The sequence below is a fragment of the Burkholderia sp. BCC0322 genome (assembly GCF_902833045.1).
Classification (GTDB): domain Bacteria; phylum Pseudomonadota; class Gammaproteobacteria; order Burkholderiales; family Burkholderiaceae; genus Burkholderia.
Genome location: NZ_CADFDU010000006.1, coordinates 229610 through 286608, shown reverse-complemented (window position 1 = coordinate 286608; position 56999 = coordinate 229610). Strand labels below are relative to the sequence as shown.

The following is a 56999-nucleotide window of genomic DNA, read 5'->3' as shown; positions in this document are numbered from 1 at the left end:
GCCGCTCGCCGAGCCGCTGTCCGAGGCCGCGCTCGCACTGCTCGGGCAGGCCGTCCACGATTGGGTGCCCGGCGCCGCGCGGATCTCGGCCGCGCTGTCGTGGCAAGGCACGCAGTTGCTGTCGCCGGACGGCCTGCCTGTCGTCGGTCCGACCCCGCATCCGCGCGTGTTCGTCAATTTCGGGCACGGCCCGGCCGGCTGGGGGCTCGCGTGCGGGTCTGCTAAAGTGGTGACCGACTATCTGGGCGGCGACGTGCAGCACTGGCCCGCCGACACGCTCGCCGCGCTGCGCGCCGCGCGCTTCACGACCTGACCGCCGCGGGCCCGTCCCCGGCGGCCTCCTTGCCAGCCGCCACGACCCCGCGATGACCGTTACCCGCCCGCTCCCCGATTCCGATCCGATCGCGCTGCTGCGCGTCGCCGACCTGCGCATGGCCGAAGCCGATGCCGCGGCGGCACTGCCGCCGCATACGCTGATGGGCCGCGCCGGCGCCGCCGCCGCACACTGGCTGTCGGCGCGCGTGGCCGGCGATGACCGTCCCGTGTGGTTCGCGGTCGGCCCGGGCAACAACGGCGGCGACGCGCTCGTTGCCGCCGCCCACCTCCAGCAGCTTGGCGTCGCGACGCAAGCGTGGATGCCGATGCCGGTGAAGCCGGACGACGCACAATGGGCGCTCGGCCTCGCGCGCGCGGCCGGCGTGCCGCTGTCGGCCACGCCACCCGCGTCGCTGGACGGCTATGCGTGGGTCGTCGACGGGCTGTTCGGCATCGGTCTCGGCCGCGCGCTCGACGGCGCGTTCGCCGAGCAGGCCGCGCGCATCGCCGCGCATGCGCGCAGCGGCGGCCACGTGCTTGCGCTCGATGTGCCGAGCGGGCTCGACAGCGATACGGGCCAGATCGTCGGCGCGGGCGTCGCTGTCGCCGCCACCCATACGCTCACCTTCATCGCCGCGAAGCCTGGCCTCTACACCGGCGAAGGCCGCGATCTCGCCGGCGAGATCGACGTCGCATCGCTCGACATCGTGCCGCCCACCGCGCCGGCCATCGTGCTGAACGCGCCCGCCCGATTCGCCGCCGCCATGCCCGCGCGCGCATTCGCGTCTCACAAGGGCACGTTCGGCAGTCTCGCGGTGCTCGGCGGCGACACGGGCATGTGCGGTGCGCCGATCCTGGCCGCCCGCGCCGCGCTGTTCGCCGGCGCCGGCAAGGTGCACGTCGGCTTGCTCGGCGCCGGCGCGCCGCCGTACGACCCGCCGTTCCCCGAACTGATGCTGCATCCGGCCGACGGCCTCGATCTCGGCGCGATGACCGCAATCGCGGCCGGCTGCGGGCTCGGCACGCGCGAGGCTGCGGCGACGCTCGTGCGCGACGTGCTCGCACACGATGTCGCGACGCTGCTCGATGCCGATGCGCTGAACCTCGTGGCGACACATGCCGATCTCGCGACAGCCGTCGCCACGCGCGGTACGCGCGGCAATCCGTGCGTGCTGACGCCGCATCCGCTCGAAGCCGCCCGGCTGCTCGGCAGCGACACGGCGACGATCCAGCGCGACCGCGTGGCCACCGCGCAGGCGCTCGCGGCTCGTTATGCGGCGAACGTCGTGCTGAAAGGCTCGGGCACGGTGATTGCGGCGCCCGACGGCCGCGTGACGATCAATCCGACCGGCAACGCCGCGCTCGCCACGGGCGGCACCGGCGATGTGCTCGGCGGCCTGATCGGCGCGTTGCTCGCGCAGCGCGTCGCCCCGTACGAAGCAGCGCTCGCGGGCGTCTACCTGCACGGCCTCGCGGCCGACACGCTGACCGAACGTGGCACGGGCCCGGCCGGACTCACGGCCGGCGAACTCGCGCCGATGGTGCGCACGCTGATCAATCGCCTTTTTTACGCGCCGCCGCGCGCCGACACGTAAGGCCGCTATACTGACTGCCCCGCCGCACGGCGGGCCCTCTCGTCCGCCGGCCTTACGATCCCGATGAGCCGGCGCGGCATTCCTCCCGATTCACGCTTCACTCGAACCGCCATGACGCTGAATTCGCTCCCCGCCTGGACTGCCCTTCAATCCCACTTCGAGCAAATCCGCCATGCTCGCCTGCGCGACTGGTTCGCGCTGGAGAACGACCGCACGCCGACTCGTGCCGAACGCTTCACGCTCGCGGGCGGCGGCCTCGCTGCTGATTTCTCGAAGAACCGCATCAACGACGATACGCTGCGCCTGCTCGTACAGCTCGCGCGCGACGCGGGCGTCGAAGCCCGCCGCGACGCGATGTTCGCGGGCGAGATCGTCAACCCGACCGAAGGCCGTGCCGCGCTGCACACCGCGCTGCGCGCGACCGATCCGCAGGCGCCGTTCCACGCACAGATCAGCGCCGAGCGCGCGAAGATGGCGACCTTCGCGCGCGCCGTGCGCAGCGGCACGTGGACGGGCTACACCGGCAAGCGCATCCGCCACGTGATCAACATCGGCATCGGCGGCTCCGATCTCGGGCCGAAGATGGTCGTGCATGCGCTGCACCACGTCGCGACGCCTGAAATCTCCACGCACTTCGTGTCGAACGTCGACGGTGCCGATCTGGCGCGCGTGCTCGAACAGGTCGATCCCGAGGAAACGCTCGCGATCATCGTGTCGAAGACCTTCACGACGCTCGAAACGATGACGAACGCACGCTCGCTGCGCGACTGGTTCGTCGCGCGCGGCTGCCCCGAGGACGCGCTCGCGAAGCACTTCGTCGGCGTGTCGGCCAATCCGGCCGAAGTCGTGAAGTTCGGCATCGCCGCGGACAACGTGTTCGAAATGTGGGACTGGGTCGGCGGCCGCTATTCGCTGTGGTCGGCAGTCGGCCTGTCGATCATGATCGCGATCGGCCCCGAGCAGTTCGACGAGTTGCTGGCCGGCGCGAACGACATGGACCGTCATTTCCGCGAAGCGCCGCTCGATCGCAACCTGCCCGTGCTGCTCGGCCTGATCGGCATCTGGTACCGGAATTTCTTCGGTTCGCAGAGCTATCTCGTCGCACCGTATTCGGAAGCGCTGCACTACCTGCCGTCATACCTGCAACAGCTCGAAATGGAGAGCAACGGCAAATCCGCGCGCCTGGACGGCACCTTCGTCGACTACCCGACGTCGGCGGTCACATGGGGCGAGCCAGGCACCAACGGCCAGCATGCGTTCTTCCAGATGCTGCATCAGGGGCCGACGATCGTGCCGATCGACTTCATCGCGGTGCTGACGCCCGAGCATCCGCTCGCGAGCCATCATCCGAAGCTGCTGGCGAACTGCTTTGCACAGAGCGAGGCACTGATGCTCGGCCGCACGCTCGACGAAGCCCGCGAGGTCGCAGGACCGGGCAAGGAGGCGCTCGCGCCGCACCTGACGTTCCCGGGCAACCGCCCGACGACGACGCTGCTGGTCGACGCGCTGACGCCGCGCACGCTCGGCGCGCTGATCGCGCTGTACGAACACAAGGTGCTCGTGCAGGCAACGGTGTGGGACATCAATCCGTTCGACCAGTGGGGCGTCGAGCTCGGCAAGATCCTCGGCAAGGTGGTGGAAGCCGACTTGTCGGCCGAGTCGCTCGATCCGGCGAAGCACGACTCGTCGACCACCGCGCTGATCGAGCGCGCCCGTGCGGCGCTGAAGCGCTGAACCATCGGCATCATGCCGATGCCGGCCACGCAGCCCTGGCTGCAAGGCCGGCCGAAAAATTCAGGCGCCGCGCTGCGCGGCTTGCGGTGCGACGATGCGTCCGGCGTCGAGCATCACGGTCGTCGCGCAGCGGCGTGCGAGTTCGACATCGTGCGTGACGAGCACGAGCGTGGCGCCATGCGTGCGGTTCAGTTCGAACATCAGGTCGATGACCGCGTGGCCCGTGGCCGCATCAAGGCTGCCGGTCGGCTCATCGGCGAACAGGATCGCCGGGCGCGTGACGAATGCGCGCGCAAGCGCGACACGCTGCTGCTCGCCCCCGGACAACAGCTTCGGATAATGCGCGGTGCGTTCGCCGAGACCGACCTGCACGAGCAGCGCCCGGGCACGATCGGCTGCTTCACGCGCGCTGATGCCCCCCTGCAGCTCGAGCGGCAGCATCACGTTCTCGAGCGCGGTCAGGTGCGGCATCAACTGGAACGACTGGAACACGAACCCGACAGCACCGTTGCGCAGCGCCGCGCGCGCATCCTCGTCGAGCTGGTCGAGCGGGCGACCGAGCAGGCGAACCGTGCCGCTCGTCGCGCTGTCCAATCCTGCAAGCAGGCCGAGCAGCGTCGATTTACCCGACCCCGACGCGCCGACGATCGCGAGGCTGCTGCCCGGTGCCACGGCGAGCGTGATGCCGTCGAGGATCGTCAGCTCGCCCGTTGCATCGGCGACCCGTTTGCACACGTCATGGACTTCGATGATCGGATCGGTAATTTTGAACATGGACACGACATTTCGCTGGAAAGGATGCGCGGCGATCGCCGCGCTGCTGGGCACCCTGCTGGCCGCCACCGTGCCGGCACGTGCCGCGACGACACCGGCCGCGACATCGGGACAGCCCGTGATCGTCGTGCTCGGCGACAGCCTGTCGGCCGAATACGGGCTGCCGCGCGACACCGGCTGGGTGGCGTTGCTGCGGCAACGCCTCACGACCGAGCGAATCGATTATAGCGTCGCGAACGCCAGCGTCAGCGGCGACACCACGAGCGGCGGCCGCGCGCGGCTGCCCGCGGTGCTGCAGCGACTCAAGCCGTCGGTCGTCGTCGTCGAACTCGGTTCGAACGATGCGCTGCGCGGCGTGCCGCTCGCAACGACCGAGCAGAACCTGCGCGACATCATCGCCGGCGCGCGGCAGGCACAGGCCAAGGTCGTACTGGTCGGCATGTATGTGCCACCCAACTACGGCCCCGACTACACGCAGAAGTTCCACGCGGTCTACACGCGGCTGTCGAAGGATCTCGGCGTGCCGCTCGTACCGTTCCTGCTGGCCGGCATCGAGAACAAGCCCGAGATGTTCCAGGCCGACCAGATGCATCCCGCGCAGCAGGCGCAGGGCATTCTGCTCGACAACGTCTGGCCGGCGCTGAAACCGCTGCTCGGCAAGCCGCGCGGCTGACGCCGCCGCCCCGCCGGAAAACAAAAAGCCCCGCATGAAGCGGGGCTCTTTTTTGTTGCGTGCGAAACGACGCTCAGTTGTCGCCGTCCTGCGACTGGCTGGCCGTCGAGCCGTACAGCTTCACCTTCGAACGATCGCGCAGCGCGGCGAGATACGCTTCGCCTTCGCTCTGCGCGTCGACCTGCGCCATCTGCTGCTGCGCGGCGGCCAGTTGCTGCGGATCGACCGCCGAACCCGGGATCACCGCATTCACGCGGTAGATCGCGTAGCCATCCGCACCGAGATCGACACCGACGTAAGCCGGCAGCGTCTTCGCGTCGACCTTGTACACGGCGCTCAGTGCGGCCGGCGTCAGGCCCTGCGACTGCGTGCGCGACACCTTCTGCGCGGCCGAGAACCCGTCGGTCGACTTCGACTTCTGCAGTTCGGCGAGCTTCGCCGCACCGTCCTTCTTCGCGAGTTCCGCAGCCTGCTCGGCGACGACCTTCTGGCGCACGACGTCCTTGATCGCGTCGAGCGCAGGCACGGCGGCCGGCTTGTAGTCGGTCACGCGCGCCGAGATCAGCGTGTTGTTGCCGACGTCGATCGCCTGCGTGTTGTTCTGGCTCTTCACCGAGTCGTTGGCGAACACGGCAGCCAGGAACTTCGGATTGTTCAGCGGGCTCGTCGGCGGCAGTTGCGGATTCGGCGTCGGCGTGACGGTGGCCGTCTGGATCGTCAGCTTGTACTTGTTCGCGGCCGGCTGCAGCGTCTTCGCCTTTTCGTAGACGGTGGACGTGAAGCCTTCTGCATTGTCCGTGAACGCCTTCGATGCGTACTGCTGCTTCAGGTCGGCCGCGATCTGGTCCTTCACTTCCGCGAACGGCTTGACGGCCGCCGGCTTCACTTCCGTTGCCTTCAGGATGTGGAAGCCCAGATCCGACTGCACGATGCCGCTCACGTCGCCCTGCTTCAGCGCGAACGCGGCGTCGTCGAACGCCTTGCCGCCCGCCGTCGAGCCGCGCGTGATGAAGCCGAGGTCGCCGCCCTTCGCTGCCGACGGTGCGTCCTGCGAGCTCTTCTGCGCGATCTGCGCGAACTGGTCCGGATGCGCCTTCACGTCGGCCAGCAGTTGCTCTGCCTTCGCCTTTGCGGCTGCCTTGTCGGCTGCGCTTGCGCTGCCCGGCGCGGCGATGAAGATGTGACTCACGCGCACCTGCGCTTCGGTGCGGAAGTGCGTCGGGTTGTCGTCGTAGAACTTCTTGATGTCCGCGTCGGTCGGCTGTGCGCTCGCGGCCGCTGCGGCCGGCGAATAGACGAGGTACTGGATCGTCGCGGTTTCCGGCGTCGCGAAGCTCTGCTTGTGCGCGTCATAGTACGCGGCGAGCTGCGCATCGGTCGGCTGGACCTTCGCTGCGAAGTCGCTCGTCTTCAGCACGAGCGCCTGCACTTCGCGCTGCTGCGCGGCGAGTTCGGACAAGCGTTGCGCGAGGCTCTTCGGCGTGAATGCGCTCGACACGATGCTGGCCGGGATCTGCTGCAGCGAGAGGCTGTAGCGCACGCGCTCCTGATACTGCTCGGGCGTCATTCCCTGGAACGACAGCAGTTGCGCATAGCGCTCGACGTCGATCGAACCGTCGGGCTTCTTCAGCGACGCGATCATCGGGTCGCTCATCAGCGCGTCGCGCACGGCGTTGTCGGATGCGGTCAGGTGCAGACGTTGGGTCTCGTCGGCCAGCACGCGTTGCTGGATCAGGCCGTCGAGCACCTGCTTGCGGTGCTCGGGCGTATCGAACATCTTGATGTCGAACTGCCCGCCGAGCGCCTGACGCGCCTGGTCGATCTGCTGGCGGAACGCGCCGTCGAATTCGACCCGCGTGATCTTGTGCCCGTTGACTGCCGCGACGTTCGCGCTATCGTCGAAGAAGCCGCGGAAGCCTTGGATCCCGACGAAACCCAGCCCCGGCAACACGATCAGGAGCAGGAGCGCCATCATCAGGCGCTGGTGATTACGGAAGAAATCGAGCATGCGTGACGGGAAAATTGGACAAAACGACCGATATTACAACATACGGGGTGGGACGGGAGAAAAGCAGACGTGTTGGCGGCGAGTGCAACGCGACAACCGGGTGCGCAAAACGAAAATTCCCGCACAAGGCGGGCATCGTCGTTTGTTTGACGGAGCGGACGAGTCGCCTGCATCCCGCAGGCCGAGGCTGCACTTGCAAGCGCGGCCCTTCGAGTCCCACCGGACGCCGCGCCCTCCGCCCCGCAGTCACGCGCCCGCGAGCGGGCGCAACCGGAAACGCAAATGAAAAAGCCCGCACAAGGCGGGCTTTTTCATTTTTTGGCGGAGCGGACGGGACTCGAACCCGCGACCCCCGGCGTGACAGGCCGGTATTCTAACCGACTGAACTACCGCTCCTTGGTCTGGCTGAATCAGGAAACTGGTGGGTGCTGAGGGGTTCGAACCCCCGACCTACGCCTTGTAAGGGCGCCGCTCTACCAGCTGAGCTAAGCACCCGTTTCCGATTCGTTCTGGCTGCGATCTGCGTTTCGGCATCAACAACCAGCGAGCCCGCAAGTTTAATTCATCCCCGATCATTTTGCAAAGCCCTGACGCGAATTTTTTAGCGTTCGCGCGCACGATTCGGCTACGCATAAAAAAACCCGCGGCCACGCCGCGGGTTTCGTGAACAACCGTCAGAAAGAACGGCGTCCCAATGCTTAGTGCTTGACGAATTCCGTCGAGCCGGCATCCTTCGCTGCATCAGCGACCGGTGCCGCCGCCTTCGCCTCTTCTTCAGGCGGCAGCGGGGTCGGCGAACGCTCGAGCGCGAGTTCCAGCACCTTGTCGATCCAGCGGACCGGCACGATCTCGATCGCGTTCTTCACGTTGTCCGGAATCTCGGCGAGATCCTTCACGTTCTCTTCCGGGATCAGCACGAGCTTGATGCCGCCGCGATGCGCGGCGAGCAGTTTCTCCTTCAGGCCGCCGATCGGCAGGACTTCACCACGCAGCGTGATTTCGCCCGTCATCGCGACATCGGCACGCACGGGGATACCCGTCAGCACCGATACCAGCGCGGTCGTCATCGCACCGCCGGCGGACGGACCGTCCTTCGGCGTCGCGCCTTCCGGCACGTGGATGTGGATGTCCTGCTTTTCGAACGCTTCGTCCTTGATGCCCAGACGACGCGAACGCGAGCGCACGACCGAACGCGCCGCTTCGACCGACTCCTTCATCACGTCGCCGAGCGAACCCGTACGGATCACGTTGCCCTTGCCCGGCATCACCGCGGCTTCGATCGTCAGCAGATCGCCACCGACTTCCGTCCACGCGAGGCCCGTCACCTGACCGACCTGGTTTTCCTTCGCGGCAAGGCCGAAGTCGTACTTGCGTACGCCGAGGAACGTATCGAGGTTTTCGCCGTCGACCTTGATCGCGCCCGATGCCTTCTTCAGCAGCAGCATCTTCACGACCTTGCGGCAGATCTTCGACACTTCCCGCTCGAGCGAGCGCACACCGGCTTCGCGCGTGTAGTAGCGGATGATGTCGCGGATCGCCTGCTCGGTGACTTCGATCTCGCCTTCCTTCAGGCCGTTGTTCTTCTTCTGCTTCGGCAGCAGGTAACGCTGCGCGATGCTGACCTTCTCGTCTTCCGTGTAACCCGACAGACGGATCACTTCCATCCGGTCGAGCAGCGGCGGCGGGATGTTCAGCGAGTTCGACGTCGCGACGAACATCACGTCCGACAGGTCGAAGTCGACTTCGATGTAGTGGTCGGCGAACGTGTGGTTCTGTTCCGGATCGAGCACTTCGAGCAGCGCCGACGACGGATCGCCGCGGAAATCCATACCCATCTTGTCGACTTCGTCGAGCAGGAAGAGCGGATTGCGCACGCCGACCTTCGTGAGGCTCTGCAGGATCTTGCCCGGCATCGAACCGATGTACGTACGGCGGTGGCCACGGATCTCGGCTTCGTCACGCACGCCGCCGAGCGCCATCCGGACGAACTTGCGGTTCGTCGCACGGGCGATCGACTGGCCGAGCGAGGTCTTGCCGACGCCCGGGGGCCCGACGAGACACAGGATCGGCGCCTTGACCTTGTCGACGCGCTGTTGCACCGCGAGATACTCGAGGATCCGTTCCTTCACCTTCTCGAGGCCGAAGTGATCCTCGTCGAGCACCTGCTCGGCGTTCGACAGGTCGTTGTTGACCTTGCTCTTCTTGCGCCACGGCAGGCCGATCAGCGTGTCGATGTAGTTGCGCACGACGGTCGCTTCCGCCGACATCGGCGACATCAGCTTCAGCTTCTTCAGCTCGGCATCGGCCTTCTTCTTGGCTTCCTTCGGCATGCGCGCGGCGTTGATGCGCTTCTCGAGTTCCTCGAGATCGGCACCCTCTTCGCCTTCGCCCAACTCCTTCTGGATCGCCTTGACCTGTTCGTTCAGGTAGTACTCGCGCTGGCTCTTTTCCATCTGGCGCTTCACGCGCCCGCGGATGCGCTTCTCGACCTGCAGGATGTCGATCTCGGCTTCGAGCTGCGCGAGCAGGTGCTCGAGGCGCTCGATAACCGGGAACATCTCGAGGATGTGCTGCTTCTGGTCGAGCTTCAGCGGCAGTCGCTCGGCGATCATGTCGGCGAGACGGCCTGCTTCATCGATGCCCGACAGCGACGTGAGGATCTCCGGCGGGATCTTCTTGTTCAGCTTCACGTACTGGTCGAACTGCGACACGATCGCACGGCGCAGCGCTTCCGTTTCAGCGCTGTCGGCGTGATCGGGCTCGAGCGGCATCACTTCGCAGGAGAATTGCGTCTCCTGTTCTTCGATCGACAACGCCTTCGCGCGCTGCAGGCCCTCGACGAGCACCTTCACGGTGCCGTCCGGCAGCTTCAGCATCTGCAGGATGTTGGCGATACAACCGACCTCGTACATGTCCTTTTCGGTCGGTTCGTCCTTGGCCGCGGTTTTCTGGGCGACGAGCATGATGTGCTTGCCGCCTTCCATCGCTGCTTCGAGGGCCTTGATCGATTTCGGCCGGCCCACGAAGAGCGGAATCACCATGTGCGGGAAAACGACGACATCCCGCAGCGGCAGCAGCGGGAGCGTGATGCGTTCCGGCGGGAGAAGTTGGGTGCCTGACATTTCATTTCCCCATGAGTGGAATCAATTGTTCGGTAATTGAGGCCGCCACAACGAATTGCAAGCCTTCAAGTGCGGGAAATATTCGGTAAAAAAGTAACCACCGCGTGTCGAGTCAGAGTTACCCACAAGATAAACGAAAAAAAGCCGCCCACGGTCTCATGAACGGCCCTTTTTCGCAGAACATCGTCGGCAAGCCGGTCAGTTCGAACCCGCCACCTTCGGCGTGTCCTCGTAGATCAGCAAAGGCTTGCCGTCGCCATCGATGACGTTTTCGTCAATGATGACTTTGCTGACCCCTTTCATTGTCGGCAGTTCGTACATCACGTCGAGCAATGCCTGTTCGATGATCGAACGCAAACCGCGCGCGCCGGTCTTGCGGCGGATCGCCTTGCGGGCGACTGCCTGCAGTGCGCCCGGCCGGATCTCCAGCTCGACGCGCTCCATCGCGAACAGCTTGTGATACTGCTTGACGAGCGCGTTCTTCGGCTCGACCAGGATCTTCATCAGCGCGGCTTCATCGAGCTTGCCGAGCGTCGCGACCACCGGCAGGCGGCCGATCAATTCGGGGATCAGACCGAATTTGATCAGGTCTTCCGGTTCCGTTTCGCGCAGCACTTCGCCCGCGTCGCGTTCCTGCTTGCTCTTGACGGTCGCGCCAAAGCCGATGCCGGTTTTCTCGGTGCGGTCGGTGATCACCTTTTCAAGGCCATCGAATGCCCCACCGCAGATGAACAGGATGTTGGTCGTGTCGACCTGGATGAAATCCTGGTTCGGGTGCTTGCGGCCACCCTGCGGCGGCACCGACGCCATCGTGCCCTCGACGAGCTTCAGCAGTGCCTGCTGGACGCCCTCGCCCGACACGTCGCGCGTGATCGACGGGTTGTCCGACTTGCGGCTGATCTTGTCGATTTCGTCGATGTAGACGATCCCGCGCTGGGCCTTGTCGACCTCGTAGTTGCAGTTCTGCAACAGCTTCTGAATGATGTTCTCGACGTCCTCGCCGACGTAGCCGGCTTCGGTCAGCGTCGTCGCATCGGCGATCACGAACGGCACGTTGAGCAACCGTGCGAGCGTCTGTGCGAGCAGCGTCTTGCCGGAGCCCGTCGGGCCGATCAGCAGGATGTTGCTCTTCGACAGCTCGACGTCGTCCTTCTTGTCGAGATGCTTCAGACGCTTGTAGTGGTTGTACACGGCCACCGCGAGGATCTTCTTCGCGCGCTCCTGGCCGATCACGTACTGATCGAGGATGTCGCGAATTTCCTGCGGGCTCGGCAGATCCGACCGCGACAGGCTGGCCTCGACGCCGGCGGCAGCCGCCTCGTCGCGAATGATCTCGTTGCAGAGGTCGATACATTCATCGCAGATGAACACCGACGGGCCCGCGATGAGTTTTTTCACCTCATGCTGGCTCTTCCCGCAAAACGAGCAATACAACAGCTTCTCGCTGTTCGAACCTTTTTTGTCCGCCATGAATGTAGAGCCTCCGGACAGGTAAATGACATGATACGCCGAATGCTCCGAACGCCGCGCCTAGGGCGCGACCGGAGCCGGCCGGATGCGCTTGCCGCAGAGGCTCAGGGCGTGCGGAACATCGCAGGGGCGCCGCGTGAATCGGGGCGGCACCCCACTTAAGTTTACGGGCGCTTCAGCAGCACCTGATCGATCAGTCCGTACGCCTTCGCGTCTTCGCTCGACATGAAGTTATCACGGTCGGTGTCGCGCGCAATGCGTTCCACATCCTGACCCGTGTGCTGCGCGAGCAACTGGTTCAGCCGCTCCTTCAGGTAGAGGATTTCGCGCGCTTGGATCTCGATGTCGGATGCCTGGCCGCGTGCGCCGCCGAGCGGCTGGTGAATCATCACGCGCGAGTTCGGCAGCGCGAAGCGCTTGCCCTTCGCGCCCGACGCCAGCAGGAACGCGCCCATGCTCGCCGCGAGGCCCATGCACAGCGTCGACACGTCCGGCTTGATGAACTGCATCGTGTCGTAGATCGCCATGCCGGCCGACACCGACCCGCCCGGGCTGTTGATGTACAGGCTGATGTCCTTGTCGGGATTCTCGCTCTCGAGGAACAGCAACTGCGCGACCACGAGGTTCGCGGTCTGGTCGTTCACTTCGCCGACCATGAACACCAGGCGCTCCTTCAGGAGACGCGAGTAGATATCGTACGAACGCTCGCCGCGGCCGCTCGTTTCGACGACGATCGGCACCAGCCCCAGCGCTTGCGCCTCGAAACCCTGCGGCGCGTTCGAAGCAAGCATGTCCAGCAATTCAGCGCGAGTGATCATTCAATGAACCTTGTTCGATTGGAAAATTGAACGGAGGGAAGCCGCCCGCTCAATCGCCATATTAATGGCAACCGTGCGCTTGACGTGAAAACGGCGTGCGGGCCGTCGCTCCGACAGCCGGCACGCCGCTAGAGCGACACTTACGCTTGCGCCGATGCGCTCGCGAGTGCCTCGAAGCTCACTTCCTTGTCCGTCACCTTTGCCTTGCCCAGCACGAAATCGACGACGTTGCTTTCAACGACGAACGCTTCCATCTCGGCGAGGCGCTGCTGGTTGGAATAATACCAGCGGACCACTTCCTTCGGGTCTTCGTAGCTCTTCGCGAACTCGTCGACTTCCGCGCGGATCTGTTCCGGCTTCGCTTCGAGGCCATTCGACTTCACGAGCTCGGCCAGCACGAGGCCCAGCTTCACGCGACGCTCGGCCTGCTCGGCGAACATCTCGGCCGGGATCGGTGCGTCCTTCGCGTTCGGCACGCCGCGCTGCGCCAGATCCTGGCGAGCCATTTCGACGAGACGTTGCTGATCCTGCTCGATCAGCGCCTTCGGCACGTCGAGTTCGGAGATCTTCAGCAGCGCGTCCATCACCTGGTTCTTCACGATCGACTGCGTGCGGCGCTTCGCTTCACGCTCGAGGTTTTCCTTGATCTCGGCGCGCATCTTCGTGAGATCGCCGTCTTCGATGCCGAGCGACTTCGCGAATTCTGCGTCGATTTCCGGCAGGTGCGGCCACTCGATCTTCTTCATCGTGACCGTGAATTGCGCCGTCTTACCCGCGACGTCCTTGCCGTGGTAATCCTCCGGGAATGCCAGGTCGAACGTGCGCGATTCGCCGGCCTTCAGGCCCAGCGCCGCGGTTTCGAATTCCGGCAGCATGCGGCCTTCGCCGAGCACGAACGGGAAATCTTCAGCCGTGCCGCCCTGGAACGCGACGCCGTCGATCTTGCCGACGAAGTCGACCGTCACGCGGTCGCCGTTCTTCGCTGCGGTGTCCGCGCCGCCGTCGCCGTGCTCGCCGGCTTCGCCACGTGCGTGGTAGTGCACGCGCTGCTTGCGCAGGATGTCCAGCGTGCGGTCGATTTCAGCGTCGCCGATCGACGTCGTCGAACGCTCGACTTCAGCCGTCGCCAGATCGCCGATCTTCACTTCCGGGTAGACCTCGAACGTCGCGTCGAACGCGTATGCATCTTCAGCCTGCTCCTGCTTCGGCTCGAAGCTCGGCTGACCAGCGACGCGCAGGTTTTCCGCGCGGCTGATCGTGAAGAATTCCTGGCCGACCTTGTCGCTCAGCACTTCCGCTTCGACCTGACCCGCGTACTGCTGCGCGACCATCTTCAGCGGCACCTTGCCCGGGCGGAAACCCGGCATGCGCACGTTCTTCGCGAGTTTCTGGATACGGGCGTCGATTTCCTTCTGCACGGTGTCTTTCGGCAGGGAAATCGTCACACGGCGTTCAAGCTTGCCGAGGTTCTCAACAACGTTAGCCATGGCTTCAATCGTCCTAAAATTATTCGAGCAAATCGGGTTTTCCTTGCCGTGCCTGCCTGCGGCGTGATGTGCGTCACATCCACTCGCCGCGCCGGAGCGCCACGCCATCCCTGCACGCGCCGGATGGCTAGCGCAAGCGGCTCGGAGCACGGCTTTGGCCGGAAGAATCGACTATTCTAGCAAACAATTTTCATCACACCGCCAGATCGGCGCGACGCGCATGCGTCTGCGCCGCGCCAACAGCCCTTCGCACGGCAATGCACGCGGATCGCCGCTATGCCGAACGCCGTATCCTCCACGGCCCCGCCATCCTGTAAGCTCCAACTGAGGGTACGCCGCCGTCGCGGCCCCAGTCATTCTTCACACCAATCACGCCGTCCGGAGACACCATGCCGCATCACCCGTCCGCGCCTGTCGTCGTCATCGCGCCCGATTCGTTCAAAGGTTCGCTTTCCGCCGAGCAGGTCGCGGACGCGATCGCCACCGGCATTCGCCGCGCCCGGCCCGACGCTGTCGTGCGCTGCTGCCCGATGGCCGACGGCGGCGAAGGCACGCTCGACGCGATGCTGGCAGGCGGCGGCACGCGGCGCGCGCTGCGGGTGGCCGGCGCATCGCTCGCAGCACGCGACGCGGCGGTCGGCGTGATCGACGCGCGCACCGCGATCGTCGAGACGGCCGAAATCGTCGGCATTACGGATCCGGCCGGCATGAGCGTGCCCGTCGACGCGCGCAGCACGCGCGGGATGGGTGAAGCGATCCGCACGCTGCTCGACGAAGGCGTGCGCCGCTTCTTCGTCGCGCTTGGCGGCAGCAGCACCAACGACGCGGGCGCCGGGCTGCTCGCCGGCCTCGGCCTCCAGTGCTTCGACGCAGGCGGCCAGCCGGTCGAGCCGGTTCCGTCGCGGCTCGCCGACATCGCACGCATCGACGCGTCGGGGCTCGACCCGCGCCTGAAGGAAACCGAATTCATCGGCATGTCCGACGTCGACAACCCGCTGACGGGCGCGCACGGCGCGACCGCCGTGTTCGGCCCGCAAAAGGGCGTGACGCCCGAGCAGGTTGCGACCCTTGACGCGGCCCTCGCCCGCTTCGCCGACCTGCTCGAAGCCGCGCTCGACCGTCGCAGCCGCGACCTGCCGGGCGCCGGTGCCGCAGGCGGCCTCGGTTTCGCGCTGCACATGCTCGGCGCGCAGTTCGAAGCCGGCGCCGAAGTGGTCGCGCGTCAGGTCGGGCTCGACGCGGCGCTCGCGGGCGCGGACTGGCTGATCACCGGCGAAGGCCGCTCCGACGTGCAGACACTGCACGGGAAAGCGCCGTTCATCGCGTGCCGCCACGCGCAGGCCGCCGGCGTGCCCGCGTCGCTGCTGTCCGGCGCAATCGACCCGGCCGCGCTGCCCCGCCTGTCCGAACATTTTTCCGGCTGCTTCTCGCCGGCGCCCGGGCCGATCACGCTCGACGTCGCGATCCGCGACGCGGCCAGCCTGCTCGCGAACGAAGCGGAGCAATTGACACGCCTGAAGTACGGCGCACACTGACCGTTGACCCGAGCGCGCGATACAGGAACAATCGGGCCCGCCCTTTTTCTTCAGGATTCGACATGAAAGGCCGTCAAGCCGGGCTCGATCAGTTTCTGACCTATCGCCTCCACGCGCTCACGAAGCGATCCGACCGCGGGATCGGCGAGGTGTACCGGCACAAGCTCGACATCTCGCTGCCCGAAGCGCGCGTGATCGCCGCCGTCGGCGCCTTCGGCCCGTTCTCGATCATGGATCTCGCGCGCCACACCAATCTCGACAAGAGCCAGGCGAGCCGGGCAGCCGAGGCGCTGCTGCGCCAGGGGCTGCTCGAACGCAGTGCCAGCGAGGAAGATGGCCGGATCGTGCTGATCGCGCTGACCGCCGACGGCCGCGCGCTGCATCGCAAGATCATGCCGATCGTACGCAAGTGGAACGATGGCTTGCTCGCGTGCTTGTCCGACAGCGAACGCCAGACGTTCGAGCGGCTGCTCGACAAGGTGGTCGCGCACGCGACCGAGCGGGACGACTGAGTGGCAACACGGGCAAGGCGCCCGCAGCATTGATCCGATGAATTAGACGAGCCGCCCCGGTCGCCTCAGCCACGACGCGGGCGGCCCGCTTTGCGTCATGCGTTGCGCACCGCAAGCGGATCGCAGCGCTTCGCGTCACCGGCGTCGCGCATGCCGCGGCCCCGCCCGCACTACAACCCGCTGTTCGTCGCGCGCTGCCGGAGCAGCCCGAGCACCGCGTCGCAATACGGGGTCGGCACGCCGAGCTTGCGCCCGAGTTCGGGAAACACGCCGAGGATCGGCCCGATCTCGAGCGCGCGCCCCGCTTCGAAATCCTGCAGCATCGACGTCTTGAACGCGCCGAGCTTGCGCGTGACCGCGATCCGCTCGGGCCCGCTCATCCCCGTCGACAGGCCGAGCTTCGCGCCGATCGCGGCCGCCTCCTCCATCATCCGCAACGCGAGATCCTGCGTGAACGGATCGTCGAGCAACTGCTCGGCCGTCGACCCCGTCAGCGCGCTCAGCGGATTCATGTTCATGTTGCCCCACAGCTTCGTCCAGATCTCGGTCCGGATCGCGGGCGTCGACTCGACGTCGAAGCCACCCGCCGCGAGCGCCGCGGCAAACCGGGCGGCAGGCACGTCGAGCCGCGCATCGGGCGCACCGACGATCAGCCGGTTGCCGCGCCCGCGGCGCACGACGCCCGGCGCGTCGGTACTCGACGACAGGTGCACGACGCAACCGATCGCCTGCGCGGGCGGCAACGCCGCCGACACCACGCCGGCCGGATCGACCGCATCGAGCGGCACACTGTCAAGCGCCCCTTCGAGCCCGTGCGTGAACCACCACGGCAGCCCGTTCATTGCCGCGACGATCACGGTGCCCGGCCCAACCAGCGGCGCAATGCGCGCAGCCAGCGCCGGCAGCACCTGCGCCTTCAGCGCGATCACCACGTAGTCCTGCACGCCGAGCGCGGCCGCATCGTCGCTCGCTCGCACCGGAACCGACGACGTCACGCCCGCCTCGTCGATCACGCGCACGCCGTGGGTGTTCAATGCGTCGAGCGTCGCGCCGCGCGCATACGCGCTCACGGTCATGCCGGCCCGCGACAACGCGGCCGCGAGCAACCCGCCGATCGCGCCGACCCCGACCACCGCCGCGCGCACCGGCCCTGCATTCGTGTCGTTCATGATGGAATTCCGTCTCCTGGGAACTGACGAGCATAACGCTCAATGGTTGCGGGCACAACCATTGACGCGAGCGCGTGCAATGCGCGGCGGCCGTGCGACTCGGCGCCATTCAGCGCCGCTCGTCACCGGCTTCCACCGCCTCGTCGTCGGCCGTACCGCCCGTCGCGCCGAGCACGCCGGCAATCTGGCTCTTGTCGTGCATGCCGAGCTTGCGGTACGCGCAGCGCAGGTAGTGACGCACGGTCGTCGGCGAAATCGCCATCTGTTGCGCGACTTCCTTGTGCGAGCGCCCTGCGCCGTAATAGCGGATCGCCGCGAGCTCGCGCGGGCTCAGCCGGTCGAGCAGCGAGCGCGGCCGCGCTTCGATCTGGAACAGCCCCGCAACCGGTACGCACTGGATTCGCAGCGCATCGCCGACGAACGGCTGGCCCGACTGGCGCCGCAGGTGCGCGACGAGCGGCTCCGGCACGCGCGCGCCGACCCACGCCGGCCATTCGGTGCGCAGCACGTCGTCGAAACCGTGATCGGCATGGTGGAGCACGCCGAAGTTGTCGCACAGTGCGCGCGCCGCCGGCGCGACGGTATCACCTCGCTCGCGCGTGAGCTGCGCGGCGCGATTGATCGTCAGCGCCGCCGCGAGATGCGGAATCACTTCCTCGAAACGGCGCGCATCGTCGTCGCTGAACGGGCGATTCAGCCCCTGGCGGTAGATCGACATGAACGTCGTCAGGCCGAACCGGCGATCGAGCGTGCACACGCACATCAGCTGCGCGAGACCGTACTTCACGCACCAGTCGCGAAACCGGGCATCGAGCCCCGGTTCGACGACCGACAAACGCACCGCGTGGCCGTGCGCGCCGCGCAGCGTGCGGTGCGCAAGCGGGTCGCAATCGCGCACGCGCTTCCAGTCGCTGAAGAACGCGTGCGGCAGACGGTACAGGAAGCTGTTGTGCATCACCGGGCCGGTCGGCACATGGGTCGCGACGCCGGTCCATGCAGCGTCGAATGGAATGAGCGCCTGCAGCAGCGAGAAGAAGCGGTATTCGAATTCGCCGATGCCGGACCGGGCGGCAACTGCGTACAGGTCGAGCAGCATCAGCCCGAGTTCGCGCTGCGATGCGTCGCCGTGCGTAACGCCGTCGAAATCGGCACGCCGGGGCGGCAGCGGCGGCCAGGCGAAGTCGTCGAGCACGATGGCTGCCGGCACGTCGCGCAGCGCATCGAGATCCTGCCCGAAATCCGTCGTGATCCTCACCTTCCGCTCCCCTGCCCGATCGGGCCGCTGATGTGCGCAACGACACCGGTCGATTATAGCGACCGGCTTTTTTGACAGGCCACGGCGTCGGAACGGGCGTCAGCCCCATCCATTTGAACGGTGCACGGCACGTTGCTGCCCCGCAGCACGCCGCGCCACCGCAGCCCGCCGCGTGCATGCCGGGCACCACGGGTTTTCCACACCGTTCATCTGTACGACTGTTCGACGGTTTTCCCGCTACGGACACTGCGTCGCGACAACACCAACGACAAACCGATGCAGGACGGTATGGAGAACCCCACGTGACGAAACCCCGCTTCATCCGCACGGCCGCGGCCGTCGCGACGCTTGCCGCGTGCAGCGCTGCCGCGCACGCGCAGTCGAGTCTCACGCTGTATGGCGCGCTCGATGCCGGCGTGCAATACCTGACGCATGCCGACGGGCGCCACTCGGCCGTGCAGTTGCAGAACTACGGCATCCTGCCTTCGCAGATCGGGCTGAAGGGCCACGAGGATCTCGGTGGCGGCTGGCGAGCGCTGTTCAAGCTCGAACAGGGCCTCAACCTCAACGACGGCACCGCAACCGTGCCCGGCTATGCGTTCTTCCGCGGCGCGTACGTCGGCATCGCGGGGCCGGTCGGCACCGTCACGCTTGGCCGGCAGTTCAGCGTGCTGTTCGACAAGACGCTGTTCTATGACCCGCTCTGGTACGCGTCGTACAGCGGCCAGGGCGTCATCGTGCCGATCAACGCGAACTTCATCGACAACTCGGTCAAGTACCAGTCGCCGACGTTCGCCGGCTTCGACGTGGAAGCGCTTGCCGCGACGTCCGGCGTCGCCGGCAAACCGCACGCCGGACGCGTGCTCGAACTCGGCGGCCAGTACACGAGCAACGGCCTGTCGGTCAGCGCGGTGCTGCATCAGGCGCACGGCGATGTTTCCGCGGCCGACGACGCGTCGGCGCGCCGCCGCGAACTCGGCACGCTCGCCGCGCGCTATGCGTTCGCCACCCTGCCGCTCACTGTCTATGCGGGCGTCGAACGCCTGACCGGCGACCTCGACGCGGCGCGCACGATCGTCTGGGGCGGTGCGCGCTATCAGATGTCGAGCGAGATTGGCCTGAATGCGGGCGTCTATCACACCGACTCGCGCACGCCGGCGATCGGCCACCCGACGCTGTTCATCGCGAGCACCACGTACGCGCTGTCGAAACGCACCGTCGCCTACGTGAACCTCGGCTACGCGCGCAACCGCGGCCAGAGTTCGCAGACCGTCTACGAATACGACCCGACGCCGCTCGCCGGCGCATCGCAGTTCGGCGCGATGGTCGGCATCTATCACCTGTTCTGACTCCCCACACGAGATCCCGCCATGAAAACCCTTACTCCGGATGCCGCACTCCCGCCCGACGGCCGCGCGTCGACCTTCGCGCGCTCGACGCTCGTCGCGCTCGTCGTGTTCGCGGCCATCACGCCGCTGTTGCTGCTCGTGGCGCCCGCCGTCGCCGGCCAGCTCTCGACGCAGCTCGGGTTGTCCGCGTCGCAGATCGGCACCTACTTCTTCGTCGAACTCGGCGCGTTCAGCCTCGCGACCGTGCCGTCGTACCTGTGGCTCGGCCGGGTCGACGCGCGCCGCGCCGCGGTGTTCGCCATCGCGCTGTTCGGCGCGGGCAACCTGCTGACCGCGCTGTGGATGCCGGGCTTCGTCGCGCTGCTCACGCTGCGCGCCGTCACCGCGCTCGGCGGTGGCTCGCTGATGGTGCTCTGCATGACGAGCGCCGCGACGAGCGAGAACAGCGACCGTGTGTACGGCCTGTGGGTCGTCGGCCAGTTGATCGCGGGTGCGATCGGCCTGTTCGTGCTGCCGCATGTATTCGCGGCGTTCGGGCTGCGCGCGCTGTATGTCGCGCTCGCCGCGCTCGCGCTGCTCGCGGCGCCGCTGTCGCGCGGCTTTCCGTCATCGCTGGGCGCGCGAACCGCGCCTGCGCATAACACGCGCGGCGCGGCGGCACATACACCGCATAGTTTCGTCGTGCTCGCGATCGGCGCGGTGCTGACGTTCTATCTCGCGATCGGCAGCGTGTGGACGTTCGCAAGCCGTGCCGCGAACGAAGCCGGACTCGATCCGCAGTCGACCGGCAACGTACTCGCGATCGCGAGCGTGATGGGCATCGCCGGCGCGGCGCTCGCGGCGTGCGCGGGCGGCCGGCTCGCCCGGCGCGCGATGCTCGCGGCCGGTTACGCGCTGCTGGCTGCCTCGCTCGTCGCGCTCGCGGTGATGCGAAACGCCGGCGGCTACAGCGCGGCGATCTTCGCGTTCAAGTTCGCGTGGACGTTCGTGCTGCCGTTCATCCTCGCGACCGTCGCGCAGATCGACACGTCGGGCCGCCTCGTCGCCACGCTCAATTTCGTGATCGGCGCAGGCCTCGCGGCCGGCCCGCTGCTGGCCGGGCTGATGCTCGACGCCGGCGGCACGATGCGCGTGCTGTTCACGGCCGCGACGGCAGTCGCGATCGCGTCTTTCACCGCGCTGCGCCGCATCGATCGGCGCACCCGCCCTTCCGTTTCCTCCCAACCGTGACAGGTCACGCACATCCATGAATCGCACTGCCTTCTTCACCGACGAACGCACTTTCTGGCATACCGGCGGCACGCATGCGCTGTTCTTCCCGGTCGGCGGCTGGGTCCAGCCGCCGTCGAGCGCCGGCTACGCGGAATCGCCCGACTCGAAGCGCCGTTTCCTGTCGCTCGTGCAGGCCTCGGGCCTGGCCGCTCAGCTCGACCTGCACGGCGCCGAACCGGCCTCGACCGCCGACCTGCTGCGCATTCATCCCGCGCACTATCTCGACGCGTTCCGCGCACTCAGCGATGCGAACGGCGGCGACCTCGGCGATCTCGCGCCGTTCGGCAAGGGTAGCTACGAGATTGCTGCGCTGTCGGCCGGCCTCGCGATCGCGGCCGTCGATACGGTCGTCGGCGAACGTGCGGCGAACGCGTTCTCGCTGTCGCGGCCGCCCGGCCACCACTGCCTGCGCGACCGCCCGATGGGCTTCTGCCTGCTCGCGAACATCCCGATCGCGATCGAGGCTGCCCGCGCGAAATACGGCATCGAGCGCGTCGCGGTGATCGACTGGGACGTGCACCACGGCAACGGCACGCAGTCGATCTACTACGACGATCCGGACACGCTGACGATCTCGCTGCATCAGGACCGCTGCTTCCCGCCCGGCTACAGCGGCGCGGACGATCGCGGCCAAGGCGCGGGCGTCGGCGCGAACCTGAACGTGCCGCTGCTCGCGGGCAGCGGCGACGATGCGTATCGCTACGCGTTCGAACGGATCGTGCTGCCGGCGCTGGAGCGTTTCCGGCCCGAGCTGATCGTGGTCGCCAGCGGCCTCGACGCCAGCGCGGTCGACCCGCTCGCGCGCATGCAGCTGCATACCGACAGTTACCGGTTCATGACGCGTGCGGTGAAGGATGCCGCGCAACGCCATTGCGGCGGGCGGCTCGCGATCGTTCACGAAGGCGGCTATTCGGAAGCGTACGTGCCGTTCTGCGGGCTCGCGATCGTCGAGGAGCTGGCCGGCATTCGCACCGACGTCGCCGATCCGATGCTCGACCTCGCGATCGCGCAGCAGCCTGGCGAGCGGTTCGTCGCGTTCCAGCGCGAACTGCTCGATGAACTGGCGGTATCGTTCGGGTCGTAGCGCGCGCTGGTAGACGCGACGAGGGCCGGCCTGCGCCGGCCCCCTTGCGCGATCGGTGCGGATGGGGTTTCCTGTGCTTTTATCCCCGTTCCGGCCCGAAGCCGCACTCTTCCGATGAAACCGTCCTCGCGCGACAACAATGACGATGCCAAGACGCGCCGCCAGCCTTCGAAGCTGGTTCTGAACATCGCCGCCGTGACGGTCGGCCTCATCACGTTCGCGATCGGCGCGGCGTGGGTGATCTATAGCTGGGTGGTCGATCGCGAAGCGCAGTATTTCGCGATCCCGCTGGTGTTCTCGGTGCCGGTGATCGTGGCGGTCGCGATCCGGAGTTTCTGGGAATAAACCCGCCTGAAATGACGAAACGCCGCGGGTCGGGCGACGCGCGGCGCCGGGTGTCGGGCTTGTTTCAGATAACGCGGAGATCTCCGCAGCTTGCCTGAGGGCCGGTCACAAGCCCGGGCGCGGGCACGGATTGGAGACTGCGCCCTGATATCCGCCGGTGACGATGCCGAGCGCGGCACCGGCCAGCGACGTGCCGAGGGCTTTCAGTACGTTTTCCGTGGAGAACGTCTCGCCGCTCGTCGTCACCCGCCCCGAGTACGCAGAGCACGCCGACGACGACGAAACCGTCTGCGCGGGCCTCGTGCTCCATGCAATGTTCTCGGCAGGCGTATTGGCAAATGCCGGCGCGACCAGCATCAGCGCCAGTACGGAAATCGGGATGCGGACGGTGTTTTTCATCGGTGGTCCTCGGCGTAATTGCGTTTCTTATATGGGAAGTGAACACGATATTACGCGCGGCACGAATTTTCGTGCACCGCTTGCCCAGGCTCGCGTGCCGGGAAACGCAACGACATCAACGAAAAAGCGCTGCGGTCAATCGACCGGCAGCGCTTCTTGATGAACGGCCCCTGACGGAGGCGCATTCGACTTCTGGTGCGTGAGGCCGGACTCGAACCGGCACACCCTTGCGGGCGTCAGGACCTAAACCTGGTGCGTCTACCAATTTCGCCACTCACGCGCATTTTCTGTCGCCTGACCACGCGGCACGCAAGATGCGTTTCCACGCGCCCGGGACACCGCGCCGGCCTGTAACCGGCACGCCCGATCAGGCGAGCGCGAGATTCTACCCGATCCGCGCGGCGTTGTCTCGTCCCCGCCGGCACCCATCGTGCAGCGGTGCTAGAATGCCGCGCTCGACGTTTCGGCACCGCGCCGCCGCGCGTCCCCCGAACCCGCCCCCACACGATTCCGCCCGTGAACTTCGACGACTACTGTCAGCAAAAGGCCGCCCCTGCGGGCTCCAGCGTCTACTACGCGCTGCGTCAGGCGCCGCTCGCCGCGCAACCGCGCCTGACCGCGCTGTTCGCGCTGCGTCGCGAACTCGAGGAAACCGTCAAGGAAACCAGCGACCCGACCATCGGGCACACGAAGCTCGCGTGGTGGCACAAGGAACTCGCGGCGCTGGCCGATGGGCAGCCGTCGCACCCAGTTACGAAGGCGCTCGCGCAGCATCATCCGGCGATCGCCGCCGAGGCCGACGCATTGCGCACGCTCGTCAACGGTTACGGGATGGATCTCGAACAGGCGCGCTACCTCGATTTCGCGAACCTGCAGCGCTATATCGCCCAGGTCGGCGGCACCTTCGCGTCGCTGGTCGCGCGCGCCAGCGCCGCGAACCCGGCCGATCCGCAACCGTGGGCCGAGGATGCCGGCCGCGCGCTGATGCTCGCGCAATTCGTGCAGGAACTCGGCAACGACGCGCGCCACGGCCGCATCTACCTGCCGATCGACGAACTGCAGCGCTACAACGTGACCGCGGCCGATCTGCTGAACCGCCGCTACAGCCCGGCCTTCACCGAATTGCTGCAATTCCAGACGGCCCGCGCGCGCGAAGCGCTCGTGGCCGCCGAAGCAGCGATCCCCGCATCCGAACGCCGCGCACAGCGCACGCTGCGTGCACAGATCGCCCTGGCCGGCGCACTGCTCGACGAGATCGAGCGCGACGGCTTCCAGGTACTGCACCAGCGCATCGCGCTGACGCCGATCCGCAAGCTGTGGGTCGCGTGGCGCACCGCGCGCCGACGCTGACCCGGGCGCCTCACGCCTTCAACAACGGCAACGTGTCGAAGCGCTGCTGCAGCACGCGGGTCGCGTCGAGCCCCCACCACGGCCCGAGCACGGTTGCGTAAAGCTGGCGGAAATCGACCGCGACCGGCAGGTTGCCGTTGCCGTCGAGCCGCCCGAGCGCCGGCGGCGCACCATACAGCCCGCCGGCCACGCGCCCGCCCATCACGAAATGCGGCGCGGCCGTGCCGTGGTCAGTGCCGTTGCTCTGGTTCTCCCGCACGCGCCGCCCGAATTCCGCATACGTCATCACGAGTGTCTGGTTCCAGCGGCCGAGTTCGATCAACGCGCCGCGCATCGCGCTCATCCCTTCCGCGAACTGCTTGAGCAGCGCGGCTTGCTGCCCCGGCTGGTTCTGGTGCGTATCGAAGCCGTTGAGCGTCAGGCGCAGCACCGCGACACCATCCTGCGCGCCGGGCCCGGACGCTTCGCATGCGGCCAGCACCTGCATCGCCGTCTTGACCGACGTGCCGAACGCGCCGGCCGGAAAGGCCGTCCGGAATTCACGCATCCCGCCGCGCGGGCGCAGCCGGTCGGCCGCCTTCACGATGTCGTTCTCGACGTCGATGATGTGTGCGAGCGCGGGATTCTGTTCGCGCAGCGACGACGGCTCGGCAAGCCGGGCCGCACGAATGAACTGCGCGGGATTGACGAGCGCGATCGCACGTGCACCGTTCGAGAGCGGCCCCATCTCGGCGCTGCCGAGCACGACGCCGTCCGCCGCGAAACCGGGCGGCACGGGCGCCTGCGCGAAGGTGCGCGTGAGCCAGCCTTCGTGCAGGTACTGGTCCGAACGCGACGCGGTATCCCAGATCTCGATCGAGCGGAAATGCGACAGGTTCGGCTGCGGATAGCCGACACCCTGCACGACCGCGACCTGCCCGTCGCGCCACAGCGGCATCAGCGGCGCAAGCGACGGATGCAGCCCCGTGTGCGCGTCGAGTTGCAGCACCTGCTCGCGCTTGATGCCGATGCTGCGCCGGAACTGGTAATACAGCGGGTCCGCGTACGGCACCACCGTGTTGAGGCCGTCGTTGCCGCCCTTCAGCTCGACGAGGATCAGCACGTTCGCATACCCGGCTGCCGGTTGGCGCCCCGCCTGCGCCACGGACGCCGCCATCGCAGGCGCCTGCCACATCGACACGCCGGCCGCGGCCGCGGCGCCCGTCAGCGTCAGAAAATCACGTCGGTTCATCGCGCATCCTTTGGGTCGCCGCCCGGCACCTTTGCCACACCGGCTCCCCGCTTCATCGTCGTTCGAATCATTTCAGTTGATAGGCCGGATCCATCAGCAGCGCTTCGAGATACGCGCTACCGGTGGAATCCGTGTCGATCGCCGCGACCGGCGACAGTTGCAGCACCGCGTGCTGCAACTGAAGCTCGGTCGACAGACCCGCGGCCGCCTGCGGCCGTGCGCGATATTGTGCAAGCCAGCGTTCGAGGTCGAAACGCAGGCCGGCGCGCGCGGGCTTGGCCGGCGCTCCGCGCATGCCGGCTGCCGACGCCGTCTCGACCACCGGCACCGCATGCGCGCGGCCATTCGGCGGCGGCACCACCGGATGCGCCGGCGGGTGCATGCCGGCCGTCTCCGTCGCGCGGAACAGTTGCTCGACGAACTGCTTGCGCGCGAGCAGCGTGGTGCTGTTGATCCACAGCGCGCCGCCCGGCCAGCCCTTCACGTTCGGCGGGTAAAACAGGTTCTGCCCGAGCGTGCGAACGGTGTTCGCGAGCATCTGCGGATCGCCGTATGAAACGTCGAACAGCCGCACCGACCCGACGACGAATTCCGCCGGCGACTTGACGAGCACGCCGCGGTTGCGCTGATCCCAGAAGGCGTCGGTCGACCACAGCGCGGCGAGCGCCGCGCGAATGTCATAGCCACTCGATCGAAACCGCTCGGCCACCGCATCGAGCGCGCCCGGGTCGGGCGTATCGGACACGAACTCGCGCCACAGCTTGGCGGCGATGAAGCGCGCGGTGCCCGGCCGCTTCAGCAGGATGTCGAGAAAGCCGTCGCCGTCGAACGGCCCCGTTTCGCCGAGAATCGTCTTGTCGCCCGCATCGTGCCAATCCGGCCGCACCGCGAAGCGCAGCGTATCGGGATCGACCGTCCAGCCCGTCATCGCCCGCGCGGCTTCGGTCACGTCGTTTTGCGTGTAATGCCCTTCGCCGAGCGTGAACAACTCCATCACCTCGCGCGCGAAATTCTCGTTCGGGCGCCCCTTGCGATTGCTCGCGCCGTCGAGATACTGCAGCATCGCCGGATCCTTCGCGACCGCGTGCAGCAGCGTGCCGAAATTGCCGAGCGCCTCACGGCGAAACAGCGCGTTCTGCGCGGCCATCGTCTGCGGGTACGGCACCTTGTCCTGCCCCGACGTGAAGTGCCCGTGCCAGAACAGCGTCATGCGCTCGGTCAGCGGCGACGACGTGACGACCATCTCGTTGACCCATGCCGCGCGCAGCGCATCGTACCGAACGTTGCGCTCGCGCTGCTCGTCGCGCCGCATGTCGGGGGTCAGCGCCTGGCGCTGCGCGCGCGTCGGCGGCAGCTCGGCGATCCAGTCGGGCCACGTCGTGACGGGATCGCGGCGAACGTTGCCGAGCGTATCGGCCACGACCTGCGCGCGCGTCATGCCGACGACGCGCGCAACATCGGCGGGCGCGGGCGAAAAACCGGTACGACTCAGGAAAAACAATGCATCGTCGGCGTCGAGCGGCGACTGCATGGCGGGCGACGGCGCCGGTGCGGCAGCGTTCGCTTTCATCGTCATGGACTCCCGGGGCGCACCGGCGGTGCGGATGCCGGTACAACGGCAATCGGCAGGCGAAAGTTGACGGGAAAATTGCTACGAATCTTTTCAGCGCGAAGGATTTCGCGCAGGGCGAAAGACGGCGCGTCAGCGCTTGTACAGCTCGCGAACGGCGTCCTCGATGTGCTGGCGCAAAAGGTGGCGCTCCTCGGGCGTCATGTGCCCGTCGCGGCGGCGCTGTTCGAGATCGGGAGGCACGGCGGAACGGGCCGTCATCTCGGCGGTACGATCGGCCTGCGGCGCCTTGCCGCGCGGCAGCTTGCGCGACGATGCGCCCTGCTCGGGGCGCTGCGCATACGCGAAGTTCGACGCATACGGACCGGCAAGCGCGATCGTCAGCATCAGTGCAATCCGGGCAGATCGCATGACCGTCCTCGCTTCTTTGGTCGATTTGTTCCCTTCGTCACGCGGCAACCGGTTACCTCTGGTACTTGAAAAACCCTGCGGAATTCGGGTGTGCAAAGATGAAAGATGGAGTGCAGGGGAGTATCTACCGAATTTCGGCTTCGAGTAAAGGAATCTCTATAGCCTGCCTTTACTCCGCGCGACACTACGGGTAAATTTTGTAACCGACTGTAACGCCCGAAAATACGCGGCCGTGCGTCAATTCCCATTCGCGATAAGATGCCGATCATGGAAACGAAAAACCCCTCCAAGATTCTCGTCGTCGACGACGACCCGCGCTTGCGCGACCTGCTGCGCCGCTATCTCGGCGAGCAGGGTTTCAATGTCTACGTCGCCGAAAACGCGACCGCAATGAACAAGCTCTGGGTACGCGAGCGTTTCGACCTGCTCGTGCTCGACCTGATGCTCCCGGGCGAAGACGGCCTGTCGATCTGCCGCCGCCTGCGCGGCAGCAACGACCGCACGCCGATCATCATGCTCACCGCGAAAGGCGAGGATGTGGACCGCATCGTCGGCCTCGAGATGGGCGCCGACGATTACCTGCCGAAACCGTTCAACCCGCGCGAGCTCGTTGCACGCATTCATGCGGTGCTGCGCCGCCAGGCGCCGGCCGAACTGCCGGGCGCCCCGTCGGAAACCACCGAGGTGTTCGAGTTCGGCGAGTTCTCGCTGAACCTCGCCACGCGCACGCTGACGAAGTCCGGCCAGGAAATTCCGCTCACCACCGGCGAATTCTCGGTGCTGAAGGTGTTCGCACGTCATCCGCGCCAGCCGCTGTCGCGCGAGAAGCTGATGGAACTCGCCCGCGGCCGTGAATACGAAGTGTTCGACCGCAGCCTCGACGTGCAGATTTCGCGCCTGCGCAAGCTGATCGAACCGGATCCGGGCAGCCCGCGTTTCATCCAGACCGTCTGGGGCCTCGGCTACGTGTTCATCCCGGACGGCGCCGCCTGATCTTTCTCCTTCCCGGTTTCGCCCGCCCACGGCCCGTCCCATGCGTATCGACCGGCGCCTCCTGCAGCTCGCGTTCGGCGGGCTGTTCTGGCGCACCTTCCTGCTGATCGCGCTGCTGATCTCGGTCAGTCTCGCCGCGTGGTTCCAGAGCTTTCGCGTGATCGAACGTGAGCCGCGGGCGCAGCGCGTCGCGCTGCAGCTCGTCGCGGTCGTGAAGCTCACGCGCACCGCCCTGCTCTATTCCGATCCCGATCTGCGGCGCGCGCTGCTGCAGGATCTCGAGAGCAACGAGGGCGTGCGCGTTTACCCGCGCGAGAAGACCGACAAGTTCAAGCTGCAGCCCGACGAATCGCTGAACCGCCTGATCGAACACGACATCCGCAGCCGCCTCGGCGACGATACCGTGATCGCTCAGTCGGTCAACGACATTCCCGGTGTGTGGATCAGCTTCAAGATCGACGACGACGATTACTGGGTCGCGCTCGACCGCGACCAACTCGACAACGTCACGGGCTTGCAGTGGGCCGGCTGGGGCCTGTTCGCGCTCGCGTTGTCGCTGTTCGGCTCCGCGTTCATCACGAGCCTCGTGAACCGGCCGTTCTCGCGGCTGGCGCTCGCCGCGCGCCAGATCGGCTCGGGCCAGAGGCCCGAACTGCTGCCCGAGCGCGGGATGGGCGTCGCGGCCGACACCAACCGCAGCTTCAACCAGATGGTGCGCGACCTCGAGCAGCTCGAGGCCGATCGCGCGCTGATGCTCGCGGGCATCTCGCACGACCTGCGCACGCCGCTCGCGCGGCTGCGGCTCGAAACCGAGATGAGCCCGTCCGATCAGGCGACCAAGGACGCGATGGTCGACGACATCGAACAGATGGACCGCATCATCGCGGCCTTCATCGACTACGCGCGCCCGTCGCAACGCAAGCCGGAACCCGTCGACCTGTCGTCGATCGCACAGGAAGTCGCCGCGCGCGTAGCAGGCGAAGATGGCGTCGAGATCCGCACGCGGCTCGCGCCGAGCGCGGTGATCGAAGCCGACGAGACCGACATGCGCCGCGTGATCGGCAACCTCGTCGAGAACGCGCGCAAGTACGGCCAGAGCAAGCAGGACGGCGTGTCGCACATCACGCTCGAGACACGCGTGTCGCACGCCCGCGTCGAGCTGTCGGTGAGCGACGAAGGCCCCGGCATCCCCGAGGATCAACTGCCGCTCGTGATGCGGCCGTTCTACCGCGTCGACACCGCCCGCACCAAGGCGGACGGCACGGGCCTCGGGATGGCGATCGTGCTGCGCCTCGTCGGCCGCTACCGCGGCGCGCTGCGCCTGCGCAACCGCAACCCCGAAGCGGGCCTCGAAGTCACGCTCGAATTCCCCGGCGCCGGCAAGGCGCGTGCGACGGCGTGACGCGCTCGAGCACGCTTCTTGCGCTGCACACTATCGATCCGGTTGACAAAAACTATGAAGATCGTTAGTCAAAATCTATTGAAGCGCTTTACTAATAGTGTTATAGTTTCGCCCAGGCTGTCACATCATCGTTGCAGCACCGAGGTAGCTTGACTCAGTCTTCTTCCCAACTCATACAGGAGTATCCGCATGAAAACCGTGGGCGATAAACTCGAAGCTTTCACCGTCGTAGCCGCGAAGCCGGGCTTCAACAATCACGAGGAAAACGGCCAGTCGGCATTCGAGACCATCACCGAAGCGTCGTTCCCGGGCAAGTGGAAGATCATCTACTTCTATCCGAAGGATTTCACGTTCGTGTGCCCGACGGAAATCGTCGAATTCGCGAAGCTCACGAAGCAGTTCGAAGAGCGCGATGCCATCCTGCTGGGCGGCAGCTCGGACAACGAATTCGTCAAGCTCGCATGGCGCCGTGAGCACAAGGACCTCGACAAGCTGAACCACTACTCGTTCGGCGACGTCAAGGGCGAGCTGATCGACCAGCTCGGCGTGCGCGACAAGGAAGCCGGCGTGGCCCTGCGTGCAACGTTCATCGTCGATCCGGACAACACGATCCAGCACGTTTCGGTGAACAACCTGAACGTCGGCCGCAGCCCGGAAGAAGTCCTGCGGATTCTGGACGGCCTGCAAACGGACGAACTGTGCCCGTGCAACCGTGCAGTCGGCGGCGCAACGCTGTAAGCGCATCGATGCACGAAGCCCGCGGCGCACGTCCTGCCTGCGGGCTTTTTTAACGGCCAACCCATAGGAGATATCAATGGAATTCATCGATTCGATTAAGGCACGTATTCCCGACTACGCGAAGGACATTCGCCTGAACCTCGACGGCACGATCTCGCGCTCGTCGCTCGAAGGCACCGACGCGGTCGGCGTCGCGCTGGCGGCGGCAATCGCGGCGAAGAGCACGGTGCTCATCAAGACGATCCGCGAAGCCGGCGTCCTGTCGCCCGAAGAAACGAACGCCGTGCTGACGGCGGCCGCGCTGATGGGGATGAACAACACCTGGTATCCGTATGTCGAGATGGCCGACGATGCCGACCTGAAGACGCAACGCGCCGAGCTGCGGATGGGCGCGTATGCCACGCACGGTGGCGTCGACAAGCGCAAGTTCGAGATGTACGCGCTCGCCGCGTCGATCGTCGGCAAGTGCCACTTCTGCGTGAAGTCGCACTATGCGCTGCTGAAGAACGAGCAAGGGATGACCGTCACGCAGCTGCGCGACGTCGGCCGCATCGCGTCGGTGATCAACGCCGCCGCGCAGGTGATCGCCGCCGAAGGCGAGTAAACGGCTGCTTGAGCGGTCTCGCCGTGCGACCGGCAGCCATGCCGGAGCAGCCGTCGCTCCAAACGAAAATGCCACGCATCAGCGTGGCATTTTTTCATTTCCGCGGCACGGCGCGCGGAGCGAACCGCACGCCTTAACCGCCGGGCGTCAGCCGCCCTGCCTGACCAGCAGCGCGGCGGCCTGCGCCTCGATGCCCTCGCCGCGGCCGAGATAGCCGAGCTTCTCGTTGGTCTTCGCCTTCACGTTCACGCGGTCGAGCGGCAGCCCGAGATCGGCCGCGATGTTCGCGCGCATGCCGTCGATATGCGGCGCGAGCTTCGGCGCCTGCGCGATCACGGTGCTGTCGACGTTCTGGATCGCGAAGCCGGCCGCTTTGACGCGGGCCACGCACTCACGCAGCAGCACGCGGCTGTCGGCGCCCTTGAACGCCGCGTCCGTGTCGGAGAAATGGCGGCCGATGTCGCCGAGCGCCGCCGCGCCGAACAGCGCGTCGGTGATCGCGTGCAGCAGCACGTCCGCGTCCGAGTGGCCGAGCAGGCCACGTTCGTAAGGAATCGTCACGCCGCCGATGATGAGGGGGCGCCCCGGGACGAGCTGGTGCACGTCGTAGCCTTGTCCAATTCTGAAATCCATGCGTGTTCCGATTGAGATGGGGTGAAAATCAGGAAGCGTGCGCGGGGCGCGCGAGGATCGCTTCCGCGAGCGCGAAATCTTCCGGGTACGTGACCTTGAAGTTGCGCAGGCTGCCCTGCACGACGCGCGGCGTATGGCCGGCCCATTCGATCGCGCTCGCTTCGTCGGTCAGGTCGTGCCCTTCGCGCTGCGCGCGCAGGATCGCCTCGCGCAGCATGCCGATGCGGAACATCTGCGGCGTCTGCGCCTGCCACAGCGCGTCGCGCGACTCGGTGCGCGCGATCGCGTCGCCGCCGGCCGGCACGCGCTTGAGCGTATCGGCCACCGGCAGCGCGACGATGCCGCCGACCGGATCGTCCTTCAGCGTCGCGACGAGCGTGCGGATCAGCTCCGGCGTGATGCCCGGGCGGGCGGCATCGTGCACGAGCACCCAGTCGTGATCGGTCGCGCCGAACTCGGTCAGCTCGAGCAGCCCGTTCAGCACCGACGCCTGGCGCGAGCCGCCGCCGCAGCGGCGCACCGCGAAGCGCAGGCCCGCGAAGCGGCGCGCGTCGAAATGGGAATCGTCGGGCGCGAGGACGACGAGCGTCTGCGCGAATTCGCTGCACGCATCGAACGCGGCGAGCGTGTAATGCAGCAGCGCGCGGCCGGCCAGCGTGCGATATTGCTTCGGCACGGCCGAACCGGAACGGCTGCCCGTGCCGGCACAGGGAATCAGGGCGAAAAGTCGGGGAGTCACGAAAGGAAACGCCGGAAAGATGAAATCGAGAAGCGGATTTTATAATAGGTCTTTCGTCTCGACCGGCGCACCGCGATGCGCCCGTGTACGCCACCCCTGCCGTCCCTATGCCAGATAACGCTTCCACCCCGTCCGCCTCGCCCGTTGCCCGCGTCAAACCCGGCCAGCGCTTTGCCTTCGACGGCGCGCACGGTTCCGCCGACGCGCTCGCCATTGCCCGTTATCTTGACGATAACCGCCAGGACGTGCCGCTTCTGGCGGTGATCTGTGCGAACGCGGTCGACGCACAGCGGCTCTCGCAGGAAATCCGCTACTTCTCGCCCGATGCGCGCGTGCGCCTGCTGCCGGACTGGGAAACGCTGCCGTACGACACGTTCTCGCCACACCAGGACCTCGTGTCCGAGCGGCTCGCGACGCTGCACGACCTCGGCGAGGGCCGCTGCGACATCCTGCTCGTGCCCGCGACCACCGCGCTGTACCGGATGCCGCCCGCGTCGTTCATGGCCGCGTACACGTTCGCGTTCGCGCAGGGCGAACGGCTCGACGAGGCGAAGCTGAAGGCGCAGCTCACGCTGGCCGGCTACGAACACGTGAGCCAGGTCGTGCGGCCCGGCGAATACTGCGTGCGCGGCTCGCTGATCGACCTGTACCCGATGGGTTCGCCGCTACCGTACCGGATCGACCTGTTCGACGATCAGGTCGACTCGATCCGCGCGTTCGACCCCGACACGCAGCGCAGCCTCTACCCGGTACGCGACGTGCGCCTGTTGCCCGGCCGCGAGTTTCCGTTCGACGAAGCCGCGCGCACGGCCTTCCGCAGCCGCTGGCGCGAGACCTTCGAAGGCGACCCGAGCCGTGCGCCGATTTACAAGGACATCGGCAACGGCGTGCCGTCGGCCGGCATCGAGTATTACCTGCCGCTGTTCTTCGACGAAACGGCCACGCTGTTCCACTACCTGCCGCACGACGCGCACCTCGTGTTCACGGGCGATCTCGAGGCTTCGATCCGCCGCTTCACGGCCGATACGAAGCAGCGCCACGCGTTCCTGTCGCACGATCGCGAACGGCCGATCCTCGAGCCGCAGCGCCTGTTCCTGTCCGACGAGGATTTCTTCGCGTTCGCGAAACCGTTCGCACGCGTCGTGCTGCCCGCGCAACCGGCCGGCGGCTGGGCAACGGCGCTGCCCGAGCTCACCGTCGACCGGCATTCCGACGATCCGCTCGCGTCGCTGCGCACGTTCGTCGAATCGTCAGGCAAGCGCGTGCTGCTGACCGTCGAGTCGGCCGGCCGCCGCGAGACGATCCTGCAACTGCTCGCCGAACATCGCCTGCGCCCCGCGTCGAACGACCACTTCGCGGGCTGGCTCGCGAGCGACGAACGCTTCGCGCTCGGCGTCGCGCCGCTGTCGAGCGGCTTCGCGGTGCCGGGCGAAGGTTATGCGATCGTCACCGAAACCGAGCTGTACGGCGCGCTCGGCCGCCGCGCGGGCCGCCGCCGGCAGGAACAGGCCAGCAACGTCGACGCGATGGTGCGCGACCTGTCGGAGCTGAAGGTCGGAGACCCGGTCGTCCACGCGCAGCACGGCATCGGCCGCTACATGGGCCTCGTGTCGATGGATCTCGGCGAAGGCGAGACCGAATTCCTGCATCTCGAATACTCGGGCGACAGCAAGCTCTACGTACCCGTCGCGCAATTGCACGTGATCTCGCGCTACAGCGGCGCCGATCCCGACAGCGCGCCGCTGCACGCGCTCGGCTCCGGCCAGTGGGAGCGTGCGAAGCGCAAGGCCGCGCAGCAGATCCGCGACACGGCCGCCGAGCTGCTGAACCTGTACGCGCGCCGCGCGGCCCGCGAAGGCCACGCGTTCTCGCTCGATCCGCGCGATTACGTGAAGTTCGCCGAAAGCTTCGGTTTCGAGGAAACCCCCGACCAGGCCGCCGCCATCGCGGCCGTGATCGGCGACATGACGAGCGGCAAGCCGATGGACCGCCTCGTATGCGGCGACGTCGGCTTCGGCAAGACCGAGGTCGCGCTGCGCGCGGCGTTCATCGCGGTGCTGGGCGGCAAGCAGGTCGCGCTGCTGTCGCCGACCACGCTGCTCGCCGAGCAGCACACGCAGACCTTCGTCGACCGCTTCGCGGACTGGCCGGTTCGGATCGTCGAGCTGTCGCGCTTCAAGACCACGAAGGAGGTCAACGCGGCGATCGCGCAAATCAACGAAGGCAGCGTCGACATCGTGATCGGCACGCACAAGCTGCTGTCGTCGGATGTGCAGTTCAAGCGTCTCGGCCTTGTGATCATCGACGAGGAACACCGCTTCGGCGTGCGCCAGAAGGAAGCGCTGAAGGCGCTGCGCGCGGAAGTCGACGTGCTGACGCTCACCGCGACGCCGATCCCGCGCACGCTCGGGATGGCGCTCGAAGGGCTGCGCGATTTCTCGGTCATTGCAACCGCGCCGCAGAAGCGGCTCGCGATCAAGACCTTCGTGCGTCGCGAGGAAGAAAGCGTGATCCGCGAGGCGATGCTGCGCGAACTGAAGCGCGGCGGCCAGGTGTACTTCCTGCACAACGAAGTCGAGACGATCGAGAACCGCAAGGCGATGCTCGAGGCGCTCGTGCCCGAAGCGCGCATCGTGATCGCGCACGGCCAGATGCATGAGCGCGAGCTCGAACGGGTGATGCGCGATTTCGTCGCGCAGCGCGCGAACGTGCTGCTGTGCACGACCATCATCGAGACCGGCATCGACGTGCCGAGCGCGAACACGATCATCATGCACCGCGCGGACAAGTTCGGCCTCGCGCAGCTTCACCAGCTGCGCGGCCGTGTCGGCCGCTCGCATCACCAGGCGTATGCGTACCTGCTGGTCCACGATCCGCAGGCGCTGACCAAGCAGGCGCAGCGCCGGCTCGAAGCGATCCAGCAGATGGAGGAACTCGGTTCGGGCTTCTATCTCGCGATGCACGACCTCGAGATCCGCGGTACCGGCGAAGTGCTCGGCGACAAGCAGTCGGGGGAAATTCACGAGATCGGCTTCCAGCTCTATACGGACATGCTGAACGACGCGGTGAAGGCGCTGAAGAACGGCAAGGAGCCCGACCTCACCGCCCCGCTCGCCGCGACGACGGAAATCAACCTGCACGCGCCGGCGATCCTGCCGGCCGACTACTGCGCGGACGTGCAGGAGCGGCTGTCGCTGTACAAGCGTCTCGCGAACTGCGAGCACGGCGATGCGATCGACGGCATCCAGGAAGAGCTGATCGACCGCTTCGGCAAGCTGCCGCCGCAGGCGCATGCGCTCGTCGAGACCCACCGGCTGCGGATCGCCGCGAAGCCGCTCGGCATCGTGAAGATCGATGCAAGCGAGGTGGCGATCGGGCTGCAGTTCGAGCCGAATCCACCGATCGATCCGATGCGGATCATCGAGATGGTGCAGAAGCATCGGCATATCAAGCTCGCGGGCCAGGACAAGCTGCGCATCGAGACGCGCTCGCCCGACCTCGCGATCCGCGTGTCGACGATCAAGGAAACGCTGCGCGCGCTCGCGCCGAAGCAGGGAGCGGCTGCCGCGGTGCGCTGACGCGATCCTGACGGGTGCGGCGTTGCTGCACCGCACTGCGCCCGGCGCGGGCGGGCCGACGCGTTTTTGAGTATGATTTTCCCATTCATCAGACGGAGTTTTGCCATGTCCACTCTCGACGCGACGGCGCCGTCCGCCGCCGACCAAGGCGACACGTCCCTCGTCAGCCTGCCCTGGATCAAGCAACTGGTGTCGATGGACACGACGAGCCGCGTGCCGAACCTCGGCCTGATCGAAACGGTGCGCGATGCGCTCGCGGCGAAGGGCATCGCATCGACGATCACGCACGATCCGCGTGAAGGCTGGGCGAACCTGTTCGCAACCGTGCCCGCGCACGACGGCTCGACGAACGGCGGCATCGTGCTGTCGGGGCATACCGATGTCGTACCGGTCGACGGCCAGCAATGGGACAGCAACCCGTTCGCGCCGGAAATCCGCGACGGCCGCCTGTATGGCCGCGGCACCTGCGACATGAAGGGCTTCATCGGCGCCGCGCTCGCGCTGCTGCCCGAGATGCAGGCGACCAGGCTCGCGAAACCGATCCATTTCGCGCTGTCCTACGACGAGGAAATCGGTTGCGCAGGCGCGCCGCTGATGATCGCCGACCTCGTCAAGCGCGGCGTGCAACCGTCCGGCTGCATCGTCGGCGAGCCGACCAGCATGCGGCCGATCATCGCGCACAAGGGCATCAACGCGTACCGCTGCTGCGTGCGCGGCCACGCGGCGCATTCGTCGCTGACGCCGAAGGGGCTGAACGCGATCGAGTACGCGGCACGCCTCATCTGCCATATCCGCGACCTCGCCGAGCGCTTTCGCGCCGAAGGCCCGTTCGACGCGCTGTACGACGTGCCGTTCACGACCGCGCAGACGAGCACGATCCAGGGCGGCAACGCGATCAACACGGTGCCGGCCGAATGCCGGTTCGACTTCGAGTTCCGCAACCTGCCGACGCTCGATCCCGAGCAGATCTTCACGCGCATCGAAGCGTATGCGCGGGAAACGCTGCTGCCGCAGATGCTTCGCGAGCATCCGAATGCCGCGATCGAGTTCTCGAAGATCGCCGCGGCGCCCGGCCTCGACGCCACCGAACAGGCCGCGATCACGCAGCTCGTGCGTGCGCTGACGGCCGACCAGGACAAGCGCAAGGTCGCCTACGGCACCGAGGCCGGCCTGTTCGAACGCGCGGGCATCCCGAGCGTCGTGTGCGGGCCCGGCAACATCGAGCAGGCGCACAAGCCGAACGAATATGTCGAGCTCGCGCAGCTCGCCGGCTGCGAGCAGTTCCTGCGCAAGTTCATCCGCAGCATGTCGGTCGACGCACACTGACTGCCCCCGCCACGCCGGCCCGCGTGTGCGGGCCGGCCCACTCCGCCACCCGCCACGTCATGTCGACTGAACAACAGGGCAACGCCCATACGACGATCGACGGCGAGCCGATCCCGACGCTCGACGACATCGCCGCGCAGCATTTCGCGTTGTCGCCCTGGGTCGCGCGCACGCCCGTGTTCGAACGCGCCGACCTGCCGTCCCTCGAGGGCACGCACGTCAACTTCAAGTTCGAGTTGCTGCAGGTCAGCGGCAGCTTCAAGGCGCGCGGCGCATTCACGCACTTGCTCGCACTCGACGAGGCGCGCAAGAACGCCGGCGTCACCTGCGTGTCGGCCGGCAATCACGCGGCGGCCGTCGCGTATGCGGCGATGCGGCTCGGCAGCAGCGCCAAGGTCGTGATGTTCCAAACCGCGAGCCCGTCGCGCATCGCGCAGTGCAAGCAGTACCGCGCGGAAGTCGTGCTGGCCGGCAGCGCGTCGCAGGCGTTCGATCTCGTCCGGCGGATCGAGGCCGAGGAAGGCCGCTTCTTCATCCATCCGTTCAACGGCTATCACACGATCCTCGGCACCGCGACGCTCGGTTACGAATGGGCGACCCAGACGCCCGACCTCGACGCGGTGATCGTGCCGATCGGCGGCGGCGGGCTCGCGGCCGGCATGGCGACCGCGCTGCGGCTCGCGAATCCGCGCGTGCACGTGTACGGCGTCGAGCCGGAACGCGCCGACGCGATGAGCCGCAGCTTCGCGGCGAATCACACGATCAAGATGAGCGCGATGCAGACGATCGCCGATTCGCTGATGGCGCCGCATACCGAGGAATACAGCTACCAGCTGTGCCGGCGCCACGTCGACCGCATCGTCACCGTGTCCGACGACGCGCTGCGTGCCGCGATGCTGTTCCTGTTCTCGCAACTGAAACTGTCGGTCGAACCGGCGTGCGCGGCCGCACTGGCCGCCCTGCTCGGCCCGCTGCGCGAAACGCTTCAAGGAAAGCGCGTCGGCGTGCTGCTGTCAGGCACGAATACCGACCCCGGCACGCTCGGCATGCACCTCGCGCACGCGAAACTGCAGCACTGACCCCACATCGGGCACGCGCGGACAAACCTAGGGTTATCCCCAGATTATGTTGACAGCCCTGTTGATAACCCGCCGGACAAGCACGCAAGTGGTTGAGCGCGCAGCGTTTTGCACGCGCGAAGGTCGATCGTCACGAATTGGGCAGATGCGGTCGCTGGCCGTATGCGCAATGGCGATCGCGCTGCTCGCCGGTTGCGCGGCACCGCCCTCGCCCGTCGTCGGCGCGCCGCCGGCCTGCACGCAGCCGGGCGAGAGCCCGATGCTGCTGGCCGACCTGCTGTTCGGGCGAGACATCACGGGGCGCGGCCCCGTCACCGATGCTGAACGCGCGGCATTCCTCGCCGACACGGTCACACCGAGATTCCCCGACGGCCTCACCTACTGGGACACGCACGGCCAGTGGCGCGACCGCGCCGGCGGCGGGATCACCCGCGAAGACAGCTTCGTGATCCGTATCATCGCCGACGATACGCCCGACACGCGTGCACGGCTCACCGCGATCCGGCAAGCGTACATACAGCGATTCCATCAGCAATCGGTCGGCATCACGCTCGTACCGGCCTGCGCGTCGTTCTGATTCCCCTTCTCCCTATCGACAATTCGCGCAAAAAAAACGGGCGCCCGAAGGCGCCCGTCGCATGTCGGAACGGCGGCGTGCCGCTTACTTGTTCTCGAACATGTCCATGATCTGCTGTTTCTCCTGCGGCGTGACGGGCGGCGGCGCAAGCCCTGCCGCACCGGCCGAGCCGAGTGCGTCGTTCGCGCTGATCGAATTTTCCGCCGGGTTGATGTCGACGTTCGCGACGAAGCCGTTGCCCGGCGTGCGATCGGCGTAGTACAGCTCGCCGTCGATCGAGGTCAGGCCGTCCGGCATCGGCATCTGCTGCTCGGGCACGCCGTTCAGCGCGGTGCGCATGTAATTCACCCAGATCGGCAACGCGAGCTGCGCGCCGAATTCGCGGCTGCCAAGGCTCTTCGGCTGGTCGAAGCCCATCCACGCAACCGCGACGAGCGACTGCTGGTAGCCGGCGAACCAGCCGTCCTTCGCGTCGTTCGTCGTACCGGTCTTGCCCTGCAGGTCGCTGCGGCCCAGTGCGTTGGTGCCCGCGCCCGTGCCGGCCGTCGCGACCGAATGCAGCAGGCTGTTCATCACGTACGCGTTGCGGCCTTCGATCGTGCGCGGCGCCGTGCTGCCCGCGAGCACCGGCTGCGACTTCTGCAGCGGCTGGCCGCGTGCGTCGTCGACCTCGGCGATCAGGTACGGATCGACCTTGTAGCCGCCGTTCGCGAACACCGCATAGCCGGTCGCGAGCTGCAGCGGCGTCACGAGGCCCGCGCCGAGCGCCATCGGCAGGTAAGGCGGCGTCTTCGCGGGATCGAAGCCGAAGCGCTGCGTCACGTACTGCTGCGCGTACTGCGTGCCGATCGACGCGAGGATCCGGATCGACACGAGGTTCTTCGAACGCTGCAGGCCGGTGCGCATCGTCATCGGGCCGTCCGGCTGGTCGTCGTCCTTCGGCTCCCATGCGGTGCCGCCCGGCACGCTCGGCGGGAAGTACAGCGGGGCGTCGTTGATCATCGTCGCCGGACCCATGCCCTTGTCGAGCGATGCCGAGTAGATGAACGGCTTGAACGACGAGCCCGGCTGCCGCCACGCCTGCGTCACGTGGTTGAACTTGCTCTTGTTGAAATCGAAGCCGCCGACGAGCGAGCGGATCGCGCCATCCTGCGGCGCGATCGCGACGAGCGCGCCTTCGACCTGCGGCAGCTGCACGACCTGCCAGCCCGTCTTGCCGTCCTTCAGCACGCGCACGACCGAACCCGGCTTGATGCGCAGCGAGTCGTTCGCGCGGGGGCCGAGCGCGGCCGCCACGAAGCGCAGCCCGGCCGGACCGATCGTCGTGGTCGCGCCGCCGACGAACTGCACCTCGACCGCATTGGGCGACGCCGACAGCACGACCGCCGACTGCAGGTCGCCGTTGTCCGGGTGATCGGCGAGCGCGTCGTCGATCGCCTCGTCGCGGTCGTCGCCGGCCGCGGGCAGCTTGATCGACGCTTCCGGCCCGCGATAGCCGTGGCGGCGCTCGTAGTCGAGAATGCCGCGACGCACGGCCTGGTACGCGGCTTCCTGGTCGGACGAGTTGATCGTCGTCGTGACGGTCAGCCCGCGCGTATAGGTTTCGTCCTTGTACTGCTGGTACATCATCTGCCGCACCATCTCGGCAACGTACTCGCCGTGCACCGCGTACTGGTTGCCCGGCGTACGCACGTGGATCTCTTCCTTCACGGCCTCGTCGTACTGCGGCTGCGTGATGTAGCCGACCTCGAGCATGCGCTTCAGGATGTATTCCTGGCGCACCTTCGCGCGCTTCGGATTGACGACCGGGTTATACGCGGACGGCGCCTTCGGCAGCCCCGCGAGCATCGCCGCCTCCGCGAGCGTGATGTCCTTCAGGTCCTTGCCGAAATAGACGCGCGCGGCGGCCGCGAAGCCGTACGAGCGCTGGCCGAGATAGATCTGGTTCATGTACAGCTCGAGGATCTGGTCCTTCGTCAGGGCCTTCTCGATCTTGTACGCGAGCAGCATTTCGTAAATCTTGCGCGTATAGGTCTTCTCGCTCGACAGGAAGAAGTTGCGCGCGACCTGCATCGTGATCGTGCTCGCGCCCTGGCGCGCGCCGCCGTGCATCAGGTCGGCGACGCCCGCGCGGAGGATGCCGACGAAGTCGACGCCGCCGTGTTCGTAGAAGCGGTAGTCCTCGATCGCGAGCACGGCCTTCTTCATCACGTCCGGAATGTCCTGGAAGCGCACGAGGCTGCGGCGCTCTTCGCCGAACTCGCCGATCAGCACATGATCGGCCGTGAACACACGCAGCGGCACCTTCGGCTGGTAGTTGGTCAGCGCGTCGAGCGACGGCAGCTGCGGCGCCATCACGACCAGCGCGTAGCCGACGATCAGCGCGCCGACGATCGCCAGCGTCGCGAACAGGCCGGCGAACCACAGCACGACGCGCGAGCCGAACGAGCGACGGTGCCCGCCGCCGCTGCGCTGGGTGCGGCGGTCGTCGTTGCGATGGTCGCGATCGTCGTCATCGGGGTAATAGGCTCCGGACGGCGAACGGCGCAGCGTGTAGTGGGGTTCGTTCCTGTCGGAAGAAGAAGGCGGTCGTTTGATAATTGGCATGTCGGAATGGCGGGCGTACGTGGCACCCTCGGACGCATGCGGAAATGCAGGCGAATGAATCAGAGCGGATACGGCGTGATACGACTGTCACGTCGACAGACCCCGCCGCGCGGCGATCCGTTCCCGCGACGTGACAGCGCATTTTAATGAAATCGACCGGGTGCCTTCGCGATTTTTTGTAAAAATTCCCGCAATGCCGTGATTTGAGGAACGTATTGTCGCCATCCTCTGCCTATCATGAACACGCAATATGGCGCGCACGGCCGATAATCTTTCAATCGCGAAAGGTTCGATATCCCGATGCGCATGCCGCTTGAACTCGCGCGTTTAAGCCGTATTTAAGTGAACCGGTGGTGTAATATCCGCCGGCTCATGCGGGTCGGAACCGGCTCGCAACGGGCACTGCCGCGGTCACGCGGCGCCTTTCAACCACGGAGGATTTCATGTCGCTTTTCGACTCTGTTTCGCGCACGATCAAAGGCCTGCTGAACGATGCGGCCGATTCGGTACAGGATCCGTCGCGCGACGCACGGCAGATCGTGCGGGAGCTCGACGACAGCATCGGCCGTGCCGAGAATTCGCTGATCGAGATCGAGGCACAGGTCGCGACCCAGCGCAGCAAGCGCGATGCGGCCGACGACAAGGTGAAGAAGTACGAGGACGGCGCGAAGCGCGCGCTGCAGGCCGGCGATGAAGCACTCGCACGCGAGGCACTCAGCGCACAGTCGAACGCGGAAGCCGAGCGTGACGCGCTCGCGGCCGAGCTGTCGACGCTCGAGCCGTCGGTCGACAAGCTGAAGGGGCAGATCGCCGACATGCGTCAGCGCCGCAACGACCTGAATGCACGCTCGAACATCCTGCAGGCCAAGCAGGAAATCGCGCAGGCGAAGGACGTCGCGGCCAGCGCGCTGGGCGGCATCGGCGGCAAGAACCTGTCCGAGGATTTCCAGAAGCTCGAGGACAAGGTCGCGCTGCAGAACGCACGCTCGGACGCACGCCTGAATTCGGCCGACACGTCGAGCGGCAAGGCGCTCGACGACAAGCTCGCCGCGCTGAACAAGGGTCCGTCGGTCGAGGATCGCCTCGCCGCGCTGAAGAAGCAGCTCGATACGCCCGCGCAGTAACGGCCACTGCGGGCAACCGCGCCGCCGCCCGCCCCGGGCGCGGCGCGAACCGATCGTCAGGAGACGGGCGCGTGCGCCCGGTTCGACCATGAAGAAATCTCTCGCCGCACTCGGCCTCTCGCTGATGTTGCTGTCGTCCGCCGCGTTTGCGGTCCCGTCGCTGCAGCAGGTCGAGCAATCGATCGCGCAACGCAACTGGCAGCAAGCCGACACGCAGCTGTCGCAAGTCATCGACGCCCATCCGAACAACGCGCACGCGCGCTACCTGTACGCACAGGTGCTGGATCGTGAAGGCCGCGCGTCCGACGCCCTCGAGCAGCTGCAGCGCGCCAAGTCGCTCGATCCGCAGCTCAAGTTCACCGACGCATCGCGCTTCGCGCAGACGGAGTCGCGCATCCGCGCCGACGCCGCGCGCGTGAACGGCAACGTGCCTTCGGCCACGCAGGCCGGTACGCTGCAATCGTCGCTCGCGCCCGCCATCGCGCCGGCCGAAAAACACGGGCCGTCGACCGGCATGTGGATCGGCCTCGGGCTGCTCGTCGCGGTGATCGCGCTGGTGCTGCGCTGGACGCTGCGGCGTGCGCGCACGGCCGACGACAGCCGCGCCGACGACGAACGCCGCACGCAGCTCAAGCGTGCCACCGACGTGCTGAACGACATCCGTCCGCTGAAACTCGACGCGAAGCTGTCGACGACGCCCGGCGCCGCGGCACTCACGGGTGAACTCGAAGCGATCGAGACCGATGCGCGCACGCTCGTCGAATCGCTATCGAACGGCAAGAATCCGGTGCCGCCGTATCGCATCGACGAACTCGAACAGCGTCATGCGAGCGTGAAGGCACGCGTCGAAGGCCGCCCCGATCCGGCCGCGCAACCCACGGCACCGGCGAACGGCAGCGGCTCCGTGTATGCGCAGGAAGCCGATCGCATGACGGGCGCGCAAGGCCAGCCGTATCCGCAGCAGCCCTACCCGCAACAGCAACCGCCGGTCGTGATCCAGCAAGGCGGCGGCGGTTTCGGCGGCGGCATGGGCGGGCTGCTGACCGGCGTACTGCTCGGCGAAGCAATGTCGGGCGGCCGCGAGCGCGTGGTCGAACGCGACGTGATCGTCGACGGCGAGCGCCGCCGGCAGGACAACGACCCGGGCTTCGACCTCGGCCGCGGCGACAGTTCGAACTGGAGCGACGGCAACGGCGGCGGCATGGATCTCGGCAGCAACGACGACGGCTGGACCGACGACAACACCTGACGCTACCCAGCGCGTCGACGCGCCCGCGACGCACGCCACGCTCCCCTGCATGCCGGCCGCGCCGACGCGCGGATTTGTCAATCATTTCAAGATGGACTACCGGCAATGGGGAGCGTTCGCTATCATGCGGCCATCGGCGTGCCACCGACCCTCATTCGACGCTCTGCATCCCTGCGCGTCGCGGCACGCCTCCCCTCGCCCCAATCAGGAGAAAGCCGCTCATGAGCATCATCAAGGAATTCAAGGAGTTCGCCGTCAAGGGCAACGTCATGGATCTCGCCGTCGGCGTGATCATCGGCGGCGCGTTCTCGAAGATCGTCGACTCGGTCGTAAAAGACCTCATCATGCCGGTCATCGGCTTGCTGACCGGCGGCCTGGATTTCTCGAACAAGTTCGTTCTGCTCGGCACCATTCCCCCGACGTTCAAGGGTAATCCCGATTCGTTCAAGGACCTGCAGGCCGCAGGTGTCGCGGCGTTCGGCTACGGCTCGTTCATCACGGTGGCGATCAATTTCGTCATCCTCGCGTTCATCATTTTCCTGATGGTGAAATTCATCAACAAGCTGCGCAAGCCGGAAGATGCCGCACCGGCCGCGACGCCGGAAGACACCGTGCTGCTGCGCGAGATCCGCGATTCGCTGAAGCAGCGCTGATCGCCAAGCGTCCCGCCAGCCAGGCCCGCCCCGTGCGGGCCTTTTTATTGCGCGCGATGCACCGCCGCATGCGGCCTATCTCACTTTTTTGTGACGGGCGAATGCACGCGCGGGGAAAGCAGGTCTATGATGGAGACTAAACGACAGTACGGGCGCCAAGACGCTGGCTGTGTCGATCATGGCGAGCAGGTCGACGGGAGACATTGATCGTCGTACTGCACGAAAGCAGCATTTTCGTGTGCTATAAAGGATCGACATGCGGCGTACATAGCCGGGAGTGGGTCGCATGAAAGTGCCGCATTTCTTGCAATTGTTTTTGAGGCGAGTGTTTATGTCCTTCCCGAAAAAACGTCGGCGTGCCCAGCAGGATGGCCAGGAGTCATTCCTCGCGGTGTTGCGCCACTCGAAACCGTTTGCCCAGCTCGACACCAAGATTGCCCGCGCCCGCGCGCAGGACGAACCCGTCCTGTACGCGCATGTGCTGCCCGGTCTCGACGTGCTCCTGTGCAGCGTGCGCGGCGCACAGCCGCCCTATCCGGCCATCGCCGAACTGCGCAAGCGCTGCATCGAATCGATCGCCAACGCGCTCGAGCAGCCGCTGGACGGCCTCGAGAACGGCGGATACTGGTATGAAGCAAACGGCTTCGGCTTCCTCGTGTTCGCCAGCCGTGCGCGTGCGCGCATCCTGCCCGAGTTTGGTGCAGGCACGAAAGCGAGCCTGCGCGGCGGGCTCGGCCGCCAGAACGCCGGCGACACGACACCACGCTCCCTCGGCTGATCAACCTGCCATTCGATGGGCCGCCTCCGGGCGGCCCATCTGCCATTCACGCACCCTCCTGCCCGTCACGACGCCAGTTCACTGACGCCCGTTGCCGGGACGCACGATGTCGATGAACGCGGCGAAATCGGCACCGGCGAGCCCTTGCGCGGCGCCGAGCCGCAACACCTGCTGCACGGTGGCCGACACGGGCATCACCGCGCCCGTGTCGCGCGCCGCGTCGGCAATCGCATCGACGTCCTTCTGGAACGTACCGAGCGCGCCGATGGGAGCATGACCGCCCGACGTCATGCGCGGCACGAACGTCTGCAGCAGCACCGAATCGGCCCAGCCACCGGCCAGCGCTTCGGCCAGCCGCGCGGCATCGATGCCGCTCGCCTGGGCAAGACCGACGGCCTCGGCAATCGCGGTCACCGTCGCGGTGACGATCGCCTGGTTGCACAACTTCGCCGTCTGTCCCGCGCCCGCGTCGCCCATGTGGGTGATCCGCGACGCGTACGTGTCGATCAGCGGCCGCACCGCGTCGAGATCGGCCGCGCGGCCGCCGGCCATCACCGCAAGCGTGCCGGCCTGCGCGCCGGGCACGCCGCCCGACACCGGCGCATCGACCCAGCCGACGCCGAGTGCGGCCGCGCGCGCCGCGTAATCGCGCGTCGCGGCAGGCGGAATGCTCGAATGATCGACGAGGCGCCGCAGGCGGCGCGCAGCCGCGTCGCCGGAGAGCAGGCCGTGCTCGCCGAACACGACGTCGCCCACCGCGCGGCCGTCGAGCACGCACACGAATACCGTATCGACGCGCTCCGCCAGTTCGCGCGGCGTGCCGACCACCTGCGCGCCGTCCTTCGCGAGCGCCTCCGCCTTGTCTCGCGAGCGGTTCCACACGCTGACCCGATGCCCGGCCGCCAGCAAATGCCGAATCATCGGCGCGCCCATCAATCCCGGTCCGCAAAATCCGACTTCCACGATGTGCCTCGTCTCCGATATGGGTTGAACTTGCCGCCCATCATACCTATCACTCAAGAAGCCGGGCACGCGCGGCACCGCTTCGGGAGCGCGGCTTGCGCCGGCGATATAAATCGATATCCCAGGGAGCGCATCATGAGCGATCACGTGTACAAGATGATCGAGTTGACCGGTTCGTCGCGGCAATCGAGCGACGATGCCATCCGCAACGCGATCTCTAAAGCCGGCAAGACGCTGCACAACCTGCACTGGTTTCAGGTAACCGAAACGCGCGGCCACATCGAAGGCGACCAGGTCGTGCACTGGCAGGTCACGCTGAAGGTCGGCATGCGCATCGACGACTGACACGCACGCCACATCACAGCCGCGCCGCGATCCGGATCCGCGACATGCGCATCCGCGCGGCGCCGCGCGCCCCGCATTCCGCCCCGTTCAAACCCCGTGTCCACGCCCGGCCGGCAGGTGCCTGCGGGTATCCATCGCTTGACGCTGATTTTCGTTCATATTAAAAACAATATACCCACAGTACCCCTCGATCAGCCCAGACATATAACCCGGAGATATCATGAGTCAGCAACGCGAGGCGATCGACACGTACCTCTTGCGCGTCTTGCACACCTTGTTGATGGAGCGCAGCGTCACGCGCGCTGCCGTCAAACTGAACCAGTCGCAACCGGCGATCAGCGCCGCACTGCGGCGCCTGCGCGACATCACCGGCGATCCGCTGCTGGTGCGCGGCAAATCCGGCATGGTGCCGACCGAATACGGGCTGCGCCTGCTCGAGCCCGTGCAGAACGCGCTGCGTGAAATCGAGCGCATCAAGTTCCAGCAGCACAACTTCGACCCGGCCACGTCGATCCGCTGCTACCGAATCGGCTGCCCCGACTACCTGAACGTGCTGTTCGTGCCGACCGTCGTCGAGCGCTTCCGCCAGGCCGCGCCGAACGCAACGCTCGAATTCCATTCGCTCGGCCCCGCGTTCGACTACGAACTCGCGCTGGAAGACGGCAAGCTCGACATCGTCGTCGGCAACTGGCCCGAACCGCCCGAGCAGTTGCACCTGTCGAACCTGTTCGTCGACGAAATCGTCTGCCTGATGAGCAACACGCACCCGTTCGCGAAGCGAGGCGGGCTCACGCTCGACCAGTACCTGAACGCGCCGCATCTCGCGCCGACGCCGTACTCGGTCGGCCAGCGCGGCGCGATCGACGTGCATCTCGCGCGCGAACGGCTCAAACGCCATGTGGTCGTCACGCTGCCGTACTTCAACCTCGCACCGTACGTGCTCGTGAAGTCCGACCTGATCTTCACGACGACGCGCCTGTTCGCCGATCACTACGCGAAATTCCTGCCGCTGTCGGTCGTGCCGGCGCCGCTCGACTTCCCGCCGATGCAGTACTACCAGCTGTGGCACGAGCGCTGCCACTACTCCGACGAAGTGCGCTGGCTGCGCAGCCTCGTCGCCGAAGCCACCCGCACGTTGATCGAGGCGTAACGGCACACGCCGCCCGCGCCGTTACGGGCGCGGCGCGACGGCGCGCCAGCGGCAGGCTCGGCCAGGCCGCCGCCGCACGGCTTCAGGCTTGCTTCAGCGCGATGCCGCGACGAGCGCGTGCGCAAGCGCGTTGTGGCGCTCGATCACGGGCGGCAAATCGAGCGTCGCCAATCGCCCTTCCCGCACCACCACCTTCCCGTTCACCACCGTGTATGCCGTCTGCGACGGCGCGCAGAACACGAGCGCCGCAACCGGATCGTGCAGTGCACCCGCGAACAGCGGCTGGCGCAGGTCGAATGCGGCGAAGTCCGCAGCCATGCCGGGCTTCAGCGCGCCGATGTCGTCACGGTTCAGCACCTTCGCGCCGCCGAGCGTCGCGATCTCGAGCGCTTCACGCGCAGTCATCGCATCGGGCCCGAAACCGACCCGCTGCAGCAGCAGCGCCTGCCGCACTTCCGCAACCATCTGCGCGCCGTCGTTCGACGCGGAGCCGTCGACGCCGAGGCCAACCGGCACACCTGCGAGACGCATCTTTTTCACCGGCGCGATACCCGACGCGAGCCGCATGTTCGAGCATGGACAGTGCGCGACGCCCGTGCCGGTGCGCGCGAACAGGCCGATGCCCGCATCGTCGAGCTGCACGCAGTGCGCATGCCACACGTCGTGACCGACCCAGCCGAGATCTTCCGCATATTCGGCGGGCGTCATGCCGAATTTCTCGCGGCTGTACGCGATGTCGTTGACGTTCTCCGCGAGGTGCGTGTGCAGCGACACGCCGTATTCGCGCGCGAGCACGGCCGCGTCGCGCATCAGGTCGCGGCTCACCGAGAACGGCGAGCACGGTGCGACGACCACGCGCAGCATCGCGTACCGGCCTTCGTCGTGATAGGTCTCGATCAGGCGCTGCGTGTCGCGCAGGATGTCGGCCTCGCGCTCGACGACGGAATCGGGCGGCAGCCCGCCGTCGCGCTGGCCAACGCTCATCGCGCCGCGGCTCGCATGAAAACGCATGCCGATCCGCTGCGCGGCGCCGATGCTGTCGTCGAGACGGCTGCCGTTCGGGTAGATGTACAGATGATCGCTCGACGTCGTGCAGCCCGACTGCAGCAGCTCGGCCATCGCGGTGAGCGTCGACACCTCGATCATCTCGGGCGTCAGGTGCGCCCAGATCTTGTACAGGTTCGTGAGCCAGCCGAACAGCTCGGCGTTCTGCGCCGCCGGCACCGCGCGCGTCAGGCTCTGGTACATGTGGTGGTGCGTGTTCACGAGCCCCGGGATCACGAGGTGGCCGCGCAGGTCGAGCACTTCGTCGGCCGAATCGGGCAGCTCGGCGGTCGGGCCGACGGCGACGATCCGGTTGTCTTCGATGTAGAGCCCCGCGTCGCGCAATTCGCGGCGCGCGTCGTCCATGGTCACGAGCACGTCGGCGTGCTTGACCAGCAGGGTTTTCGGGCGGGATGAGGAAGTGTTCGTGTTCGGCGCGCGTGCGCCAGCGTGCTGCTCGAGGTTCATGCGTTCTCCGCGTCGGTCTGCCCCCAGGGGCGAATCCTGGGGACGGTCACACAGCCGTTCGAACGCTGAATCGCGGCACGCTCCGGTGCCAGCGTCCGTTCGAACGCCCTGGCCCGGTTACCCGGCGTGCTCGCCGTCTTCGGGGTACGCGCGGGCCACCGGCCGACGCGCACGGCGGCAGGATCGCCCAAGCGCGCGCCGCACACAATGCGCGATCCGGAATACCGCGATTCACGGTTTCGATATGGTACGCCGCGCAACGCCCCGCCGGTGCGCCGAAACGCCCGTCGGAAGCCGTATCCGGCGTGCCGTCGACAGCCGCTCATGCGCGGCGCATTATCTTTGATATCGCGCCCGTATTTGCGCGGGGAACCTTTTTACAATGCCTGCACGGCGCTCGCTTCAATCTCGCCGACGGGTATGTAGCCACGTGACGTGGAGCCTCGATCCGCCGCACAGTCCATGGATCGGGTCGCCGCCGAACCTCGCATTCACACAAGGACAATTGCGAATGGGAAAGCTCACTACCCACGTACTCGATACGGCACACGGCCGTCCCGGCGCTGCAATCAAGGTGGACCTCTACGCGCTCGACGGCGAATCGCGCCGCGCGATCAAGACCGTGCTGACCAATAGCGACGGCCGCTGCGACGAGCCCCTGCTCGAAGGCGCCGCGCTCGCCGCCGGCGAATACGAACTCGTGTTCCACGCCGGCGACTACTTCGCGTCGCTCGGCGTGAAGGTGCCCGAACCCCGTTTCGTCGATCGCGTCGTGCTCCGCTTCGGCATCGCCGACACCGGCGCGCACTACCACGTGCCGCTGCTCGTGTCGCCATGGTCGTACAGCACCTATCGCGGCAGCTGACATACGCATCAGCGCCCGCATCAAGACAAAATCTGAGTCTGGAGGAGTTTCATGGAAGGCTTCATCACCGACTGGCTGAACCTCGCGCTGCGATGGCTGCACGTCATCGTCGCCATTGCGTGGATCGGCGAGTCCTTCTATTTCGTCGCGCTCGACAACAGCCTGAAACCGCCGACCGACCCGAACCAGCGCAAGCGCGGCGTGTTCGGCGAGCTGTGGCACGTCCACGGCGGCGGTTTCTACAACATGCAGAAGTACACGGTCGCTCCGCCGGAAATGCCGGATGACCTGCACTGGTCGAAGTGGCCGTCGTACACGACCTGGCTGTCGGGCTTCTCGCTGTTCTTCGTGCTGTACCTGCTCGCGCCGAACACCTACCTGATCGACAAGAGCGTGCTCGACATGGGCCCGGTGGTCGCCGTCGCCTCCGCACTCGGCTTCCTCGCGGCCGGCTGGATCGTCTACGATTCGCTGTGCCGCATCCTCGGTACCAACGACCGCGTGCTCGGCATCTGCGTCGGCATCTACGTGGTCGCCGCCGCCTACCTCGCGTGCCACATCTTCGCGGGTCGTGCGGCGTACCTGATCGTCGGCGCGATGCTCGCGACGATCATGTCGGCGAACGTGTTCTTCGTGATCATCCCCGGCCAGCGCAAGATGGTCGACAAGATGCTCAAGGGCGAAGAGCCGAACCCGATCTACGGCAAGCGCGGCAAGCAGCGCTCGGTGCACAACACGTACTTCACGCTGCCGGTCGTGTTCGCGATGCTGTCGAACCACTATGCGATGACCTACACGAACAAGTTCAACTGGGTCGTGCTCGTGATGATCATGCTGGCCGGCGCGCTGATCCGCCAGTTCTTCGTGATGCGTCACCGCGGCAAGCAGCTGTGGTACCTGCCGATCGGCGGCGTCGCACTGCTGTCGGGTGCGCTGGTGTGGACGATGCCGAAGCCGATCGCGCCGGAAGCCCAGGCCGCGAACGCGCCGAAGGTCGTGATCAACGACATCATGCCGATCCTGCAGCAGCGCTGCATCGAGTGCCACTCGGCCAAGCCGACGCTGATGGGCAGCGCGCCCGCGGGCGTGATGTTCGACACGCCGGACGAAGTGTCGAAGAATGCGCAGCGCATCTACGAACAGGCCGTGCGCCTGAAGGCGATGCCGATCGGCAACGTCACGCACATGACCGACGACGAGCGCACGAAGCTCGCCGCCTGGTTCGAGGGTGGCGCGAGCAAGTAAGCCGCCGTGCGCCGTGGGTCGTTTCCGGCGCCATCCTCTCCGTTCGCGGGCCCGGTGACGGGCCCGTTCTTTTTTGCGTGTCCCGGAAGCCCTTCGCGCGTCAGCCGCGCATCGCGTCGCGCTGAAGCGCGACGAGCGCATCGAGCGCGCGCGGGCCGTCGTCGAACGGCACGAAGATGTGATCGTGGCAGGCAGCCGCCATCACATTGCAGCTGATGCCGGCCGCACCGAGTGCTCGTGCGAACGCCGCCGTGAAGCCGACAGCTGCAAGGTCGGAATGCACGGTCAGCGTGATCCAGGCCGCACGGAACAGCACGCGCCAGCCGTGACGCGCGGCTGTCTGCTCGTCCACGACGACCGTCAGCCCTTCCGCTTCGCGGAACGTCGCAATCACTTCGGATAACGATACGCCTGCGCCGGTCGGCAGCGAGACGAATGCGAACGCACCCTGATGCAGTTCGGGCCGCATCGTGCTCAGCAGGATCGCGAGGTCGTTTTCAGGTTGGCTCATCGAAGGAACACGCCCGGAATCGGGCATCGTGCGGTGAAGATGCGGGTACGATAGCATGCGCAGGCACCACCGCTACGCGTGCAGCGTCGCGACTTCGTCCGCGAGCCAGTCGCGCAATGCGCGCGGTAAGCGAATCGTCCTGCGTGCGCGCCGGATACACGACGTGATACTCGCCGCGCGCCGCTTGCGAACCGGCGTCGCAGCGTCGGCAGGTCGCGCGACACGCGTAACAACGCGGCGACCTGAACCTCGCCGAATCGGCCGCGCATAAAAAAACCCCGCACGTGAAGCGCGGGTTTCATCGGATGACGGCGGAAACGCCGGTGACTCAGGCCGTCAGCGCGTGCAGCGCCTCGTCAGTGAGCCACAGCGATTCCTGCAAGTCCTGCTCATTCAGGTTCAGGCCGTCGCCGCCGCGATCGACGACGATGAAATCGCTGACGCCGCCCAGCGCAATCAACGGGTGATGCCACACGCCCTTCGCGTAGTTGACGCCCTGCCACCCGCTCGTCACGAACGCGCGGATCTTCGCCGGATCGAGATCGCCCGCGGGCGCCACGACGACGAGATACGGCTGGTCGTTCAGCGGCACGAAGGCCTGGCTGCCGAGCGGGTGCCGCTCCAGCATCTTCACTTCGAACGGCAGCGTGCGCGGCTGGCCGCGGAACAGGTTGACGAGCGTGCGGCCGCCTTCATCGGTCACGTCGACTTTCGCGAGATCGTGAAAGCGGATCGTGGTGCCGAGGTTGATCGGGATCTGCTTCGCCCCTTCCGTTTCGATCACGTCGCCGAACGGCGCGAACGCGTCCTTGGTCAGCGGTTCGATAACAAGCGTCTTCATTTGTCGAGCGTCCCCCACAGACGCAACCGCGACACGCCGCCGTCCGGAATGATGTTCAGCCGCACGTGCGTGACGGGGCCGAGCGACGCGATGTCCTGTTCGAAGAAGTGCTGCTTGTCCATCTGCAGCTTCTGTTCGCCGAGCAGCACGGGCCAGAACATCGACTGCGTGATCAGCGAGCTGTCGGTGCCGCCCGACACGTAGGCGGCCTGGATCGAGCAGCGGTCCGGGTAGTTGCCCTTGAAGAACGCGGTATCGACTTCGATCTTGCGGATCACGCCCGGCTGCGCGAGCGCAATGATCGCCCAGTCGTTGCCCGGTTCGCGGCGGCGGCGGGTTTCCCAGCCGTCGCCCATGTTCACGCCGCGGCCCGGCAGCAGCAGGTTCGACGCGACGCCGAAATGCTGGTTGTTCGCGGCCACCACGTAACCACCGTTTTCCATCGCCGCGAGATCGAACTGCTCGGTCGCGCTCGCGCCGGCCCAGTCGAGCTGCGGCTGGCCGTACACGCGCAGGCGTGCGATGCCGCCATCCGGATAGATGTTCACGCGCAGGTGCGTGAACGCTCGCGCATCGCTCGCTTCGACGTAATGATGGCTGTTGCCCTGCAACGTCGTCGACGGCACGATCTCGACCCACTCGGTCGCATGCGTCGGCGCGCCGTCGGCCACGAACGCGGCCTCGATCGACGCGGCCGGCGGAAAGTTGCCGGTGAAGTGGCTCGTATCGATGTCGAAGCCCTTGATCACGCCCGGGCGCGCGAGCTTGACGATGCACCAGTCGTAGCCCGTCGTGCGCTTGCGGCGCGTTTCCCAGCCGTCCATCCACTTGCCGTGGTCGTCGTACTTGCCGGGGATGAAGACGGCCGGCTCGGGGTTCAGCATCCGGTCCTTCGGCGCGAAGAAATCGTCGCTGGCTTCGAGCGCCTGCGCGCCGAGACGCGGGTCGGCAAGGTTCACGTAGCGCCGCGTGAAGTCGGGTGCGTTGGGATCGAGAAGCGGAACAGCCATGATGTTTCCTTGTTTCAGTGATGCGATCAGGCCGCTGCGCCGCAGCGGGCCCTGCTGCGATGTCAGGCGTCGATCAGGTCGTCGAGGCGAAAGCGCGCGATCCGGTAGATCTGGTCGAGGCTCGCGCGCAGTTCCTCGGTGCGCGAATGATTCACGCGCGATTCGAAGTTCGCGATGATGCCGTGCCGGTCATAGCCGCGCACCGCGAGGATGAACGGAAAGCCGAACTTCTCGCGATACGTGCGGTTCAGCGTCAGCAGCTTGTCGAACTCTTCCTGCGTGCACTGGTCGAGGCCCGCGCCGCTCTGCTCGCGCGTCGACTCGGCGGTCAGCTCGCCACGCACGGCAGCCTTGCCGGCCAGCTCCGGGTGAGCATTGATCAGCGCGAGCTGGCGGGCTTCGCCGCTCGTTTCCACCGCACCCGACATCGTCTCGTGCAGCGCGTCGATGCTCGCGAACGGTCGCTCGGCCGCGGCGACTTCGGCCACCCACGGCGAATGTTCGAAAATCCCCGACAACGCCGCGACAAATGCGCTCGGCGCCATCGTGTTCAGTTGTTCCAACGTGTAGCGCATCGCCTTCATGCTTTCCCTTCGTTTCGATGATTGGGCTGATACGGATGATGTTCACGCCAGTGACGCGCGATATCGACACGCCGCGTCACCCATACGCGATCGTGCTTCTCGATGTGATCGAGGAAACGCTGCAGCCCGCGGAACCGGCCCGGCCGGCCGAGCAACCGGCAGTGCATGCCGATCGACAGCATCTTCGGCGCTTCGTCGCCCTCCGCGTACAGCACGTCGAATGCGTCGCGCAGGTAGTCGAAGAAGTGATCGCCGGTGTTGAAGCCCTGCGGCGTCGCGAAGCGCATGTCGTTCGTGTCGAGCGTGTACGGCACGATCAGCTGCGGCAACTTCTTGCCGCCCGACACGTCGACGTCCATCCAGAACGGCAGGTCGTCGCCGTAGTTGTCGGAGTCGTACAGGAAGCCGCCGTATTCCGCGACGAGGCGGTGCGTATTGGGGCTGTCGCGGCCGGTGTACCAGCCGAGCGGGCGCTCGCCCGTCACGCGCTCGATCGCTTCCATCCCGAGGCGCATGTGCTCGGCCTCGAGTTCCGGCGTCATGCTCTGGTAGTGAATCCAGCGCCAGCCGTGGCACGCGATTTCATGACCCAGTTCGACGAATGCGCGCGCGAGTTCCGGGTGGCGTTCGATCGCCATGCCGACGCCGAATACCGTCAGCGGCATCCCGCGCTTCTCGAATTCGCGCAGGATGCGCCAGACGCCGGCCCGCGAACCATATTCGTAGATCGACTCCATGCTCATGTGGCGGTCGGGATACGCGGCCGCGCCGACGATTTCCGACAGGAACTGCTCGGAGCCCGGATCGCCGTGCAGCACGCAGTTCTCGCCGCCCTCCTCGTAGTTCAGCACGAATTGCACGGCGATGCGGGCGCGCCCCGGCCAGTTCGCCTGAACGGGATGGCGGCCGTAGCCGATCAGGTCGCGAGGATAGTTGGGATCGAGTGACATGGTTCGAATGCGGCGAAAGCTCGCTGAAATAATGGGTTCGCATCGACTGCGCAGGTGCCGGAGGCCGGCTGCGCAAGCCGATGCGATGACGACCCAGTGTAGCGAAAACGCCCATATGCGCCCATACAGCGGCGCAGATAGTGCGTGTCAGACGGTGTGTATGTGCGGTTGCGGCAAATTCGGGACCGGTTCGGCCGCATCCCCGTCCGGCGGGCTGAAGCGGGCGAACGCGCCGTCGTAGCGCTTCGGCAGCGGCCGCGCGTAATCGCCGCGCTTCGCGGTCGCGAGGCGCAGCGCGACGAGCGCCTCGGCCCACTTGACGGCCGCGGTGACGCCCTCGACCACCGGCGCGCCGATCTGCTGCTCGATCTCGTGCGCGAACTCGGCCATCCCCGCGCAGCCGAGCACGATCGCGTCGGCGCCGTCCTCGTCGAGTGCGCGCCGACATTCGTCGACGATGATCCGGCGCGCGGCCGAGCCCGGCCGGTCGAGTTCGAGCACGGCCACGTCGGTCGCGCGCACGTTGCGGCAGAACCGCTTCATCCCGTAGCGCTCGGCGAGATGCCATGCCATCCCGCAGGTACGCGCGAGCGTCGTGACGACCGAAAAGCCCGGCGCGAGCACGCTCGCCGCATGCATCGCGGCCTCGGCAATGCCGATCACCGGCCCGCGTGCCAGCTCGCGCGCCGCGTAGAGGCCGGGATCGCCGAAACACGCGATGACGTACGCGTCACAGCCGTCGCGCTCGCCCTGCGCGATCTCGGCGAGCAGCCCCGGCGTCGCGAGCGCCTCGTCGTAATACCCTTCGATCGATGGCGGCCCCATCGGCGGACTCACCGCGACGATCTCCGTGCCGGCGGCCGCGACCTCGCGCGCGCAGCGGCCCATCGCGTCGGTCATCCGCTGGGTCGTATTCGGATTGATCAGTCTGATCTTCATCGCACCCTCCTCAGGCGTTCGCGCTCACGAGCAGCCGGTAAAACACGAAGCCGAGCCCCGCGCCAATGAACCACGAGAAGTTCGCGACGCCCTGCCAGCCCGGCACCATCACGCAGACGACCGCGATCACCGCGGCCGGCAACAGCGCGGCAAGCGCGCGGCGGTTCACACCGCCCGTGTACCAGTACGCGCCGCCTTCCGACATCGTGTACAGGTCGTCGCGCACGAGCCGGCCGCGCTTGACGAGGTAGAAGTCGGCGATCAGCACACCGTACAGCGGGCCGATGAACGCGCCGAGCACGTCGAGCGTGTAGTGGATCACGGCCGGGTTGTTGAACAGGTTCCACGGCGTGATGAAGATCGACGCGACGGCCGCGAGCATCCCGCCCGCGCGCCAGCTGATCAGCCGCGGCGCGACGTTCGAGAAGTCGAACGCGGGGGACACGAAGTTCGCGACGATGTTGATGCCGATCGTCGCGATCGTAAACGTCAGCGCACCGAGGATCACCGCGGTCGGATGGTCGAT

At 66.6% G+C, this 56999-nt stretch carries 51 protein-coding genes and 3 tRNA genes (2 of these 54 running past the window's edge); 27 read left to right on the top strand and 27 right to left on the bottom strand.

Annotation, left to right across the window (positions count from 1 at the left end):
* From HWX39_RS19585 to pgi, 3 genes are all read left to right on the top strand, one after another.
* Positions 1-313, top strand: the final stretch of a protein-coding gene (locus HWX39_RS19585) for an FAD-dependent oxidoreductase (RefSeq protein ID WP_175969583.1). It extends 989 nt beyond the left edge of the window; only the last 313 of its 1302 coding nucleotides appear in the window; its start codon lies off the left edge, out of view; its stop codon occupies positions 311-313.
* 52 nt (positions 314-365) lie between these two features.
* Entirely contained in the window at positions 366-1910 is a 1545-nt protein-coding gene (locus HWX39_RS19580; protein WP_175969582.1) for an NAD(P)H-hydrate dehydratase, read from the top strand.
* Positions 1911-2021: 111 nt separating this feature from the next.
* Positions 2022-3644, top strand: a complete 1623-nt coding sequence (gene pgi, locus HWX39_RS19575; protein WP_175969581.1) for a glucose-6-phosphate isomerase — start codon at positions 2022-2024, stop codon at positions 3642-3644.
* 60 nt (positions 3645-3704) lie between these two features.
* Here pgi and HWX39_RS19570 read toward each other — a convergent pair whose 3' ends face one another.
* The gene (locus tag HWX39_RS19570) at positions 3705-4418 is read right to left on the bottom strand and encodes an ABC transporter ATP-binding protein (RefSeq protein WP_175969748.1); all 714 of its coding nucleotides are present in this window, start codon (positions 4416-4418) and stop codon (positions 3705-3707) included.
* Between HWX39_RS19570 and HWX39_RS19565 the strand changes: the two genes are divergently transcribed.
* Positions 4417-5091 (top strand): arylesterase, encoded by a 675-nt coding sequence (locus tag HWX39_RS19565; protein WP_175969580.1) that lies wholly within the window; start codon positions 4417-4419, stop codon positions 5089-5091. The two genes, HWX39_RS19570 and HWX39_RS19565, sit on opposite strands and share 2 nt — an antisense overlap.
* A gap of 73 nt (positions 5092-5164) precedes the next feature.
* Here the strand turns inward: HWX39_RS19565 and HWX39_RS19560 are convergent, their stop codons facing one another.
* The 7 genes from HWX39_RS19560 to tig all read right to left on the bottom strand — a co-directional run bounded on the left by HWX39_RS19560 (position 5165) and on the right by tig (position 13996).
* Positions 5165-7099 (bottom strand): SurA N-terminal domain-containing protein, encoded by a 1935-nt coding sequence (locus HWX39_RS19560; protein ID WP_175969579.1) that lies wholly within the window; start codon positions 7097-7099, stop codon positions 5165-5167.
* Between the two features lie 319 nt (positions 7100-7418).
* A tRNA-Asp gene (locus HWX39_RS19555) sits at positions 7419-7495 on the bottom strand.
* Between the two features lie 23 nt (positions 7496-7518).
* Positions 7519-7594 (bottom strand) — tRNA-Val (locus HWX39_RS19550).
* Between the two features lie 203 nt (positions 7595-7797).
* Positions 7798-10221, bottom strand: coding sequence for an endopeptidase La (gene lon / locus HWX39_RS19545; protein ID WP_011352361.1), 2424 nt, complete (start codon positions 10219-10221; stop codon positions 7798-7800).
* Positions 10222-10419: 198 nt separating this feature from the next.
* Positions 10420-11691 (bottom strand): ATP-dependent Clp protease ATP-binding subunit ClpX, encoded by a 1272-nt coding sequence (gene clpX, locus HWX39_RS19540; protein WP_006489345.1) that lies wholly within the window; start codon positions 11689-11691, stop codon positions 10420-10422.
* A 164-nt stretch (positions 11692-11855) separates the two neighbouring features.
* Entirely contained in the window at positions 11856-12509 is a 654-nt protein-coding gene (gene clpP, locus HWX39_RS19535) for an ATP-dependent Clp endopeptidase proteolytic subunit ClpP (protein ID WP_010092137.1), read from the bottom strand.
* Between the two features lie 140 nt (positions 12510-12649).
* Positions 12650-13996: a trigger factor gene (gene tig / locus HWX39_RS19530; protein WP_175969578.1), complete on the bottom strand. Its 1347-nt coding sequence runs from the start codon at positions 13994-13996 to the stop codon at positions 12650-12652.
* 389 nt (positions 13997-14385) lie between these two features.
* Between tig and HWX39_RS19525 the strand changes: the two genes are divergently transcribed.
* Both HWX39_RS19525 and HWX39_RS19520 read left to right on the top strand, forming a co-directional pair.
* Entirely contained in the window at positions 14386-15531 is a 1146-nt protein-coding gene (locus tag HWX39_RS19525) for a glycerate kinase (protein ID WP_175969577.1), read from the top strand.
* A gap of 62 nt (positions 15532-15593) precedes the next feature.
* Complete coding sequence (locus HWX39_RS19520; protein WP_039367176.1) at positions 15594-16043, top strand: MarR family transcriptional regulator; 450 nt, start codon at positions 15594-15596, stop codon at positions 16041-16043.
* Positions 16044-16213: 170 nt separating this feature from the next.
* On the opposite strand, the gene HWX39_RS19515 is transcribed toward HWX39_RS19520, so the two are convergent.
* Both HWX39_RS19515 and HWX39_RS19510 read right to left on the bottom strand, forming a co-directional pair.
* Positions 16214-17212, bottom strand: a complete 999-nt coding sequence (locus tag HWX39_RS19515; RefSeq protein WP_175969576.1) for a 2-dehydropantoate 2-reductase — start codon at positions 17210-17212, stop codon at positions 16214-16216.
* Positions 17213-17321: 109 nt separating this feature from the next.
* The gene (locus HWX39_RS19510; protein ID WP_175969575.1) at positions 17322-18467 is read right to left on the bottom strand and encodes a helix-turn-helix transcriptional regulator; all 1146 of its coding nucleotides are present in this window, start codon (positions 18465-18467) and stop codon (positions 17322-17324) included.
* Positions 18468-18769: 302 nt separating this feature from the next.
* On the opposite strand from HWX39_RS19510, the gene HWX39_RS19505 reads away from it, so the two are divergent.
* From HWX39_RS19505 to HWX39_RS19490, 4 genes are all read left to right on the top strand, one after another.
* Positions 18770-19816, top strand: coding sequence for a porin (locus tag HWX39_RS19505; protein ID WP_175969574.1), 1047 nt, complete (start codon positions 18770-18772; stop codon positions 19814-19816).
* Between the two features lie 21 nt (positions 19817-19837).
* Positions 19838-21046, top strand: coding sequence for an MFS transporter (locus tag HWX39_RS19500; protein ID WP_175969573.1), 1209 nt, complete (start codon positions 19838-19840; stop codon positions 21044-21046).
* Positions 21047-21062: 16 nt separating this feature from the next.
* Complete coding sequence (locus tag HWX39_RS19495) at positions 21063-22172, top strand: class II histone deacetylase (protein WP_175969572.1); 1110 nt, start codon at positions 21063-21065, stop codon at positions 22170-22172.
* 114 nt (positions 22173-22286) lie between these two features.
* Positions 22287-22517 (top strand): hypothetical protein, encoded by a 231-nt coding sequence (locus HWX39_RS19490; protein ID WP_175969571.1) that lies wholly within the window; start codon positions 22287-22289, stop codon positions 22515-22517.
* 105 nt (positions 22518-22622) lie between these two features.
* Here the strand turns inward: HWX39_RS19490 and HWX39_RS19485 are convergent, their stop codons facing one another.
* Both HWX39_RS19485 and HWX39_RS19480 read right to left on the bottom strand, forming a co-directional pair.
* Entirely contained in the window at positions 22623-22916 is a 294-nt protein-coding gene (locus HWX39_RS19485; protein ID WP_175969570.1) for a hypothetical protein, read from the bottom strand.
* A gap of 193 nt (positions 22917-23109) precedes the next feature.
* Positions 23110-23196, bottom strand: a tRNA-Leu gene (locus tag HWX39_RS19480).
* 236 nt (positions 23197-23432) lie between these two features.
* On the opposite strand from HWX39_RS19480, the gene hpnD reads away from it, so the two are divergent.
* Positions 23433-24266, top strand: a complete 834-nt coding sequence (gene hpnD / locus HWX39_RS19475) for a presqualene diphosphate synthase HpnD (protein WP_175969569.1) — start codon at positions 23433-23435, stop codon at positions 24264-24266.
* Between the two features lie 10 nt (positions 24267-24276).
* On the opposite strand, the gene HWX39_RS19470 is transcribed toward hpnD, so the two are convergent.
* The 3 genes from HWX39_RS19470 to HWX39_RS19460 form a co-directional block, all read right to left on the bottom strand.
* Positions 24277-25497 carry a DUF1501 domain-containing protein gene (locus HWX39_RS19470; protein ID WP_175969568.1) on the bottom strand — a complete coding sequence of 407 codons (1221 nt, stop codon included), beginning with the start codon at positions 25495-25497 and terminating at the stop codon, positions 24277-24279.
* Positions 25498-25564: 67 nt separating this feature from the next.
* Positions 25565-27067, bottom strand: a complete 1503-nt coding sequence (locus tag HWX39_RS19465) for a DUF1800 domain-containing protein (RefSeq protein ID WP_175969567.1) — start codon at positions 27065-27067, stop codon at positions 25565-25567.
* A gap of 132 nt (positions 27068-27199) precedes the next feature.
* Positions 27200-27478 (bottom strand): hypothetical protein, encoded by a 279-nt coding sequence (locus tag HWX39_RS19460; RefSeq protein ID WP_175969566.1) that lies wholly within the window; start codon positions 27476-27478, stop codon positions 27200-27202.
* A gap of 267 nt (positions 27479-27745) precedes the next feature.
* Between HWX39_RS19460 and ompR the strand changes: the two genes are divergently transcribed.
* From ompR to HWX39_RS19440, 4 genes are all read left to right on the top strand, one after another.
* Positions 27746-28471, top strand: coding sequence for a two-component system response regulator OmpR (gene ompR / locus HWX39_RS19455; protein ID WP_004199523.1), 726 nt, complete (start codon positions 27746-27748; stop codon positions 28469-28471).
* Between the two features lie 40 nt (positions 28472-28511).
* Entirely contained in the window at positions 28512-29873 is a 1362-nt protein-coding gene (locus HWX39_RS19450; RefSeq protein ID WP_175955824.1) for an ATP-binding protein, read from the top strand.
* Between the two features lie 189 nt (positions 29874-30062).
* Positions 30063-30611 (top strand): peroxiredoxin, encoded by a 549-nt coding sequence (locus tag HWX39_RS19445; protein ID WP_175969565.1) that lies wholly within the window; start codon positions 30063-30065, stop codon positions 30609-30611.
* A 76-nt stretch (positions 30612-30687) separates the two neighbouring features.
* Complete coding sequence (locus HWX39_RS19440) at positions 30688-31215, top strand: carboxymuconolactone decarboxylase family protein (RefSeq protein ID WP_011352388.1); 528 nt, start codon at positions 30688-30690, stop codon at positions 31213-31215.
* A gap of 147 nt (positions 31216-31362) precedes the next feature.
* Here the strand turns inward: HWX39_RS19440 and ispF are convergent, their stop codons facing one another.
* Both ispF and ispD read right to left on the bottom strand, forming a co-directional pair.
* The gene (ispF, locus tag HWX39_RS19435) at positions 31363-31848 is read right to left on the bottom strand and encodes a 2-C-methyl-D-erythritol 2,4-cyclodiphosphate synthase (protein ID WP_175955821.1); all 486 of its coding nucleotides are present in this window, start codon (positions 31846-31848) and stop codon (positions 31363-31365) included.
* Between the two features lie 28 nt (positions 31849-31876).
* A complete protein-coding gene (ispD, locus tag HWX39_RS19430) occupies positions 31877-32587 on the bottom strand; it encodes a 2-C-methyl-D-erythritol 4-phosphate cytidylyltransferase (protein ID WP_175969564.1) in 711 nt (236 codons plus the stop codon).
* A 107-nt stretch (positions 32588-32694) separates the two neighbouring features.
* Between ispD and mfd the strand changes: the two genes are divergently transcribed.
* The 4 genes from mfd (at position 32695) to HWX39_RS19410 (ending at position 39147) form a co-directional block, all read left to right on the top strand.
* Complete coding sequence (mfd, locus tag HWX39_RS19425) at positions 32695-36165, top strand: transcription-repair coupling factor (protein ID WP_175969563.1); 3471 nt, start codon at positions 32695-32697, stop codon at positions 36163-36165.
* A 105-nt stretch (positions 36166-36270) separates the two neighbouring features.
* Positions 36271-37491 (top strand): acetylornithine deacetylase, encoded by a 1221-nt coding sequence (argE, locus tag HWX39_RS19420; RefSeq protein ID WP_175969562.1) that lies wholly within the window; start codon positions 36271-36273, stop codon positions 37489-37491.
* Positions 37492-37550: 59 nt separating this feature from the next.
* On the top strand, positions 37551-38570 hold the full coding sequence (locus HWX39_RS19415) for a threonine/serine dehydratase (RefSeq protein ID WP_175969561.1): 1020 nt from the start codon (positions 37551-37553) through the stop codon (positions 38568-38570).
* 145 nt (positions 38571-38715) lie between these two features.
* Entirely contained in the window at positions 38716-39147 is a 432-nt protein-coding gene (locus HWX39_RS19410) for a DUF3574 domain-containing protein (RefSeq protein ID WP_175969560.1), read from the top strand.
* A gap of 84 nt (positions 39148-39231) precedes the next feature.
* Here the strand turns inward: HWX39_RS19410 and HWX39_RS19405 are convergent, their stop codons facing one another.
* Complete coding sequence (locus HWX39_RS19405; protein ID WP_175969559.1) at positions 39232-41754, bottom strand: penicillin-binding protein 1A; 2523 nt, start codon at positions 41752-41754, stop codon at positions 39232-39234.
* A 443-nt stretch (positions 41755-42197) separates the two neighbouring features.
* On the opposite strand from HWX39_RS19405, the gene HWX39_RS19400 reads away from it, so the two are divergent.
* The 4 genes from HWX39_RS19400 to HWX39_RS19385 all read left to right on the top strand — a co-directional run bounded on the left by HWX39_RS19400 (position 42198) and on the right by HWX39_RS19385 (position 45558).
* Positions 42198-42878 carry a PspA/IM30 family protein gene (locus HWX39_RS19400; RefSeq protein ID WP_113045091.1) on the top strand — a complete coding sequence of 227 codons (681 nt, stop codon included), beginning with the start codon at positions 42198-42200 and terminating at the stop codon, positions 42876-42878.
* Positions 42879-42966: 88 nt separating this feature from the next.
* Positions 42967-44127, top strand: a complete 1161-nt coding sequence (locus HWX39_RS19395; protein ID WP_175969558.1) for a tetratricopeptide repeat protein — start codon at positions 42967-42969, stop codon at positions 44125-44127.
* A gap of 221 nt (positions 44128-44348) precedes the next feature.
* Entirely contained in the window at positions 44349-44780 is a 432-nt protein-coding gene (gene mscL / locus HWX39_RS19390; RefSeq protein WP_175969557.1) for a large conductance mechanosensitive channel protein MscL, read from the top strand.
* A gap of 331 nt (positions 44781-45111) precedes the next feature.
* Positions 45112-45558, top strand: a complete 447-nt coding sequence (locus HWX39_RS19385; protein WP_027784713.1) for a hypothetical protein — start codon at positions 45112-45114, stop codon at positions 45556-45558.
* Positions 45559-45636: 78 nt separating this feature from the next.
* Here the strand turns inward: HWX39_RS19385 and HWX39_RS19380 are convergent, their stop codons facing one another.
* The gene (locus HWX39_RS19380) at positions 45637-46521 is read right to left on the bottom strand and encodes an NAD(P)-dependent oxidoreductase (protein WP_175969556.1); all 885 of its coding nucleotides are present in this window, start codon (positions 46519-46521) and stop codon (positions 45637-45639) included.
* 135 nt (positions 46522-46656) lie between these two features.
* On the opposite strand from HWX39_RS19380, the gene HWX39_RS19375 reads away from it, so the two are divergent.
* Both HWX39_RS19375 and HWX39_RS19370 read left to right on the top strand, forming a co-directional pair.
* Positions 46657-46866: a dodecin gene (locus tag HWX39_RS19375; RefSeq protein WP_006493215.1), complete on the top strand. Its 210-nt coding sequence runs from the start codon at positions 46657-46659 to the stop codon at positions 46864-46866.
* Positions 46867-47086: 220 nt separating this feature from the next.
* Positions 47087-48016, top strand: a complete 930-nt coding sequence (locus HWX39_RS19370; RefSeq protein ID WP_006762467.1) for a LysR substrate-binding domain-containing protein — start codon at positions 47087-47089, stop codon at positions 48014-48016.
* Positions 48017-48109: 93 nt separating this feature from the next.
* Here the strand turns inward: HWX39_RS19370 and HWX39_RS19365 are convergent, their stop codons facing one another.
* Positions 48110-49528 carry an 8-oxoguanine deaminase gene (locus tag HWX39_RS19365; RefSeq protein ID WP_175969555.1) on the bottom strand — a complete coding sequence of 473 codons (1419 nt, stop codon included), beginning with the start codon at positions 49526-49528 and terminating at the stop codon, positions 48110-48112.
* A 511-nt stretch (positions 49529-50039) separates the two neighbouring features.
* Between HWX39_RS19365 and uraH the strand changes: the two genes are divergently transcribed.
* Positions 50040-50393 carry a hydroxyisourate hydrolase gene (gene uraH, locus HWX39_RS19360; RefSeq protein ID WP_060966249.1) on the top strand — a complete coding sequence of 118 codons (354 nt, stop codon included), beginning with the start codon at positions 50040-50042 and terminating at the stop codon, positions 50391-50393.
* 51 nt (positions 50394-50444) lie between these two features.
* Positions 50445-51638: a urate hydroxylase PuuD gene (locus HWX39_RS19355; protein ID WP_175969554.1), complete on the top strand. Its 1194-nt coding sequence runs from the start codon at positions 50445-50447 to the stop codon at positions 51636-51638.
* Between the two features lie 100 nt (positions 51639-51738).
* On the opposite strand, the gene HWX39_RS19350 is transcribed toward HWX39_RS19355, so the two are convergent.
* The 7 genes from HWX39_RS19350 to HWX39_RS19320 form a co-directional block, all read right to left on the bottom strand.
* Positions 51739-52149 carry an ACT domain-containing protein gene (locus HWX39_RS19350; protein ID WP_175969553.1) on the bottom strand — a complete coding sequence of 137 codons (411 nt, stop codon included), beginning with the start codon at positions 52147-52149 and terminating at the stop codon, positions 51739-51741.
* A gap of 328 nt (positions 52150-52477) precedes the next feature.
* Positions 52478-52990, bottom strand: a complete 513-nt coding sequence (locus tag HWX39_RS19345; RefSeq protein WP_175969552.1) for an ureidoglycolate lyase — start codon at positions 52988-52990, stop codon at positions 52478-52480.
* Positions 52987-54000: an allantoicase gene (gene alc, locus HWX39_RS19340; RefSeq protein ID WP_175969551.1), complete on the bottom strand. Its 1014-nt coding sequence runs from the start codon at positions 53998-54000 to the stop codon at positions 52987-52989. Before alc ends, HWX39_RS19345 begins: the two co-directional genes overlap by 4 nt.
* 62 nt (positions 54001-54062) lie before the next feature.
* Positions 54063-54584, bottom strand: coding sequence for a 2-oxo-4-hydroxy-4-carboxy-5-ureidoimidazoline decarboxylase (uraD, locus tag HWX39_RS19335; RefSeq protein WP_175969550.1), 522 nt, complete (start codon positions 54582-54584; stop codon positions 54063-54065).
* Entirely contained in the window at positions 54581-55534 is a 954-nt protein-coding gene (gene puuE / locus HWX39_RS19330; RefSeq protein WP_175969549.1) for an allantoinase PuuE, read from the bottom strand. Before puuE ends, uraD begins: the two co-directional genes overlap by 4 nt.
* Positions 55535-55681: 147 nt before the next feature.
* Positions 55682-56473 carry an aspartate/glutamate racemase family protein gene (locus HWX39_RS19325; RefSeq protein WP_174960932.1) on the bottom strand — a complete coding sequence of 264 codons (792 nt, stop codon included), beginning with the start codon at positions 56471-56473 and terminating at the stop codon, positions 55682-55684.
* Positions 56474-56483: 10 nt separating this feature from the next.
* A protein-coding gene (locus HWX39_RS19320; protein ID WP_175969548.1) for an NCS1 family nucleobase:cation symporter-1 crosses the window boundary here: on the bottom strand, positions 56484-56999 show its 3' portion. Its footprint extends 969 nt past the window's final position; the window shows 516 of its 1485 coding nt (coding positions 970-1485); the start codon falls outside the window, past its right edge; the stop codon is at positions 56484-56486.

Coding starts and splice junctions, on each gene's coding strand:
- HWX39_RS19580 (WP_175969582.1), top strand. CDS start 366: ATGACCGTTACCCGCCCGCTCCCCGATTCCGATCCGATCGCGCTGCTG.
- pgi (WP_175969581.1), top strand. CDS start 2,022: ATGACGCTGAATTCGCTCCCCGCCTGGACTGCCCTTCAATCCCACTTC.
- HWX39_RS19565 (WP_175969580.1), top strand. CDS start 4,417: ATGGACACGACATTTCGCTGGAAAGGATGCGCGGCGATCGCCGCGCTG.
- HWX39_RS19570 (WP_175969748.1), bottom strand. CDS start 4,418: ATGTTCAAAATTACCGATCCGATCATCGAAGTCCATGACGTGTGCAAA.
- HWX39_RS19560 (WP_175969579.1), bottom strand. CDS start 7,099: ATGCTCGATTTCTTCCGTAATCACCAGCGCCTGATGATGGCGCTCCTG.
- lon (WP_011352361.1), bottom strand. CDS start 10,221: ATGTCAGGCACCCAACTTCTCCCGCCGGAACGCATCACGCTCCCGCTG.
- clpX (WP_006489345.1), bottom strand. CDS start 11,691: ATGGCGGACAAAAAAGGTTCGAACAGCGAGAAGCTGTTGTATTGCTCG.
- clpP (WP_010092137.1), bottom strand. CDS start 12,509: ATGATCACTCGCGCTGAATTGCTGGACATGCTTGCTTCGAACGCGCCG.
- tig (WP_175969578.1), bottom strand. CDS start 13,996: ATGGCTAACGTTGTTGAGAACCTCGGCAAGCTTGAACGCCGTGTGACG.
- HWX39_RS19525 (WP_175969577.1), top strand. CDS start 14,386: ATGCCGCATCACCCGTCCGCGCCTGTCGTCGTCATCGCGCCCGATTCG.
- HWX39_RS19520 (WP_039367176.1), top strand. CDS start 15,594: ATGAAAGGCCGTCAAGCCGGGCTCGATCAGTTTCTGACCTATCGCCTC.
- HWX39_RS19515 (WP_175969576.1), bottom strand. CDS start 17,212: ATGAACGACACGAATGCAGGGCCGGTGCGCGCGGCGGTGGTCGGGGTC.
- HWX39_RS19500 (WP_175969573.1), top strand. CDS start 19,838: ATGAAAACCCTTACTCCGGATGCCGCACTCCCGCCCGACGGCCGCGCG.
- HWX39_RS19495 (WP_175969572.1), top strand. CDS start 21,063: ATGAATCGCACTGCCTTCTTCACCGACGAACGCACTTTCTGGCATACC.
- HWX39_RS19490 (WP_175969571.1), top strand. CDS start 22,287: ATGAAACCGTCCTCGCGCGACAACAATGACGATGCCAAGACGCGCCGC.
- HWX39_RS19485 (WP_175969570.1), bottom strand. CDS start 22,916: ATGAAAAACACCGTCCGCATCCCGATTTCCGTACTGGCGCTGATGCTG.
- HWX39_RS19470 (WP_175969568.1), bottom strand. CDS start 25,497: ATGAACCGACGTGATTTTCTGACGCTGACGGGCGCCGCGGCCGCGGCC.
- HWX39_RS19465 (WP_175969567.1), bottom strand. CDS start 27,067: ATGAAAGCGAACGCTGCCGCACCGGCGCCGTCGCCCGCCATGCAGTCG.
- HWX39_RS19460 (WP_175969566.1), bottom strand. CDS start 27,478: ATGCGATCTGCCCGGATTGCACTGATGCTGACGATCGCGCTTGCCGGT.
- ompR (WP_004199523.1), top strand. CDS start 27,746: ATGGAAACGAAAAACCCCTCCAAGATTCTCGTCGTCGACGACGACCCG.
- HWX39_RS19450 (WP_175955824.1), top strand. CDS start 28,512: ATGCGTATCGACCGGCGCCTCCTGCAGCTCGCGTTCGGCGGGCTGTTC.
- HWX39_RS19445 (WP_175969565.1), top strand. CDS start 30,063: ATGAAAACCGTGGGCGATAAACTCGAAGCTTTCACCGTCGTAGCCGCG.
- HWX39_RS19440 (WP_011352388.1), top strand. CDS start 30,688: ATGGAATTCATCGATTCGATTAAGGCACGTATTCCCGACTACGCGAAG.
- ispF (WP_175955821.1), bottom strand. CDS start 31,848: ATGGATTTCAGAATTGGACAAGGCTACGACGTGCACCAGCTCGTCCCG.
- mfd (WP_175969563.1), top strand. CDS start 32,695: ATGCCAGATAACGCTTCCACCCCGTCCGCCTCGCCCGTTGCCCGCGTC.
- argE (WP_175969562.1), top strand. CDS start 36,271: ATGTCCACTCTCGACGCGACGGCGCCGTCCGCCGCCGACCAAGGCGAC.
- HWX39_RS19415 (WP_175969561.1), top strand. CDS start 37,551: ATGTCGACTGAACAACAGGGCAACGCCCATACGACGATCGACGGCGAG.
- HWX39_RS19410 (WP_175969560.1), top strand. CDS start 38,716: ATGCGGTCGCTGGCCGTATGCGCAATGGCGATCGCGCTGCTCGCCGGT.
- HWX39_RS19405 (WP_175969559.1), bottom strand. CDS start 41,754: ATGCCAATTATCAAACGACCGCCTTCTTCTTCCGACAGGAACGAACCC.
- HWX39_RS19400 (WP_113045091.1), top strand. CDS start 42,198: ATGTCGCTTTTCGACTCTGTTTCGCGCACGATCAAAGGCCTGCTGAAC.
- HWX39_RS19395 (WP_175969558.1), top strand. CDS start 42,967: ATGAAGAAATCTCTCGCCGCACTCGGCCTCTCGCTGATGTTGCTGTCG.
- mscL (WP_175969557.1), top strand. CDS start 44,349: ATGAGCATCATCAAGGAATTCAAGGAGTTCGCCGTCAAGGGCAACGTC.
- HWX39_RS19385 (WP_027784713.1), top strand. CDS start 45,112: ATGTCCTTCCCGAAAAAACGTCGGCGTGCCCAGCAGGATGGCCAGGAG.
- HWX39_RS19375 (WP_006493215.1), top strand. CDS start 46,657: ATGAGCGATCACGTGTACAAGATGATCGAGTTGACCGGTTCGTCGCGG.
- HWX39_RS19370 (WP_006762467.1), top strand. CDS start 47,087: ATGAGTCAGCAACGCGAGGCGATCGACACGTACCTCTTGCGCGTCTTG.
- HWX39_RS19365 (WP_175969555.1), bottom strand. CDS start 49,528: ATGAACCTCGAGCAGCACGCTGGCGCACGCGCGCCGAACACGAACACT.
- uraH (WP_060966249.1), top strand. CDS start 50,040: ATGGGAAAGCTCACTACCCACGTACTCGATACGGCACACGGCCGTCCC.
- HWX39_RS19355 (WP_175969554.1), top strand. CDS start 50,445: ATGGAAGGCTTCATCACCGACTGGCTGAACCTCGCGCTGCGATGGCTG.
- HWX39_RS19350 (WP_175969553.1), bottom strand. CDS start 52,149: ATGAGCCAACCTGAAAACGACCTCGCGATCCTGCTGAGCACGATGCGG.
- HWX39_RS19345 (WP_175969552.1), bottom strand. CDS start 52,990: ATGAAGACGCTTGTTATCGAACCGCTGACCAAGGACGCGTTCGCGCCG.
- alc (WP_175969551.1), bottom strand. CDS start 54,000: ATGGCTGTTCCGCTTCTCGATCCCAACGCACCCGACTTCACGCGGCGC.
- uraD (WP_175969550.1), bottom strand. CDS start 54,584: ATGAAGGCGATGCGCTACACGTTGGAACAACTGAACACGATGGCGCCG.
- puuE (WP_175969549.1), bottom strand. CDS start 55,534: ATGTCACTCGATCCCAACTATCCTCGCGACCTGATCGGCTACGGCCGC.
- HWX39_RS19325 (WP_174960932.1), bottom strand. CDS start 56,473: ATGAAGATCAGACTGATCAATCCGAATACGACCCAGCGGATGACCGAC.